Consider the following 56734-nt stretch of genomic DNA (forward strand, 5'->3'; position numbering starts at 1 on the left):
CCGCCAATGGGCGCGGCACGCAACCACGCCAGCCAACTGACCAGCACTACGAGAATGCCTGGCTGTTCGGGGCAATCTGTCCGGCGACAAGGCTGTCAGCCTGGTGCTGCCGTTCATCGGCACCGCCAGCATGCAACTTCATATCGAGGAGATCCACGCTGCGTCGCCCGCGGCGCCCATGCTGTCGTGCTGCTCGATCGCGCAGGATGGCATACCACCAGTAAACTGAAGCTACCCCGCAATGTCAGCCTGATCTCCCTGCCGTCCCGTGCTCCCGAACTGAACCCGGTCGAGAATATGTGGCAGTTCCTACACGCCAATTGCTGGCAAATACCGTCCTCGACGGCATCGAGCACATCATCGACGCCGCCTGTTCCGCTTGGAATAATCTTGCCGCCTTGTCTGAAACCATTCGATCCATCGGTCTGAGAAAGTGGGCTTACACAGGTTCAGTGCCTATAACCGTTGGTATCAGAGGCTTCTGTTTCGCTTACAATCATCGCCCGCAGCGTGTTCTGGGCGGCATAACGCCCGCCCAATGCATCACGTCGTAGCTTGAAAAACATCCAGCGCTCCGTAATCCTGATCACATCAAACCGGCTGGTCGTGACACCATGAAACAGGTCGACGAAATCATTGATTACGCCAATGATGCCTCATCAACCCGACAACTAACAATCGGTTGTATAATAATCTGGCTTACATACACTTTTCAGCCTCCAGCCATTTCCTTCACCAAGGCCATTCATTTCCTGCAGCCAGTATTCATCCCTACTTATTTTCTTTTTTATGAAGTAATTTATATAACTTTCACTTTTTGTAGGATGCATTGCCTTTGAAAGGACGAACACATCAAACGCTATTATCAATAAAGATGCGAATAATATTTTTTTATTTATCATTTTATTCTCTCAATAAAAATACTTAGCGCCATAAAACCAAAAGTAATTAACCAATACACCCGTTACAAAAAGAAGTGATAAAGTGATTTTTCTGAACATTTTTGATTTGTCATTTAGAAAAATACACAATATTATCGAAAATAATGGGTTTCCCATTATATACCGATGCATAGATTCAACCCCTCCACTTATAGCAAGCAAAAAAGTAATCAGCAGTATCAAAGCTTCTAAATGTAGATTATTTTTAAATCCATATCGTATGAAGAAAATATCAATAAAAGATGATATGACCCCATTTATTTTTTTAAGATGCACAATAGCCTTTACTATCCATGCACCAGGAAATTTGAGATGCTTGCCCCAACTGATTTCAATATGAGAGAAAGCGAGCGCATCTCCTGCTGTTTTATATAGAAAAAGCATATACGAAGAGACACCCAGACTACCAACCACGGTAGGAAAAGCATAATTGATTATATTCTCATATTCTTTATTTTTAAGGCATGTATAAATCAGATACAGGGAGCATGCCAATACAACGAAAACACCCGTTGGCCTTGTGAGGGATAGAAAAAATGCCACCACACTTAAGGATATATATTTTTTCTCTTTTGTGAAAATACATGCCAGTATCACTAATATGCCATACAAGCACTCAGTATACTGCATTTTATACCATACAGAAAATGGCGACATTAAAAGTATAAACGCCAAAATGACTTCGTTTTTTATCTCACAGAACTTTTTTGCATAAAATAAGGTGATGAACATTAGGAAAAATAAAAGTGCCTGATTTAATATTAATCCACATTCATAATAATCATATCCAATGATATAATGCACAAAACGGACAAGCATTGGATATGCCGGGAAAAATGGCCATCCAGCCATGCCAAATTTATTGTAATATAAATAGGTGTCTTTTTCATACCCAAATTGAGCGATATGTATATACCAATGGCAATCCCATTTACACGATGCCTGAGATGGATTTGAAAAAAAAATCGCTTCTGCATCAAATATAAATAGAGATAAGATGCAAATTGCTATCGGTATCAAGAAGTTTTTTATTTTTATATTATTAAACATCTAACCCTCAAACCCCCGAAACACGAACCACACCACGCATGCCAACCCTTGCTTTCGGTTAGATATGCATGGCCAGGCACACCCGATCTGCCGGGAGAAAACTTTTTTCATAGCCGTTCCGGATGACATAACAGGCAACAGCAATCATATGTTCATTGGTCGCCATAGACCTGCTGACCCAACCCTTAACCCTCTGATGCATCAGAACATCGGAACCGACAAGGAACCCGCTCGGCAAGCAGAACGCCTAAACATCCTGCTGCTCCCAATGCTGGCAAACCTGATTACGAACCTGCCCCATAAACAACATCCGTTTCCTACTTACGTCCTGCATCTTCCCGATCAATGCCCGAAACGCCCTTTACCCATTCTGACCGCCGGGCAATACTGCCTGAAAAGTCTGGTGCCTATGATTCTGAAAAGGTATTCTCCAAGGGAGCCCGAGTTCACTCAACTGCCTTTGCATAAAGCCAGATACCCCGACTGACTACGACATACCTTTGGCATACAGCAATATACCCATTCATCCTGTCGATCATCCGCCTCCCGGATCCGGTCCACACTTCAATCCACACCAACCTTAAAAGTTCCTGACCTTGATGGCAGAAGACGCGCCCTGAACAACCTCGGCGCATCATAATACGATCTCTTGCTGCTGGCAGCCACATTGCCGTGCATGCCAGCATGCATCGTCCTGCCGCCTCAGAAGAGGATTGCGATAAAAGCCATTATTGATAGTGGGTTAAGGTCGCATGCCAAACCTGATCCGCTGCAAGGCATACTTTTTATGTTAATGCCACAGTCATATTCAAGACGATGTCGAGCAAGCCCAATACCTCGATCAGGCGCGACATGCTTTGCATAACCAATTGTCACACAACAGAATAGCCTTCCCTGATAAAACGTAGCGCACCCTTGCCTATCCGGTCGGAATGCGCGTCATCATGAGGTCACGATATATCAGTTTCTTACACAAAACGGGCCTGCACCGGCACATCCTTCTCCATGCCGGCACGTCATACGGCTTCCAGCTCCGGCGGGGGCGCCACGACCAAACGGGTAAACCATTCCAGCTCCCCCGTCGCACGCTTACGAAAGAGATCGCCCTTCAGCCCCGTCGAGCCATCGAGCCATCGGCAAACATGAGCACGACCGGCGACACGTCGCGCAGGCGCATGCCCCTTGCGGTGCCGCCATTGTCCTCCACCCAGCGCGCAAGGGCGGGAATGGAGGGGGCGGAATCATCCGGCTCACCGGCACAAAGTCGCGTACATCAAGGTCGATGCCATGAAAGCGCGCCTGCCCCGCATGCGGGCGCTTATTGCCCTGGCAAGGAGATTGCCCTCAAGGGTGCCCCACACCGGGCAGGCTTGTGAAATACAACGTGGCACGGTTCACTAAATTGACCCTGTCTGGGCGCTTACGCGGCTTTCTTTGCTGCGCCATCCGTTTTTGTCTTGTTGCGTAAATTTAAAAATATCATCTGCACAAACTGCAGCAGGACCTTGCTGTTCATCTTGCTGTCTCCCTCATGACGGGAGCGAAAGACAAATGGCAGTTCAGTGACCCTGGGTTTGGTTTCCTGCACCATCAGCATATCGAGCAGGATCTTGAAGCCCTTGCCGGACAGCCTGTCAACGGATCTGACAAACATCTCCCGCCGCATGGCAAAGAAACCGCTCATCGGGTCTTTTACCCTGACAGGCAACAGGTACTGCGCGATGCGAATGCCCGCATTGGACAGGAACAGGCGCCATGCATTGGCCAGCCCCGCGTTATTGCAGCCTTCAACATAACGGCTGCCAATCGCCACATCATAGTTATCGTGCACAATGGCGTCAGCCATCTTCTGCAACAGGCTTTCATCATGCTGCATATCGCCATCCATAACCGCCACGACAGGCGCCGAGGAGGACAGGATGCCTTCGATCACGGCCGATGAAAGTCCCCGGCGCCCGACACGCAACAGGCCCCGCACCCGACAGTCGGCCTGCGCCAGCCACCAGATTTCATCAATGGTGCCGTCGGGGGAATTGTCATCCACAAAGATGAGTTCCCACCTGTAGCGTGTTATCGCTTTTTCAACGGCACGGAACAGGGGTTCTACGTTACCGCGTTCGTTGTAACACGGAATGATGATGCTCAATTCAGGCCCCGGAAGGATGCCATTCCCGTCATGTGTATCGTGTGATGCAGGAGCAGAAAAGACTTGCATAATCAATAAGATCCAAAGAAATCACATCGCGGGCAGTTGGGCAACGCAGACACTAACAGGAGATGGATCGTGTTTTGCGAGTCATAGCCGATAGAGGATTTTCTCCTCTTTCACAACACGACAAAGTTTTTTTGTAAAAACAGGATCCATTACGATGATGATTTCAAGCACAGGTCTGCATCGCGCAAACATACCACTTGCTTGATCTAAATAAATTTTGGCTCCATTCTGGTTGACACCTGAATTTCGGCAGGTCTTCATAAAAAGCAGAAGATATGAATCGGGCAAATCAATCAATGTTCATATCAAAAACCGCTTTTAGGTTTGTCTATTTTTAAAAATTACTGCTTTTCAATGTTCTAACCAGTGCTATTTTTATTGAATAATTATTATTTATAAATATAGATATTAATTTATTATAATTTTTATTTCTCTCCACATCGTGAAGCGGAACAGAAATTTTTAATTATAAAATGTCACAGAAAAATCATGGAAATTTTATCTCCATGTATGGAATCATTTATAACATAAATTAATTTCAAAATTTATGTATAAATATGTAAATCATCACCGCATACATCGCTCAGCAAAATTGATCTGCCCCAGGCTGATCGTGCCAGACATCCACCAAACAACCCGATCTTCCTGCAAATCAACGCAAGGTGACCTTCATCTTATTCTATTGTTCACCGTTCATGCGAGTACACCTGTTGTAAAATACCAATCACTGCAGCCGATTTTGACATCAGTTCTTTAAACAAAACCGGGCCTGCGCCAGCACGTCTGCCGCCACACCGGCACGCCATGCCGCCTCCTGCCCGGGCGGGGGCACCACGGCCACGCGGGTAAACCATTTCTGGCCGCCCGTCGCGCGCTGGCGAAAGATTTCGCCTAGAACCTCCGCAAGCCCCCCGCGCGTGGTGCAGCACATGCAGCCCGCCGCATGCTGCGCGAAAGCGGTCGGTGCAGAACGCACCACCACCACGCCTGCCCAGCCTTCAGCCGGGTCGGGCTGGCTCCCATCACCGACCAGCAGCAGCGTATCGGCACGGGGAGTCAAAGGCGTGCCCGCCACCTGAAACTCCAGCGCGATACGCCCATCCGTCATTGTGGCATACTCCACGTCTCGTCACTCCGGGCCTGTGGCGTTTTTCCATTTGAGCCAATGATGCTGGACACCAGCGGAAAGTTCGGGGAATAAAAGGCACCGGACCAATCCATATGCAAGCCCGGCCCGGACAGACCGTGCTGGAAAACCGTGGCAGACACTGGCTTTTGCCCGGCATTTATCAGGATTTCAGGATAACCATGACCACTCGCCCCCACCTTCTCGATGCCCTCCGCGACCAGGTCCTGCTGTGTGACGGCGGGATGGGTTCGCGCGTACAGCTTCTGGACCTCGAGGTCGAGCGCGATTACTGGGGGCAGGAAAACTGCACCGAAATCCTGAACCTCTCGCGCCCCGAACTGGTGCGTGAAATCCACCGTGGCTACTTCGAGGCCGGGGCCGACATGGTGGAAACCAACAGCTTTGGCGGCTCGCCCATCACCCTGGCGGAATTCGGGCTGGCCGACCGCGCGCGCGAGATCAACCGCACTGCAGGCCATCTGGCGCGTGAAGCCGCCGAGACCTTTGCCGATGGCCGCCACCGCTACGTGGTGGGCTCCATCGGGCCGGGCACCAAGCTCCCCTCGCTGGGCAATATCGACTACGACACGCTCGAGGCAGGCCTGACCGAGCAGTGCCGCGGCCTGATCGAAGGCGGCGTGGACTGCTTCCTCATCGAGACATGCCAGGACACGCTCCAGATCAAGGCCGCCGTGAACGCCGCCAAGATCGCGCGCGCCGAGATGGGCGCGGACACCCCCATCTTCGTACAGGTTACGGTCGAGACCACGGGCACGCTGCTCGTAGGCCCCGACATTACCGCCGCCGCCACGGTCATCAACGCGCTCGACGTGCCGCTGATGGGCCTGAACTGCGCCACCGGCCCACAGGAAATGGCCGAGCACGTGCGCTGGCTGAGCGAGAACTGGCCCGGCCTGATCTCGGTCCAGCCCAACGCCGGCCTGCCCGAACTGGTCAATGGCACCACCCACTACCCGCTCACCCCTGCCGAGATGGCAAGCTGGGTGGACCGCTTCATTACCGAAGATGGCCTGAACCTGATTGGCGGCTGCTGCGGCACCTCCACACCGCACACGCAGGCGCTGGACCAGATGCTGCGTAAGCGCGCCGAGGGCACGGGCCGCATCCGCCCCGCCCCGGTGCCGCGCAAGCCGGTGTGGATTCCGTCTGTCGCCAGCCTGTATTCGCAGGTGCCGCTGCGGCAGGAGAACAGCTATTTCTCGATCGGCGAGCGCTGCAACGCCAACGGCTCCAAGAAGTGGCGGCAGTTGCAGGAAGCTGGCGACTGGGATGGCTGTGTGGCGCTGGGCCGCGAACAGGTGGCCGAAGGCTCGAACGCGCTCGATATTTGTACCGCCTTCGTCGGCCGTGATGAAATGAAGGAGATGAATGCGGTCATCACCCGCTTCACCTCCTCGGTCAACGCGCCGCTGGTGATCGATTCCACCGAGACGCCGGTGATCGAGGCGGCGCTCAAGCTGCATGGCGGCAAGCCCATCATCAACTCCATCAACTTCGAGGATGGGGAAGAGATCGCCAACGAGCGCATGCTGCTCGCGCGCAAGTTCGGCGCCTCCGTCATCGCCCTGACCATTGATGAAGTGGGCATGGCCAAGACGGCGGAAGACAAGCTGCGCATTGCAACGAGGCTGGTCGAATTCGCCTGTGAAAAGCACGGCCTGCCGCAATCCGACCTGATGATCGACCCGCTCACCTTCACCATCGGCACCGGCACGGAAGATGATCGCAAGCTGGGCGAATGGACGCTGGAGGGCATCCGCCTCATCCGCGAGCGCTTCCCCGATATCCAGATCGTGCTGGGGCTGTCGAACATCTCGTTTGGCCTCAACCCGGCGGCCCGCGCGGTGCTCAACTCGGTGTTCCTGGACCACGCGGTGCGCGCAGGCATGACGGCGGCGATCGTGCATGTCTCGAAAATCCGCCCGCTGCACCTCATTGCCGCCGAGGAAGTGAAGGTGGCCGAGGACCTGATCTTCGACCGCCGCGCCGAGGGTTATGATCCGCTGCAGCGCATGCTGGAAATCTTCGCCGACCGCAAGGCCGCCGATGCGGTCAAGAAAGCCCGCGCCGAAACCGCGCCCGAGCGGCTCAAGGACCGCATTGTCGATGGCGACCGCAAGGGGCTGGAAGATGACCTGGCGGAAGCCATGCGCGACATGGCCCCGCTCGACATCATCAACACCGTGCTGCTTGATGGCATGAAGGTGGTGGGCGAACTGTTTGGCGCGGGCAAGATGCAACTTCCCTTCGTGCTGCAATCCGCCGAGACGATGAAGGCCGCCGTGGCATGGCTGGAACCCCACATGGAGCGCACCGAGGGCCAGGCCCGTGGCACCATGGTGCTGGCCACGGTCAAAGGCGACGTGCATGACATCGGCAAGAACCTTGTCGACATCATCCTGACCAATAACGGCTACCGGGTCATCAACCTTGGCATCAAGGTGCCAGTGGCCGACATGATTGCAGCCGCCCGCGAGCACAAGGCCGATGCCATCGGCATGTCGGGGCTGCTGGTCAAGTCCACCGTCATCATGCGTGAAAACCTTGAGGAAATGAACCGTCAGGGCGTGGACGTGCCGGTCATGCTCGGGGGTGCTGCGCTGACCCGCAACTATGTTGAGGAAGACTGCACCGCAGCTTACGGCGAAGGCGGCCGCGTGGCCTATGCGCGTGATGCGTTCGATGGCCTCTCGCTGATGGACAAGGTGGCGCAGGGCGAGTTCGACACCTATCTTGCCGCCATCCAGTCACGCCGCGCGGGCAAGGCCACGCGCACCAACCGCACGCAGGACATAGAAGCCGCCGAGACCCGTGGCTTCGGCCCGGTGGATGTGGCCGCCGCCCGCGCCCGGCGCGAGAAGCTGACGGCGGATGAACCTGTGCTGACCCCGCCGTTCTGGGGCCCGCGCGTGCTTGAAGCAACACCGGAGGCGGTGCTGCCGTTCCTCAACGAACGCTCGCTGTACCAGTTCCAGTGGGGCTTCCGTAAGCAGGGCCGCTCGCTTGATGACTTCATGGTCTGGGCGCGTAAGGAACTACGCCCCGTGCTGCGCCACATGCTGGCCCTGTGCGCGGAACAGGACATCCTGCACCCCAAGGCCAGCTACGGCTACTGGAAGGCCGCGGGCGAGGGCAATGACCTCGTGCTGTTTGGTGAGGACGGCACCACCGAGGCCGCCCGCTTCACCCTGCCCCGCCAGCCCCGCGCTGATGGCGCCTGCATTGCCGACTTCGTGCGCGACATTGATGATGCACAGCGCGACGTGATCGGCCTGCAGGTGGTGACCGTGGGGCAGGATGCCTCCGACCGCGCGCGGGAATGGTTCGAGGCCGATCGCTACAAGGATTACCTCTACCTGCATGGCCTGTCGGTCGAGATGGCGGAAGCCATGGCGGAATACACCCACAAGCGCATCCGCGCCGAGATGGGCTTCGCCGCCGAGGACGACCGCGACATGGCGAAACTGCTCCAGCAGGGCTATCGCGGCTCGCGCTACTCGTTCGGCTACCCCGCCTGCCCCCGGCTGGAGGAGCAGGAGCCGATCCTCAAGCTGCTGGACGCGGAAAAGATCGGCGTCTCGCTGACCGATGGCTTCCAGCTCCACCCCGAGCAGTCCACCTCCGCGCTGGTCATTTTCAACCCGCACGCGAAGTATTTCTCGATCTGACACAGGCGTTGGCCCGCAGCCCTGCGGGACGTGTTGACCGGTGCGGAAAATGGTGCCCATCATTGCATTATGTTTCGCCCCCGCCACACGCCATCCACCCCCGCTGATACGCCGGGCGCCGATCACGCGCTCGGCCGCCTGCTGGCGCGGCTGCACGGGGCAGCGCCCTCCGCAGCCCAGGGCAACCGCGCCACGCGCCACGCCGGGCGCGCCTTTACCTGTGCCGCCGAGCAATGCGTGATGGACCTCATGGCCGAAGACCACGCGGGACTGGTGGAACATAGCGCCGATGTGCTGACCCACCTGCTGCAGGTCTGGGTCGCGGCTGGCATCGACCCCGAGGATGTGTGGACCGAGATCGACCGCCGCACCCGCATGGGCAACCTGCTGCTGGCACTCAACACCGCCGAGCGCACCTCCGCCCCCACCCGCGCGCGCAGGCGGCCATGGAAGATCCGCACCACCAAGCTGCCCTGAGCGGCCCGTGCCGCCATAACGGCACGAAATCGCAACGAACCGTTTTTTGGCCTAGCCGCTGCGGCATGCGGGTGGCATAAGCTGGCCGCAGGCGGAACAGCAGGGAATGTCGCGATAAGATGGACCGGGTCCATGCCTGTTACGTGCCCGTGGGGCCTGCCCCGGCCCGGCACGCATGAACTGGATTGACATCACGGCCCTCGCCATTGCCGCGCTGTCAGGGGTGGTGGGCATTGTGCGCGGCTTCTCGCGCGAGGTGCTTGGCCTTGCCGCCTGGGTCATGGCCACCATCCTGGCCGTGGCATGGTACGGCGCGCTAATGCCCTACGCCACGCAATGGATCAGCAACCACACGCTGGCCTCGCTGGCGTCCTTCGCGGTGCTGTTCCTGGCCCTTCTTGTCATTTTCACCACCACTGCCCATCTATCGGGTCGGGCGGTGCAGGGTTCCATCCTGTCAGGGCTGGACCGTGTGCTTGGCCTGCTTTTTGGCCTGGTGCGGGGTTATGTGTGCCTTGTGCTGATCTATGCGGGCATTACCGCCCTCGTGCCCGCCAATGAATGGCCCGAGGTGATGCGTACCAGCCAGATCATGCCCCTTATCGGCAACAGCGTGACCTATCTTCACGCCCACGCGCCCGATAACTTCCCCGCGCATCTTGCGCAACCCGCCGGGACGCGGCATGACGCGCCCATCTGAACCTTATCGTCGGTCCCCGCCGCCCCCGTCCGTCAAGGAAAGATCGCCCACCATGTCCCGCACCAGCCTGCACACCACATCCGGTAACCCGCCCACCCAGCACGAGCGCGATGACATCGCCGCCCAGTGGCGCCATGATGATGACAAGCCCCATGAGGAATGTGGCGTCTTTGGCGTATGGAACACCAAGGATGCCTCCGCCCTGACCGCCCTTGGCCTGCATGCGCTCCAGCATCGCGGGCAGGAAGCCAGCGGCATCGTGTCCTATGATGGCGAGCGCTTCCACACCCACAAGGGGCTGGGGCTGGTGGGCGACGTATTTGGCGATGCCCGCGTCATGGCCACCCTGCCCGGTCGCTGCGCGGTGGGCCACAACCGCTACGCCACCACGGGGGCCACGCTGATCCGCAACGTGCAGCCGCTGTTTGCCGATTTCGAGTTTGGCGGGCTGGCCGTGGCCCATAACGGCAACCTGACCAATGCCGAGACCCTGCGCAAGGCGCTGGTGCGGCGCGGCTGCATCTTCCAGTCCACCACCGATAGCGAGGTGTTCATCCACCTCATCGCCATCTCGCTCTATTCCAACGTGGTTGACCGGCTGATCGATGCGCTCAAGCAGGTGCTTGGCGCGTATTCGCTGATCGTGCTGTCGCGTGATGAACTGATTGGCGTGCGCGACCCGCTGGGCGTGCGCCCGCTGATCCTGGGCCGCATCCGCGAGGAAGACGGCACGGAAGGCGCATGGGTGCTGGCCAGCGAGACCTGCGCGCTCGACATCGTAGGTGCGGAGTTCGTGCGCGACGTGGAGCCGGGCGAGATCGTCATCATCAATGACGAGGGCATCCGCTCGGTGCGGCCGTTCAACAACACGCAGTCGCGCTTCTGCGTGTTTGAATACATCTATTTCGCCCGCCCCGATTCGGTCATGGATGGCCGCGCGGTGTATGACACGCGCAAGCAGATCGGCGTGGAACTGGCGCGTGAAAGTGCCGTCGAGGCCGACGTGATCGTGCCGGTGCCCGATTCGGGCGTGCCTTCGGCCATGGGTTTTGCCGCCGAGAGCGGCATTCCCTTCGAGCTTGGCATCATCCGCAACCATTATGTGGGCCGCACCTTCATCGAGCCGACCGACCAGATCCGTAACCTCGGCGTCAAGATGAAGCATTCCACCAACCGCCCGGTGCTTGACGGCAAGCGCGTGGTGCTGGTCGATGACTCCATCGTGCGCGGCACCACCTCGCGCAAGATCGTGGATATGGTGCGCGCAGCCGGTGCGAAGGAAGTGCACATGCGCATCTCCTCGCCGCCCACCACGCATTCGTGCTTCTACGGCATTGACACGCCCGAGCGCAGCCAGCTGCTGGCCGCCCAGCACAATATTGAGGAAATGGCCAAGCTGATCGGCGTGGACAGCCTTGCCTTCATCTCGTTTGACGGGCTGTACCGCGCGCTGGGCTACAAGGACCGCAAGAGTGCGGCCAACCGCTACTGCGATGCCTGCTTTACCGGCGACTACCCGATCGAACTGGTGGATTACGAGGCCGAACACCACCCCGAACCCGCATGACCAACCCCGCCACCATGCCCGATGCCCCGGTGGCGCTCGTGACCGGCGCCAGCCGGGGCATCGGGCAGGCGGTGGCCATTGCGCTGGCCCGCGCGGGCATGCGCTGCATCCTGACCGCGCGCACGCAGGGCGGGCTGGAACAGGCGGATGACCAGATCCGCCAGCACACCGGCCACAGCGCCATCCTGCTGCCGCTTGACCTGACGGATGGCGAAAAGCTCGACACGCTCGGCCCTTCCATTGCAGCAGGCTTCGGACGGCTGGACTGCGTGGTGCACTGCGCGGGCACGCTGGGCATGCTCTCACCGCTGGCGCACCTGCAAACAAGGGACTGGGAGCGCGCGCTGCAAACCGGCCCACTCACCACATGGCGGCTGATCCGCACGCTTGCTCCCCTGCTCGAGCGTGCGCCCGCTGGCCGTGCTGTATTCCTGACCGACCGGCATGCCCGCCAGCCTGCGCCCTTCTGGGGGCTGGTTGCTGCCACGCGGGCAGCACAGGAGGCCATTGTCAGCACATGGGTGCGCGAACTACCCACGACCAGCCCGCTGCGCATCAACCTGTTTGAACCCGGCCCCGTCGCCACCCGCCTGCGCAGGCTGGCCATGCCCGCGCTCGACATGGCCAGCCTGCCTACGCCCCACGACATTGCGCCCCATATCGCAAGGCTCTGCCAGCCCGGCCCCCAGCCGCAGGGCCAGTACATAACGCCCGACCTGCAGGAGTCCGTGGCATGAGCAGCAAGGCAACACCGGGCGCTGCCGCCCTGCAGAAGGCAGGCATCGCCTTCACGGTGGTGGAATATGAATACGACCCCACTGCAGGCCAGACCGGCAACCATGCCGCAGCCTCCATAGGCGAGAACCCCGAGCGCGTGTTCAAGACGCTGATGGTGCTCGTTGATGGCAAACCCGCCTGCGTGGTGGTGCCGGTAGCGGCAACCCTGAGCATGAAGAAGGTAGCCGCCGCCTTTGGCGGCAAGTCAGCGGACATGATGCCGCCTGCCCAAGCCGAACGCAGCACGGGCTTCCGCGTAGGCGGCATCAGCCCGTTTGGCCAGCGCAGGCGCGTGCGCACGGCCCTTGCGCGCGAGGCAATGGCACAGCCCTATGTTGTCATCAATGGCGGCAAGCGCGGCTATCTGGTGCGCCTTTCGGCAGCCGATGCCATTGCCGCGACAGGTGCCGTGACGGCTGACCTGCTGGCGTAACAAGCAAAAGTTTTTGGTGAAGCTTTTTTCAAAAAGCTTCGAAAAACGCTGCCTTATTGAAAAAAGGCGGCGCCCGGAAACCTGTATCTTTTCCTCAGCGCGTCGCGGGCCGCCAGATCAGGCGGCTGGCGCTGCACAGCGCGCCGGTCATGGCCACGATCGAGCCAAAGCCCAGGCAGTCGCGTTCGGCGCCATGCGCAATCAGGCCAAAGGCCATGGCCACGCACATCGCCCCGGTCGCCTGCCCGCATTGGCGCGCAATCTGCACCATGCCAGAGGCCCCGCCCGAGCGCCCCGGCGGCGCCGTTACCATCATCACCCGGTTATTGGGCGGCTGGAAAATGCCAAACCCCATGCCCGCCAGCATGATGCGCCAGGCAATATTGAACCAGCCCGGATCCGGCGGGAGCAGGTACAGCGCCAGAAACCCCATCGAGGTCATGAACAGCCCCACAGAGGACAGGATGGCCGCAGGCAGCCTGTCGCTCAGGCGGCTGATGAGCGGCGAGACCGCCATGATACCCACCGGCCACGGTGTCATGAGCAGGCCCACGGTTGCGGGCGGATAATGGAACATCGACTGCAGCGTGAACGGAAACGAGATCATGAACAGGTTGGAGGCAACAAAAGCCACGAACCCCACCAGCGTGCCGATACGGAAGGCGGGAATGCGCAGCATGTCGATGGGGAACATGGGGTGTGCCTGCCCATGCTGGCGGCGCACCAGCAGCACGCCCGCCGCAATACCGGCCACCAGCAGGGCCACCACCTGGGCCGCGCCTGCATGGTGGGCCACGGAATCACCAGCCATGATCAGCGCGCCAAACGCCACCACGTTGAGCGCCGCGCTCATACCATCGAACGAGCCGGGGCTGAGCGGCGTGCGCGGCAGCGACACCAACGCCAGCACGAATGCTGTCAGCCCGAGCGGGATGTTGATGAGGAACAGCCACGGCCATGTGGCGAATGACAGGATGATCGAGGCGACGGTCGGCCCGCCGCCCACGCCAAGGGCCACCATCAGCCCGTTGAGCGCAATGCCGCGCCCGATGATGGCATGCGGGTAGATAAAGCGGATCAGCGCGATGCTGACACTCATGATGCACGCGCCGCCCACACCCTGCACCGCGCGCGCCAGCGAGAGCATGAGCAATGAGTGCGACATGGCGCAGAACAGCGAGGCCACGGTCAGCAATGCCAGCCCGATCTGGCACAGCCGCGCAAAGCCGATGCGCGTGCCCAGCGCCGCCATGGGCAGCAGCGAGACCACGGAGGCAAGCTGGTAGGCATTGACGATCCAGACCGACGCGGCGGGCGAGACATGAATATCCGCCGCAATCGTGGGCAGCGCCACGTTGGCGATGGCGTAGTCCAGCAGGGCCAGCAGCACGGCAAGGGCAACGGCGGTCACGGCACGCACGCGGGCCGCGCCATGCAGGCCTTCGCCTTCGGTCAGGACAGGTTTTGATTGGGGGGGCATGGCAGGGGCTTTTCAGGCGGGAAGAAAAAATGTTCTGTTATGTAAATGATATCCGGGCCCGCCATGTCCATCAATCCACCGCGGGCAGGAGGCAGCCTGAAAAGGCTGCCCACGCAATATCGTACAAATCATAAAGAAGTTTTTGGTGAAGCTTTTTTCAAAAAGCTTCGAAAGATACCGCCTTTCTGAAAAAAAGCGGCACCCGGAAACTTTTGTTCTTTCCCTATTTTTCCTGTGCCGCGAGCGCACGCTGGCCAATATCATGGCGGTAGATGCCATCGGGCCAGTCGATCAGCCCCACGGCCTCATAGGCCCGCGCACGTGCCTGCGCCAGCGTGTCGCCCGTGGCGCACACGGCCAGCACGCGCCCGCCAGCGGCCACGATCTCACCCGCGTCATCACGCTTCGTGCCTGCCTGGAACACATGCACGCCGGGCAGCGCCTCGGCTGCTGCAAGGTTGCGGATCACGCCACCCGTCACCGGCCTGCCGGGATAACCCTTCGCCGCCATGATGACGCTGATCGAGGACTGGCCGGAAAAGCGGATATCCGTGCCCGCAAGGTCGCCCTTCGCCACGCCAGCAAGGGCGGTGAGCAGGTCGCTTTCCAGCCGGATCAGCAGGGCTTCGGCCTCCGGGTCGCCAAAGCGGACATTGTATTCGATCAGTTGCGGGCCATCGTTCGTGAGCATCAGGCCCGCAAAGATGATGCCGGTGAACGGCGTGCCGCGCCGGGCCATCTCGCGCAGCATGGGGCGCACCAGCACATCGAGGGCCGCTTCCTGCTCCGCGCGGCCAAAGCCGGTGGGCGGCGAGACCGCGCCCATGCCGCCGGTATTGGGGCCGGTATCACCATCACCAATGCGCTTGTGGTCCTGGGCCGCACCGATCAGCACCGCCGTCTCGCCCGCACAGAAGGCGAAGAGCGAGACCTCGTCGCCCACAAGGCAATCCTCGATCACCACGCTGTGGCCCGCCTGGCCCAGCGTGCCATCGGTCATCATGTCGGTAATGGCCTGCTCGGCCTCGGCCACGCTCTGGGCCACGACCACGCCCTTGCCTGCGGCCAGCCCGTCCGCCTTGACCACCACGGGCGCGCCGTGGCGGCGCACGTAGTCCAGCGCGGGGGCGGCGGCATCAAAGCGTTCCCACCGCGCGGTGGGAATGTTCGCCGCGTCACATACTTCCTTGGTGAAGGCCTTGCTGCCCTCAAGGGCAGCGGCGGCCTGCGTGGGGCCTGCACACGCAATGCCCGCCGCCTTGCAGGCATCGGCAATGCCCGCCACCAGCGGCGCTTCGGGGCCGGGCACCACAAGGTCGATGCGCTCTTGCTGCGCCAGGGCGATCAGGCCCGCCACGTCATCGGCTTTCACGGCGCAATTGGTGCCCAGTGCAGCGGTGCCGGGGTTGCCCGGCGCGATGAACAGGGCCTCAAGTCGCGGCGAGCGCGCAATGGCAGCGGCCATGGCATGTTCCCGTCCGCCTGATCCAACCAGCAGCACCCGCATCACTTGTTTCTCCCGTTTTTCATCTCTGCCCTTTCGGGGTGGCCGTCTCTATCATACCTTGTGCGGATGGTTGAACAGTTTCCCGACTCCGGCCGCGCCATGGGCGGCAATACGCCTGAATTTTCGGTGGCCGAGATTTCAGGCGCCATCCGCCGCGTGCTCGAGGGCACGTTCGGCCGCATCCGCGTGCGCGGCGAGATTACCGAATTCAAGCGCTACCCTTCGGGCCACCTGTATTTCTCGCTCAAGGATGAGGGGGGCAAGCTCTCCTCGGTGGTGTGGCGCGGCACGGTCTCGCGGCTGGGGCTGAAGCCGGAGAACGGGCTGGAAGTCATCGCCACGGGCAAGATCTCCTCCTATGGCGAACGCTCATCGTACCAGATGGTGATCGACCGGCTGGAATATGCGGGCGAAGGCGCGCTGCTGGCCCGGATCGAACGCCTGCGCCTGCGGCTGGCGCAGGAGGGACTGTTTGACGCCGCACGCAAGCGCCCCCTGCCCTTCCTGCCGCGCCTGATTGGCGTCGTGACATCGGCGCAGGGCGCCGTGCTGCATGATATCCGCACCACCATCACCCGGCGCTTTCCCCTGCCGGTTCTGGTCTGGCCGGTGCCGGTGCAGGGCGAAGGGGCAGCCGAACGCATTGCCCACGCCATTGCAGGGTTCGATGCCATCGGCCCGCATAGCGGCGTGCCCCGCCCCGATGTGCTGATCGTGGCGCGCGGCGGCGGCTCGCTGGAAGACCTGATGGCCTTCAATGATGAAGAGGTGCTGCGGGCGGTAGCGGCATGCCGCATTCCGGTCATTTCCGCCGTGGGGCACGAGACCGATACCACGCTGATCGATTTCGTATCCGACCGCCGCGCCCCCACGCCCACGGCAGCTGCCGAGATGGCCGTGCCTGTGCGCGCCGAGCTTGAAGCGGGCCTGGCCCAGCGTGCCGCCCGGCTGCGCAGCGGGCTGGAACGTGGCCTGCAACTGGCCCGCGCTCGGCTGGACCGGGCCGCTGCGAGCCTGCCCGACCTGCCTGCGGTGGTGGAAAACGCCCGCCGCAGGCTTGATGACCTCACCTACCGCCTTGACCTTGCCCTGCCTGCCCGCCTGAGCCGCCTGCGCGACCGCGTGCAGGCCGCATCTGACCGCCTGCCCGCCCCCCAGATGATTCTGGCCCTGCGCCGTGCGGAACTTGACCGCGTGGGCACGGCGAGCGAGCAGGCCATGAGCAGCCTGCTGCATCGGCGCGCCGCCACCCTTGGCCGCCTGCGCGTGGCGCCCGCCGTGCTGGTGTCGCAGTTGCGGGCCAGCAAAAGCGTGCTGGCGGGGGCCGCGGGGCAGCTTGAATCCCTCTCGCCCCAGGCGGTGCTGGAGCGGGGCTACGTGCTGGTGACCGACCGCGCGGGTCGGCCACTGGCCCAGGCGGCGCAGGCGCGGGCCGAACCCGAGGTGATCATGACCTTTGCCGATGGCACGGTCGCAGCCCGTCCCCTTGAAGCCACTCCCGGCCCGCAGGGGCAACTGGATCTGTAATGCATAGACGGGCACCTCACATGACCTTACGCTCACGCTTCTGCGCCACACTGGCAGTCCTGCTGCTTGGCGCCTGCACACATGCCCCGCCCACCCCCCACGCGGCGGCCCGGCCCGCGGCAACGCCAGGCCGCATCCCGCCACAGGACTTCGCCCCCGGCCTGACCGGCGAGGAAGGCACGCCTCCAACAGGCACCATCCTGACCAATGACCCGTCCGCTCCTGCCGATACGCCGCTATGTGGCCACGCAGCACGGGAGGCCAATGCCATGAGTGCCACCATCCACCCCGAGGTCACGCCCGCTGCCAGCAGTTGCGCGGCCAATGCCTGCTTCGATGCCCAGACCGGCACCTATATTGCCGCCGATGGCAGCCGCAACGTCTGCCGTTAAGAGGGTTTTTGAGAACAAGCCGTTGATAAGAAATAATAAAAGACTTTAGGAGCCAGCTTCTTTTTCAGAAAGGCAGCGTTCTTTCGAAACTTTTTGAAAAAAGCTTTACCAAAAACTTTTGTTATTTCAGGGTATTAATCGATCTGACTTTTCAAACACCCGCACAGGGTTGACCCATACGAGCACACTGCATGGGTCATATACCCAAGATGGGCAGGACCGCGCCATATTCCCATTGACTTGGCCGGAAGGGATGGTCGAGTTTCAAGGGCATCATGACCCTGCCCCCTTCGTCCGGTCCCATAGGTGAGCAACAGGCGACGGTCCACATGTTCCCCCTCAAGCGCATGCTCTCGATGCGCGAGGCGGCGGAATATGTCGGGATTACGCCGCGCAGGCTCCGCAGCCTGCGACTGGTCGGGGCAGGCCCGCATGCCGCCATGCGCCATGGCCGCAAGGCGATGTTCCGCATCGAAGACCTTGATGAATACGTGGATGGCCTGTACCGCCGGGCCAATATCTCCCACACCGAGCAGGCCCGCCAGCGCACCGAGTGGCGTGGCAGGCTTGCAACCCTCCCCGATGATGCGCGCACCAGGCTGTCCGATTCCTTCATGCAGATCGTAACGCGGGACGAATTGCTGGAAAAAGGCGCCAACCGGGGCTTCAGGGTCCTGTTTCTGGGTGGGCTGTGCCTTATTTTCCTGTCGCATACGCCGCTGATCTGGCGGCTATAGGGGTCTCGTTCCGCCATTTCGTGCCAAAGGCGCTTTTTTTGCCTGTGCGGGGATGTTCTTTCGCCATACGATCCGCTACGCAGAAACCACGATAGCGGAACAATAATGGATCGGATAATGACAGGTATGCGGAGCAGCATTATGGCCCGGACCGGACACGCCCGCCTGCGTGGCGCGCTTTGTGGGCTGGCTATTGCCCTGACCCCGGCCCTTGCCATGGCGCAGGACGCCGGTGGCCAGCAGCAGAACCCCATTCTGCCCATGCCGCCCGTGCCGGAATTCAAGCCCCTGCCTGCTGGCACCAAGCCTGCGGCGCCTGTTATCGGCATCTTCAACACCCAGCAGATCATGGCGCAGTCCACTGCCGTGCAGAAGCTGCAGACCGAGCTGGGCAACCGCCGCGAAGCACTGGTCAAGGACGTACGCGCCGAAGACACGCAGTTGCAGGCGCTGCGCCAGTCCATCATCAAGGCGGGCAAGGCCCCCACGCCCGAGCAGCAGCAGGACCTGCAGAAGCGCGTGATGGCCGACCGCACCAAGTTCGGCAACCGCAACCGCATTCTTGAAGAAGACGCGCAGGTCGCCCTCAATCAGGTGCAGCGTGAAATGCAGCAGGTCGTCAGCGCCATTGCCGCCGCCCGTGGCATGAACCTGGTGCTGCAGGCCGGCACCGCCGCCCTGCATGACAACAGCCTCGATATCAGCGATCAGGTCGTGACCTACCTCAATCAGGCGCTGCCCACCGTGTACCTTCCTGGCCCCACGGAAGACCCCGAGGAAATTGCCAAGAGCGGCAAATACCCTGTCATGCCGTTCCAGCCTGCTGATAACGGCGGCGAATAACCCCCAAAGTCCTTAATGATAAAAGTTTTTGTTGAGGCTTTTTTCAAACAGCTTCAAGGAACGCCGCCTTTTTAAAAAAAGGCGGTACCCAAAAACTTCTATCACTTTACCATCAATCAGTTACGACCCTGCCCCACCAGCAGGTTGAGCGCCACGCCGGACAGGATGCACAGCAGCACCCCGTTGCCCAGCAACAGCCGCGCCAGACCATTCATGTGCGTGAACAGGTCCGGGCAGGCCATGGGCAACAGTCCCAGCCCGAGTGATACGGCGGCAATCAACCCATTGCGCGTGCCTTCAAAGCGCACATGCAGCAATTCGCGTATGCCGCCCACCGTGGTCATGCCGAACATGACCAGCCCGCAGCCTCCCAGCACGGGGGCTGGCAGGGCAGCAATCAACGCCCCAAGCTTGGGGAACAGCCCCAGACCGATCATGACCACGCCTGCCGCCGCCACCACAAAGCGGCTGCGGATGTCGGTCATGGCGATCAGCCCGGTATTCTGGGTAAAGGCATTGTAGGGAAAGCTGTTGAACGCCCCGCCCAGCATGGTGGACAGGCCATCAGCGCGCAGCGCGCCTGCTATGGTCACGTCATTGACTGGCAGATCCACCACGCGGCCAATGGCCAGGCAGTTGCCGGTTGTTTCCGCCACGATGATGACCATGCTCAGCAGCATGATGAACACCGGCATGGCATGAAACTCGGGCAGGCCAAAGGCGAAGGGCGTGCTGATGGCGAACCACGGCGCCTCGACCACCATGCCGTAATGCCCTATGCCGCACAGGGCTGCAATCACGCTGCCCGCCGCCAGTCCCACCAGCACGCTGATATTGGACCAGACCCCCCGGCCCCATGCCTGCATGCCCACCGTGATGACAATGGTGACAAAAGCCAGCGCAAGGTTGGCCACGCTGCCAAACCCCGGCGCGCCGGGCGTGCCGCCACCAATCCACCGCCCCGCTACGGGAATGAGCGTGAGCCCGATGATGATGATGAGGCAGCCAATGACCACGGGCGGAAAAAAGCGCATGAGCCGCGCCATGACCGGTGCCAGTACCACCATGGCCAGCCCTGCCCCGATCACCGCGCCAAACACCGAGCGCACGCCATAGATCTGCCCGATGAGCAGCATCGATGCCAGCATGGCAAACGATGACCCCTGCACGATGGGCAGGCGCGAGCCGAATTTCCACACCCCCACGCTCTGTATGATCGTGGCGATGCCCGATGTCAGCAGCCCGCAATTGATCAGCATGACCGTCTGCGGGCCAGACAGGTGCATGGCGGCGGCAAAGACCAGCGGCACCGCCACCGTGCCCGCGTACATGACCAGCGCATGCTGCAGCCCGAAGGCAAACAGCATGCCCATGGGCAGCATTTCATCAACCGGGTGGGTTTTGTGTGCTGTCACACGCCCTCTCCACTTGCTGGTACACACCTGCGCAAGAAGAACCCCGCCTTCTGGTAAAGGCGGGGTCCGGCAGGCGCGAGGAGGATCAGAAGGAGGTGGAGACGGAGCCCGTCATGGTAAAGCGCGGCTCGACCATGAAGGAGTTGCCATCCGCATAGCGACCGTTACTGGCGCCATAGAACACGGGATAGGCAGATGAACCGCTCTGCTGCCCGGCATGGTAAATCGCTCCCATGGCCCCGGTCCTGACAATCGACCCGGTCAGGTTGGAGAAGTTCAGCTTGAAGGTAGGCGACTTGGCATACATGAACGGCTTGAAGTGATAGCCCAGCGACAGCGTATCGGTCACGTAACCCGGAATGCGCTCGCTGTTATCAATCGCTACCGACTGCGGACCGGTGTAATGCACGGCGGCATTGGCAAAGAAGCCCCTGTACTTATACGTCAGGCCAAAATTGGCCATGATACGCGGCGCCATGATGGCCTGCTGCCCCTTGGCGGCATAGGTGATGCCGGTCGTGGGGTCCGTGACGTTGGAATCCTGCGTCGCATGCAGGTATTCAAACGACGCGTAAGGGCTGAACCCGTGAATCGGGCGGCTTGCGATCATGGCGTCAAAGCCGCGCATGGTCTGGTTGCCACCTTCGATCGGCATGTACTGATTGGCGCCGATATAGGTGCTCAGAATACGGTTGGTCACGTTGTAGTTGAACAGTGACAGGTCAAACATGACATATTTGTCGTGATACCGGTAACCCAGCTCTTCCTTGATGGAATACTGGTTTTTCAGCATATTTTTCGGACCCGGGCTCAGCCAGCCCAGATCGTTGGCAGACGGCTCGCGATAATCACCTTCGGCATTCACATAGATCTGGTGATGGTTGTTGAAGGTGTAGCCAATGGAAAGCTGCGGCAGCGGCTCGGTCGTGTTAGCTCCCATCTTGCCGGTCATGGAACCATTCTTGCCGTAAACCCATGATCCCGTGTTGGGATTCGACGTCCATCCCTTGTCCCATGCATCGGACATGACAAACTTGAAGCCAGCATGGATCTGCAGCTTGTCGTTAAAGTACTTCGCCGTATCCTGAATGAACAGGGCATGCAGTTCATAACCCGCATTCACCCCCGTCGTACCGAACGACGTGTCCTGATAGGCGGACCAGTTCGGACTCGGGGCCGCACCATTGGCCATGGTATTGCTGGTCGGATAGTTCTGGATCGTCTGGTTGTTTTCATACCAGTAGCCGAACGACAGATGGTTATGCCTGTCGATATCATAACCAAGCTTGGCGACCACACCGACCTGACGGGCTTCGTTTTCCTGGAAATACGCCGTCTGGTTCGGGTTCTGCTTTACATTCCAGTACGGACCGCTCGCATTGGTGCCGGAAGACGGCACATAGGGCGTGCCGTTACCCGGTGAGGCATCCCAACCCTGACCAAAGCTGAAATAGGACTGCAGGTCGAACGTAAATTTGGCAGGCAGCACCACATGGATCGGTGCCGTCAGGAAGATCTGGTTCCAGTGGTCGTTATTGTTCTTCCAGTAGTTGTCGCTGGTGGGGTCGGAGTTGCGGCCATAACCTTCGCCCGTGCGCTTGTAGTTTTCAAACGCGGTGCTGTCGGGGTAGGCATCGATGGTGAAATCCTCGGAGTTCCACGACACGAACAGCCTGGCGTTGGAGCCGTTGTCCCAGTCCTTCTGCAGGCCGAAATCGATGTGCTTGCGCTGGTTGATGCCCGAGCCCATCCATGAACGCGAATGCGTGTTGGAGAACGAGAAATAGCTGCGCACGCCAGTGTGGCCGATCTCACCCGAATCCAGCCGGATGAACTCGCGCGACATGTTGTTCGTGCCGTACGAGAAATCCATCATACCGCCGAATTTCTTCGATGCCGTGCGCGAACGCTGGTTCATCACGCCGCCTGCGGCCGACATGGCGGGCAGGTCGGTGGCGGAACTGCCGGGCGTTACCTCCACGCTTTCAATGTTTTCGGAATCGATATCCTCGTTCAGGTATTTGGCTGCTTCCGCCGGTGCGCCGTCAAGCATCAGCCCCATGTCGAGGTCGGTCAGGCCACGGGTCTGGATCTGGCCACCTTCCATGCCCGACGGGTCCGGCGTGGTCACGTTCATGCTCGGCAGATTCTTGACCAGGTCGAGCGCCGTGCTGGTGGGGCTGCGCATTTCAATGAACTGCTTGCCGATGGTCTGCACCGCATGGGGCGCGGTTTCCTGGCGCATCATGCCACCGCCACCATCACGCACCTGGCGCGAGGACGCCACGCGGATCTGTTCGGGGGCTGCGGTGTCCGTAACGCCTGCGGGCGCTGTGGCCCGCTGCTTCGGTGCCGCCGCCTGCCGGACCGGTGCGTGGTGATGAGTGGTGGTGGCATCCGTGGTGGCCACCTGCGCCCATGCCTCGCTGCCCGTGGCGATGCACATCGTGCCCACCAGGCAGGACACGGCCCGCAGGTGCGTTTTCAGCCCCGGCCTGCGCAGCCCGGCCAATCCGCCCTGCCCCGCCGCATTGCGCACCTGCTGTATCACGACGTTATAGATATCCCGGCCCGTCTTCATTCATTCCCCCCGCAAATCTTTCCGGCAGCGCGCCACTGCGTGCAGCCATGCAGTTTTCAGCGGCAGCCATCCCCGTCTGCCGTACTGACAGCATTTTCCGTCCCGTACCGGCCATGCTGAACTAGTTGCGGAAACTGAACATTCCGCCTTTCTGTTGACTTATGAAATACACTTGGGCAGGCCAAGCTTAAAAAACGCAACAGAGTGTTTATCTATCTGGAAACCGGGAATGGCCCCGTGGGGGTAATAATGCCTATCCCGCTATAAACCAACGATTTTACATCGTTCTGTTTTCCATTCGATATGAAATGCAGCCGCCAGTTCAGCCCCAACAATGTGGGTTGCGTGCTTTTTATGCTACAGCCCGCCAAGGCCATATGCCCTAAAAAACGGCATTTCATATCCATGCCGGACACATGAAAAAGCGGCCCTCCCCGCAAGGGAAGGACCGCTTTTCAGGTCACGATGATGCGTGGTGAAAACGGAGCGCTTACTGCGCGTCCATGAACTGATCGCTTCCCATGATCCCCAGCTTGGTCACGCCAAGGCGCTGTGCATCCGCCATGACATGCGCCACGACCTTGTAGCTGGCCAGGCGGTCGGGGTGGATGTGCATCTCGGGCTGGACCGGCTGGGCCGCCGCATCCTTGAAGCGGGACTGGAGGTCCGCCTCGCCTGCAACGGGTTCGCCATTCCAGGTGATGGTGTTGTCAAAATCGATAGCCACCGTATCCACAACCGGGTCGGGTGCGGCTGAAGGCGGCGGGTTGCCCTGCGGCAGGTCGATCGAGACTGAATGCGTCTGGAGCGGGATGGTGATGATCAGCATGATCAACAGCACCAGCATGACGTCAATCAGGGGCGTGGTATTGATATCGACAATACCTTCGTCCTCGGTCGTGCTGTCTGAGCCGACATTCATGCCCATGGTGTCTACTCTCCCCAATGTGGCCGGGGCATGAACCCCGGCCGGGAATGGATATCAGCCGTGTGGCTGCTCAGTGATGAAATCGACGTGAACGATGCCAGCCTGCTGGCAGGCTGCAATGACCTTGCCCACACCTTCGTATTTTGCCGTCTGGTCACCGCGGATCTGGATCTGGGGCTGCGGGGTTTCCGCAGCCGCATGCTCCAGGTGCGATTCCAGGTCGGCATAGCTGGTGAGCGGCGTCTCGTTCCAGTAGGCCTGCCCGGTCGGCGTGATCGCCACGACGATGTTGTTCTGCAACGTCCGGGTTGGCTGGTTAGCATCCATGGGGAGGCTAACCTTGATGGTATGTGTCGCGACGGGGATGGTGATCAGGAAGATGATCAGCAGCACCAGCATGACGTCGACAAGCGGTGTGGTGTTGATGGCCGACACCACCTCGTCTTCATCGCCGCCACCTCCAACTTGCATACCCATGATCAGGCCACCCGGTTGTCGATAGTCGTGGTTGTGGGGGAGTTGTCGGGATGGATGGTGATTTCCGCGCCATGGCGGTAGCCACCCATCAGGATCGACTGCACGTCGGCTGCGAAGTTGCGCACCTTGTCGATCGCACCCTTGTTGCGGCGGACGAGCAGGTTGTAACCCAGCACGGCGGGAACGGCGGTGCCGAGGCCGATGGCGGTCATGATCAGCGATTCACCAACCGGGCCTGCAACCTTGTCGATCGAAGCCTGACCCGCGATGCCGATGGCGGTCAGGGCGTGATAGATACCCCAGACGGTGCCGAACAGACCCACGAACGGCGAGGTGGAACCCACGGTGCCAAGGAAGGCAAGGCCGCCCTGCAGCTTGGTCTGGATCACGTCAACCGAGCGCTGGATGGACATGGTGGTCCAGGAATGCAGGTCGATGGATTCCTGCATCGTGCCTTCATGGTGCTCGGCGGCCTTCACACCCGTATCGGCAATATAGCGGAACGGGGAGTTCGCGGGCAGCGCTGCAGCGCCTTCCTTGATCGAACCCTTGGTCCAGAAATCGGTCATCACCTGCTTGGCGGCGTTCATCACGCGGGCCTGCTCGAAGAACTTGGTGATCATGATGTACCAGGTGCCCAGCGACATGAACACCATGATGAGCAGCACGCCACGGGCGATGAAGTCACCATTGGCCCACAGTGCGCCAAGACCGTACGGATTGCCCTCGGGCGCCTTGGGGGCATCGGCCGGGGGGGCTGCGTCAGCGGCAGGTGCGGGTGCCGGCGCAGGGGCTGCCGGCGCGACATCAGCGGCGGGGGCAGGTGCTTCGGCGGCCGGGGCGTCGGTGCCCGGAGCCGGGGCTGCGGGTGCGCCAGCGCCATCGGTGGGCGGGGCGGAAACCGCCGGAGCCGTGGCCGCATCGTTCGCGGCCGGGGCGGCATCCTGCGCCAGCGCCGCAAGCGGCGAGGCAGCACACAGCATGGCAGCGAACGCGGCCGAGGCAACAAGAGTGTGTTTACGATGCAGTCTGATCATTTAACCAAAATCCTCTGGAGCAGGATGTTTTTTTCGCGATGCGGCGGGGTGCTGCCGGCCCCCGCCGCGCCTGACCTAACACTCAGGCTCAGTCGTTCAGACTGAACGTGATCGTATAGAGATGGTGGAACTCCTTGACGGGCACACCATTTTTGACTGCCGGCGCATAACGTGAGCGGCGGACCGCCTTCAGAGCTGCGTCGGCAAATGCCTGGCCACCTTTTACGCTGACCACCTGGCAGTTGCTGGTCACGCCGGTCGGCTCCACGTCACAGGCCACGGACACGACGCCCTCACGACCTTCTTCCGACATGTCCTCCGGATATTCCGGCACGACATGGTTCAGCGGCGACGTGCCTGCCGAGTGATCGGGCACGGGCGGCGCGTTGGAGACGGGCGCATCAGCCGGCGGTGTCGCCTTTGCGGGCGGCATGGCCTTGGGCGGCTTCTCGTGCGTCACCTTCATCGGCGGCGGCGGCGTCGGCACCTGAATCTTCGGCGGCGGAATATACGGCGGCGGCGGCTGCGTAATTTCCGGCGGCGGGGGTGGCGGCGGCGGTGGCGGCGGAGGAGGCGGCGGCTCCTTGATCATGTGCACCTCGACCGGCGGCTTGGGCGGCTCCTGCGGCGCATCTGGCGGCGAGCTGAGCCCGAACAGAAGCGCGAGCACCAGCAGCCCCTCGAATGCCAGGACGAGGGCAAAAACGATTACCTTTTGTAGTGTGTTATCACTCTGTTCCGCATACGTCATACCCATACCTCACTCAGAACGGCATAGTTTTTAGGAAGGATTATTACAGAATTTGTTCTGGATGTTCTGATTTCACCAATTTGACTACGGGAGTATGACCAGATTTCTACGAAACGACTGATGCGATCCGCCTTGTTCTCCCCGGCTTGACCCTGAAGCACGATAATCCTCTTTCCCGGCGGAACGGAAAAGCATGACAGTCGTAGCCTCCGGCAGTCCATACGCCAATGCACGGACACTGGATGCATCCTGCCCTGACAAGCCAAGCCAAGCCATTCATTCATCACGTTTTATCCATAAACATTATTAACATCTCGAAATCAACCCTGATCTTATATGAAATATTTTTATGTGATCCTGCTGCCCTGCAGGCCACTTCCTTCATGGCAAAACGCTACCATGAAGCTGTGTTTCACCCGCATGGCAGCCAGACAAAAAACCGTTCGTTCCAGCTTGATCAAAAAAAAAATCCAGTCAAGCAAAGTGTTAAAAAATGTAGAGAAAAATCCGTTCACACCCGTGCGGGGCAGGCCGATCGGCAGCATATTACTTATTCGATATGAAACAGGCCACGCGCAACACAGGCGGCAACGGCCATGCCGCCCCCGTCGCTGGCTCCCTGCCCCAAAAGGCTCAGGCCGCGCCGTCGCGCACCACGTTGCCAAAGCGGGGCAGCGCATCGGGGCCGGGCTGATAGGCCAGCGCCTCGCCCTGCTTGACCATTTCGAGGCAGGCGGTGAACGTGCTGCTCCATGCCGAGCGCCGCTGCTCCACGCGCCGCGCGCCCTGCGCCGCCCCATGCCGGACGGAATCGGGCAGCATGCGGTCCAGCGGCACGGGTTTGCGTGCATGGGCCAGGCAGGCGCGCACCCGCACGCGCGCCTCCTCGACCGAGAACAGGTCAAGCTGCACCGGGGCGTAAAAGGGCGCGGCCTCGGGCATGGCGCCCCAGTTGCCATCAAACACCGCAAGGCAACCCCACAGGAATTCGATCCGGTCCACTTCCCAGGCAGCCGATTCGTCACGCAAGGCAGGCTGCGCGCCGCCAAAGGCATGGACATCGCGCCCCAGTTGCGCGCGCGCCGCCAGCCATCCCGCCAGTTGCGCCGCCTGCTCGGCCGCGATCAGGCGCACACGCAGGTCCTGCGCCTCCTGCGCCGCCTGCTGCTGGCGCGGATCATCGGCGGGCAGCAAAAGCCGCGAGCGCAGCAGCAGCAGGCCCGACGCCATGACCGCCCACTGCGCCTTCATGCCCAGCGGCAGGGCGGCATGCGCCCGCGCCGCCTCGGCCAACTGGTCGATCAGGGCCACGATATCCAGCCGGGTCAGGTCAATTTCACGCGCATGGGCCAACTGCACCAGATGCGTCAGGTCCCCCTGATACGCATCGAGCATGATGACCGGCTCGGGGCCGGGCCGTGCGGGGTCGAACAGGTCGGGCTGGCCGGTCATGTCAAAGGCCGCGCGGTCAGGCGGAAGGTCAGTTGGGGGTAGTGCTCCTCCATCCGCCGCACCACGGGCGCTGGCGTGCCGCCACGGGTGAAGAAGCCATACACCACGGCCCGATGCCCGCGCGGCAGCCGCCTGCCCGCCTTGCGCCCCGGCAGCGGCGCCACCTGGGCGGGCGCTTCGAGCACACCCCAGTTGGCCATGAGCCAGTCACGGGCATCGGGGTGGGTCGCGCCAAGGTGCAGGATGCGCTCGGGCACGGGCACCAGGCGGTTGAAATCCAGCGGGCAGGCGCCATCAGGGCGCAGGGCGAGGCGGGCATGACGCGCCTCCGCCGCCGCGCGGAACTGGCGGGCCAGGATGCGGCAGCCTTCCACCGACAGGCCGCCCCGGTCCTGACCGGGCCTGTTGGCGCCTATGGCCAGCGCGAACATGTCTTCTTCCACGCGCTCCGCATCGAACGGCCACGGAATCAGTCCCGGCCCGGCAGCTTCGGCAGCAAAGGCCGTCATGGCCGCATCAGACCCATGCACCAGAAGGTGCCATGCCTGCCAGGGCAGCGGCCCCGCAGGCGCGGGCCAGGCGGATAGTGGCCGCCGCCCCCGGCGCGCGGGCGGGCGGCGGGCCGGGGCAGCGGCCCCTTCTTCCTCGCGCGGGGCGGTGGCAGGCGGCAGGTCGGCCCAGGGCAGGCGCAGGGTTTCAGTCATGGGCAAGCAGTTCGGCATAGGGGCGCAGGGCGCGCGGATCGCGATAGCGGGTGCGCTGGCCCAGAGCCGTGGCATCCATGCCATGGCGCAGGGCCTCGACAATAAACCCCGCCCGCAACGCATGGGCGCTGAGCCGGGCCACGGTGGCGGGTGGTACTTCGGCCATCAGCGCCCGGCGTTGCAGGATGCGGGTCACGGCATAGGGGGTCAGCGCCCGGCCGCCCACGCGCTCCCCCTTGGAGATGGCGCGGAACAGCGGCCCGGTCTGCCGGTGCGCCACCTGCTGCCAGGCCGTAAAGGCTGCTGCCGGGCACAGCTCGCGCTCCTGCGCCACAGGCAACGCAATGGTTGGGGCCTCATGGCCGTCGCGCACCGTCAGCATTACCGCCTGAGGGGTAAGGCGCACATCTTCCACCTGCAGGCCCACCAGTTCCGAACGACGCAGCGCACCCGCGAAGCCGAACAGCAGCAGGCAGCGATCACGCAGGCCGCGCACGCCGTCGGTGCAGCGTTCGGACATGGCGCGCAGCATGGCGGGCGTGACCACGGCGGAAGGCGGCGCGGGGCTGCGGGCCTGCTCCAGCATCTCGGCCAGCGCCGCGCGGATAAGCGGATGCGTGACATCCCACGCCAGACCATTGAAGCGGTGCATCTTGCCAATGGCGGCAAGGCGGCGGCGAATGGTGGCGGGGGCAAACCTGCCCAGACTGCGCAGGTAGGCCGCCACTCCATCAGGTGCTGCGGGAATGGGGGAAATCGCGTGTTCCGCGCACCACTGCGTAAAATGCACCCAGTCCGCCCGGTAGGCGCGCAGGGTGGCCGTGGCCTCCCGCGCGGGGGCCTCCTGTGGTGGGATCATGGGCACTTCCTGCCGGGCCGGATCAGACCAGTTCCATCCGGTTGACATCGACCATGCCGAAATCCGTGATCTTGAGGTGCGGGATCACGGGCAGCGGCAGGAAGGCCAGTTGCAGGAACGGCTCATCAAGCTGGCAGCCCAGGGCGCGGGCGGCGGCACGCAGCACCTCAAGCCGGTCGCGCACGGTCTCGAACGGCGCATCGCTCATCAGCCCGGCCACGGGCAGCGGCATGTCGGCCACCACCGCGCCATCGCGCACCACCACAAAGCCGCCGCCGGTCTTTTCCAGATGGTTGACCGCCAGCGCCATGTCGGCATCGTTCATGCCCACCACGCATATATTATGGCTGTCATGCCCCACGGATGAGGCCAGCGCCCCGCCAGACAGCCCGAAGCCCTTAACGAAGCCCCGGCCGATATTGTCGTTATGCCCATGCCGCGCCACCACGCAGATGCGCGCGATGTCCTGCGCCCCGTCAGGCTGCACGATGCCATCCACCACCGGCAGGTCGGCATGCAGGAAGGGTGTGATGATCTGGCCGGGCAGCAGACCGATCACGGGGCGCTGCGTGCCGCTGCCCCTTATTTCCATGTCCGCCGCACTGACCGGGGCGGGCAGGCTGATGCTCTCCAGCCCCACGGGGGCAATGACCTCACGGGCGGCAAACAGCGCGTCATTCACCAGACGGCCCGCGCTGATCACGTCCGACACGCGGCATTCACGCAGGTCATCAAGCAGCACGATATCGGCACGCTTGCCGGGCGCGATCATGCCGCGATCCCGCAGGCCAAAGGCGTTGGCCGCACTGAGCGAGGCGCTGCGATAGGCAGCCAGCGGCTCGACGCCCAGCGAGATGGCCAGGCGGATCAGGTAGTCCAGATGGCCTTCATGCGCGATTTCCAGCGGGTTGCGGTCATCGGTGCAGAAGGCGAAGAACGGCGACGTAACCGGGTTGAGCAGCGGCACCAGTGCACGCAGGTCCTTGCACACCGAACCTTCGCGGATCAGCACCATCATGCCCTTGCGCACCTTCTCCAGCGCCTCTTCGGCCGTGGTGGCCTCGTGGTCGGTGGTGATGCCTGCGCTCAGGTAGCCATTGAGTTTGCGCCCGCGCAGCAGCGGGGCATGGCCATCAATATGGCCACCGGCAAAGGCTTCCAGCTTTTCCATACAGACCGGGTCGCCATTGAGCACGCCGGGGATGTTCATGAACTCGGCCAGGCCAATCACCTTGGGGTGGTCGCGATAGGCCAGCAGGTCGGCAGCGCCAAGCGTGGCGCCCGAGGTTTCAAGGTGGGTGGACGGCACGCAGCTTGACAGGTTGACCCGCAGGTCCATGACCGTGCGCAGCGCGGCTTCGGTAAAGTAATCCAGCGCCGGGCGGCCCAGCACGTTGGCCATCTCGTGCGGGTCGCATATGGCGGTGGTCACGCCGTGGGGCAGCACGCAGCGATCGAACTCGAAGGGCGTGATGAGCGAGGATTCGACATGCAGGTGCGTATCGATGAAACCGGGCACGGCAATGCGGCCATGCCCCTCGATCACGTTCGTGCCCTCATAGTGGTCGAGCGTACCGACAATGGTATCGCCACAGATGGCGATGTCGGTTGGCAGCAGTTCCCCTGTCACCAGATCGAACAGGCGCACATTGCGGATGACGGTATCGGCCACCATGCGCCCGCTACCCTGTGCAATCCGGCTGGAAATCGTGCTTGCTGCCATCCTGTCCCGCTTCCCCATAAAAATGATGCCTGCCTGCACTCTATCACAACGGCGCGGCTGGCAAATCGGCACACGAATTCTTTTTCAGGCCCTGCGCCCCGCGCGCCCCTGCATGATTGACAAGACAGGCGCGATTGATGATCCTGACCGGACCAAGGGGAGTCCCGGCAAGGGGCTGAGAGACCGCTGGCAGGGGCAACCCTGCGCGCGGAGACCCTTCCGGGCGCATTGTGCGTTCCGGGGAACCTGATCCGGCTCATACCGGCGGAGGGACTGGTGCGGACAATCGGCAACACGCCGCCTGCCCCCGGCACGCGGCCGCCCGCATGAGGCGTGGCATCCCCGGTTTTCTCTCCATACCCCCTGTCGGAGAGAGGATGCGAGGAGCACTGCCATGACCACCGCCGCTTCGCCTTCATCTCCCGACCATGTCACCACCGGCCCCATCATGGGGTCCGTCAAGGTCTGGTCATCGCCCGATGGGCATGCGGATATCCGCGTGCCATTCCGCGAAATAGCACTCGAACCCAGCGCCAACGAACCGCCGGTGCGCGTGTATGACACCTCCGGCCCCTATACCGACCCCAATGCCCACATCGACGTGCGCCAGGGGCTCAAGCCCGTCCGCGCACCGTGGATCGTAGCCCGTGGCCTGCCTGCCGTCAGGCCGCGCGCCGTCCGCCCGGAAGATAACGGCTTTGCCAAAGGCGAAAACCTGGTCCCCGCCTGCCCTGCGCCGCATGTGGTGCATGAGGGGCGGTCGGGCCAGATGGTCACGCAATACGAGTTCGCGCGTGCAGGGGTCATCACACAGGAGATGATCTACGCCGCCCACCGCGAAAACCTTGGCCGCGCCACCATGGTCGAAGGCGCCGAGGACCGCCGTGCCAATGGCGAGGATTTTGGCGCGGACATCCCCGCCTTCGTGACGCCTGAATTCGTGCGCTCCGAAATTGCCGCAGGCCGCGCCATCCTACCCGCCAACATCAACCACCCCGAGCTTGAGCCGATGGTGATCGGGCGCAACTTTCTGGTGAAGGTCAACGCCAATATCGGCAATTCCGCCGTGACCTCATCGGTGGCGGAGGAAGTGGAAAAGATGGTCTGGTCCATCCGCTGGGGCGCGGATACGGTCATGGATCTTTCAACGGGGCGCAACATCCACAACATCCGCGACTGGATCCTGCGCAACGCCCCGGTGCCCATCGGCACGGTGCCGCTCTATCAGGCGCTGGAAAAGGTGGGCGGCGTGCCCGAGGACCTGACATGGGACATCTTCCGCGACACGCTGATCGAGCAGGCAGAACAGGGCGTGGACTACTTCACCATCCATGCGGGCGTGCGGTTGCAGCATGTGCCGCTGACCGTCAACCGCGTGACCGGCATCGTCTCGCGCGGCGGCTCGATCATGGCCGGGTGGTGCCTGCACCATCACCGCGAGAGCTTCCTGTATGAGCATTTTGAGGAAATCTGCGACATCATGCGCCGTTATGATGTCTCGTTCTCGCTCGGTGATGGCCTGCGCCCCGGCTCGATTGCCGACGCGAATGACGCGGCCCAGTTTGCCGAACTCGAAACGCTGGGCGAACTGACAAAAATCGCCTGGGCCAGGGGCTGCCAGGTCATGATCGAGGGGCCGGGCCACGTGCCCATGCACAAGATCAAGGTCAACGTGGAAAAGCAGCTACGCGAATGTGGCGAGGCCCCGTTCTACACGCTTGGCCCGCTCACGACCGACATCGCCCCGGGCTACGACCACATTACATCAGGCATCGGTGCCGCCATGATCGGGTGGTTCGGCACCGCCATGCTGTGTTACGTCACGCCCAAGGAACATCTCGGCCTGCCTGACCGCAATGACGTGAAGGTGGGGGTCGTGACCTACCGCATCGCAGCCCACGCCGCGGACCTGGCCAAGGGGCACCCGGCGGCGCAGATCCGTGATGACGCCATCAGCCGCGCGCGATTCGACTTCCGCTGGAACGACCAGTTCAAGCTCTCGCTCGACCCCGATACGGCCTGTTCGTACCATGACGAGACCCTGCCGCGCGAGGCGCACAAGAACGCGCATTTCTGCTCCATGTGCGGCCCCAAATTCTGTTCCATGCGCATCAGCCACGACCTCAAGGCCAATGCCGAGCGCATGGCCGGGCTGGAACAGAAAAAGGAAGAGTTCCGCAGCCACGGCAACCGGCTCTATGTGCCGGTGGATGAGGCTGCGACGCCTGCGGAATAAACAGATGGTTCCGGATGCCGCCTTTTTTCAAAAAGGCGGCATTCCTTGAAGCTCTTTGAAGAAAACTTCTATCGGCATTCTACCACAGGGATGGTGGATGCCGCCATGAAGGTGGCCAGTTCCAGCGATGCTGCAAGGTAACATGAGCGGTCTGGCCAGCCTGCGTGCTGACCGCACTGACCGCCACATCACCGGGATCGCTGCCGATCATGGTCACGACATACCACGCACCGGCAGGCAGATCGCCAAATGTGAAATGCCCGTCAGGTCCGCAGGTCAGGTGCCGCACGTTCTGTGCCACATCGGCAGGCGCAAGGGTTGTATTCGTCAGGGTATTGTAGCGGAACATGTTGTCCACCGCCCGGTCAAACGGGGCACCCTGCGGCATGAGCAGCACGTCATGACCCGCACAGGTGAACAGCGCGCCCTTGCCCGTACTGTACCGGATCAGCCCCCCATGCCCGTTTGGCACGCTGGCATGCCTGAAGACCTGCCGGTAGGCATAACCGGCCAGTTGCGCCGTGCCCGGCGCGCGTGACCATGTCGTATCAGCCGGCACGGCTTTCGGTTTCGCATGGCCCGTGCAGGCGGCAGACAGCAACAGAATACAGAATGCGGAAATCCTTATGGCCGGGGTCAATCTGTTGCCTGTCATGAATCAGGGTACCGGGAATTGTCTGTTTTAAAAATATTCACCACAAACCCGGATCATTTCCTGCCCAAAATTTTCATGCAATGTTCCAGCTTTTCAATGCAGTCCTGTATGGAACGCCTTTGCCAGGGCCAGACTTTCCCTGATCCTGTAAGTCGTCTCGCGCAGGGGGTAATCGGTTCCCACAGGACCGCCTCGATCTCCTGATCCATCATGTCACGCGGGCCTTCATAGATCATTTTTTGAGGTTTCCGGTCTGGATCGGGAACAATCAGGGGCGCGGACTCAATCGACCAGGGCTTCGGCCTCACGCCGCACGGCGGTTGCAGCACCCTTGCGGCGCGACATGCGGAATCCGCCTGACCATGACCCGGCAATCCGCCACTCCCCCTCAATTTCGGTGCTATCGGCATTGAGCAGGCCGGTATAGAGCACCGGGTGCTGGCGGTTCCCGCTGCCGTCATAGGTTTTGGTAAAGCGCACGGTCACGCCATGGCGCTGGCCCTGCACGGTGGCGATGAAACATGCTTCCGCCTGCGGCGCGCGTTCCGTGACCGTGCCGCCCAGCATGGCCCCCGCCTCAAACAGCGATGCGGAAAACGACTCCGGTGGCAGCGCATGGGGGTAGCTGAACTGCCCCTCCCACTGGCCTGTCACATCCAGCCGGTTCGCATCCATCGTCTCTGGCCTCCAGCCCTTCTGCCGCCCGTAGCAGCTTCATGTGAATCAACTTCAATAAAAAACGGGCCATGCCTTATGGCATGACCCGTCTGTTTAATGCCAATGACCAAACCCGGGCACTCAGCAGAAATAAAAGTTTTCGGATGCCGCTTTGTGAAAAAAGCTTCACCAGAAACTTTTGCTCCTGTCAGATGACCTTTTCCACCCAGCCATGGGTGTCGGGCGCCGTGCCGCGCTGGATGCCGATCAGGGCATTGCGCAGCTTTGCCGTTACCGGGCCAATGCCCGCGCCATCGCCAATCACCGCCTCGCCCTTGTGGCTGCGGAAGCGCCCGATGGGCGAGACCACCGCCGCCGTGCCGCAGGCAAACACTTCCTTCAGGCGGCCCGAGGCGGCATCGGCATAAAGCTGGTCGATGGCATAGGGCTCCTCGCGCACGGTCAGGCCCATCTCACGCGCCAGGGTGAGCAACGAATCGCGGGTGATGCCGCGCAGGATGGTGCCGGTCAGCGGCGGGGTGGCAACCGAGCCGTCATCGAACACGAAGAACACGTTCATGCCGCCCATTTCCTCGATCCAGCGGCGCTCCACCGCATCAAGGAACAGCACCTGCGCGCAGCCATGGCCCTTGGCTTCCTGCTGAGCCAGCAGGCTTGCGGCATAATTGCCGCCGCACTTGGCCTCGCCCGTGCCGCCGGGGGCGGCGCGACAGAAATCGGACACCCACACGCTCACCGCTTCCGCCCCGAAATACGCCCCCACGGGCGAGGCAATGACCATGAACAGATATTCCGACGCGGGCTTGACGCCAAGGAACGTCTCGCTCGCAATCATGTAGGGGCGGATGTACAGGCTTTCATCGGGCTTGCCCGGCACCCAGGCATGGTCCACGCGCACGAGCTGGCGCACGGCCTCGACAAACATGTCTTCGGGCAGTTCGGCCATGGCAAGGCGTGCGGCTGATTTGCGGAAACGCGCGGCATTGGCCTGCGGGCGGAACAGGGTGATGCCCCCGTCCGCCGTGCGGTAGGCTTTCATGCCCTCGAAAATTTCCTGCGCGTAGTGCAGCACGGCCGCTGCCGGGTCGAGGGTGAGCGGCGCATAAGGCTGTACGCGGGCATCATGCCACCCCTTGCCTTCCTGATAGCGGATCACGACCATGTTGTCGGTAAAGACACGCCCGAAACCGGGATTGGCCAGAATTTCCGCCCGGCGCGCGGGCGATACCGGGTTCGCGGAGGGTGAAAGCGTGAAGGGAAGGGAAGTGGCGCTGTCCATAGCCGTTATTTCTCTTTCATCATGGCGCTGGCGCGCCATACGGAGCGCGCCCCTGCCCGCCTCAAGCCGCGGGCAACCACATCAGAAGTTCACCAGAACATTGCGCCGGTCAACCCCGCCCTGTGCGCATGACCCCTGCTTTTACGCCTTGCCCAGCACAAAACCCAAGGCGCGCAGGGTGGCGGGCAGGTGCTCGCGGCCATGAAGTGCCGCCACATCACCAAGCCGCGCCACCACGCTCTCGCTCCAGCCCCGCGCGCCCGTGCGGCTGGCCTCAAGGCAGGCATCATAAGCCTTGATGCTGGCATCATCGGTAGCAGTGGCGGGGTTGTAGCGTTCTTCATGTAGCACCGCAGCCTGCGGCAGGCGCGGCTTGATGGCGGTGGGGCGGGCGCGGTCGGGGTAGCCCACGCTCATGCCAAACAGCGCGAATGTTCTGGGCGGCAGGCCAAGCTCGGCGGCAATGGCCTCGGGCTGGTTGCGCACGGCGCCCACGTACACGATTCCCAACCCGTAGGATTCAAATGTCGCCGCCGCATTCTGCCCTGCCAGCGCCGTATCCACCACGCCGCCCAGAAATGTATCGAGGCAGTCCAGCCCCGGCAGTGTGTGGCCCTGCGCGTGGCCCACATGCTCAAGGCGCGACAGATCCACCACCCACGCAAGGAATAGCGGCGCCTGCGCGATGAAAGCCTGATCGCCCGCAATCTTGGCCAGCCGGGCGCGGCGCGCGGGGTCGCGCACGGCAATCACGCTCCACGCCTGCAGGTTGCATGAACTCGAGGCCGACTGGGCGGCGGCAATCGCCGCCTCCACCACGCCTGCGGGCAGGGGGGCGGGGCTGAAATGCCGCACGGAGCGATGCGCCATAAGGCTGCGCGCCACCGGGCTTTCGGGCAGCGGCTGCGCAGGCGGCTTCGTGCCATAACGGGCCTGCCACAGCGCGTTCATGGAGGACTGGGCGGAAAAGGAAGTAACGGGACTGTCGGACATAGGCATGCCTCCTGCCTGTGCAATGCTGGCTGAAAAAGCAGCACACCACAGCGCAACAGGCACAGGTAGCGGGGCGATCTCACACCTGCCCTGCGCATTTTCATGCCACGGGCTGGCGCATGGCCTCCATGCGCCAACCGCCCGTTTATGCACGGCCCGATTTCTTGAAAATTCGTTTTCAGATCAGTTACTTATCGCAATCCGTCCATCACGTTCATGCGAAGTCACACGGCTGTAAATAGCGAAGACCCGCCTCAAGGGCGCATGAAGGCCCCCACACCCCTGTTCTCACCCCCTGCAAGGAAACCCGTCCGCATGTTCGAGGCCCTCATGATCCGCCAGGCCGATGGCGCGACCACCACCCGGCTGGAACAGGTCGATCCCGCAAGCCTGCCACAGGGCGATGTGACGGTTGAAGTCGCGCAGTCGAGCCTGAACTACAAGGATGCGCTGGCCATGACGCGCGGCGCGCCGGTGGTGCGGCATTTTCCCATGATTCCGGGCATCGACCTTGCAGGCCGCGTCCTTCATTCCGATGACCCGGTCTTCCGCCCCGGCGATCAGGTGCTGGCCACTGGCTGGGGCCTGGGGGAAAAGCATTGGGGCGGGCTGGCTGGCATGGCCCGGCTGCCGGGGCGGTGGCTGCTGCCGCACCCGGCGGGCCTGTCGGGGCGGCAGGTGATGGGAATCGGCACGGCGGGCTTTACCGCCATGCTGTGCGTGATGGCGCTGGAAGATGGCGGACTGACGCCTGCCTCCGGCCCCATCATCGTGAGTGGCGCGGGCGGCGGCGTGGGCGGCATGGCTGTGATGCTGCTGGCCCAGTTGGGCTATCAGGTGGTGGCGGTAACGGGGCGGGCGCAGCTCCAGGCCTATCTGACCAGCCTGGGTGCTGCCGAAGTGCTCCCGCGCGAGGCGCTGGCCCCTACCGGCAAACCGCTGGAAAAAGCGCGCTGGGCGGGCGGGATTGACGTGGTGGGGGGCGAAGTGCTGGCCACGATGTGCGCCTCCGTCACGCATGGCGGCACGGTGGCGGCCTGCGGGCTGGCCGGGGGCATGGCCCTGCCGCTGACGGTGGCCCCGTTCATCCTGCGCAATGTGCGCCTGCAGGGAATCGACAGCGTGATGTGCCCCCGCCCCCGCCGCATGACGGCCTGGGCGCGGCTGGCGCGTGACATCGACCCCACGCGGCTGGACAGCATGCTGCATGACGCAACCCTGGCCGAGGTGCCAAACCTCGCGCCGCGCCTGCTGGCGGGGCATATCCGCGGACGGACGGTCGTTCACCTCAACTGATTGAAAATAATAAAAGCTTTTGGGCACCGCCTTTTTTCAAACAGGCAGCGTCCTTTGAAGCGTTTTGAAAAAAGCTTCACCAGAAACTCCTGCTTTTGAAGCAGGCAATAAAAAACGGCAGGCGCGAGGGGCGCATGCCGTTCTTCACATCAGGCCATGCGGGGCAGATGCCCGCGCCCCTTAGTGGCAGGGGAAGCCAAGCAGATGGCGGCCATCATGCACGAATTCATGCACGTAATGGCCGGAAATGAGCGAGGTCGCCCCCTGCTCCGCGCCCACGAAGTAGATCAGCAGCGAGGCCAGAACCAGCCCGAACACACCCCACGGCAGCAGGTCGCGCACCGGGATGGCAACCGGCGGGGCGGCAATATTGGCGGACAGGACGGATGTGTCTTGGCTCATGCTGAAAAACTCCATGGATCATGCTCGACCCGGAGCAGTATGGCATGACAGGGCGGCATGCAATGCCCTTGCCGTGTAACCGGATCAGCCACCATGGTTCCAAAATCGACCGGCAAGGTCAATCATCCATTGCTCGCCCCACCCTTTCAGGCCACGCAGGGCAACATGAACCAGAGCCTGACCTGCATCGCCCTGCCCGCGCCCGATGACCTGCGCCGCGGCATCATACCCGCGCGTGACGCGGCACCCGCCCTGCCCTCGGGCTTCATGGACACCCTGCCGCCAGCCGACTGCCTTTTCGTGCCCCCCGCCCTGGGCCACGCCATCGGGGCCGTTGCCTGCGAAGCCATGCCCGCCCTGAATGCGGCTGACATGGGATCATGGCATGGGCTGTCGCTCAAGGCCCTGCCCCCTGCCGATCTGGCCCGCTGGGTGGGGGATGCCAGCTTTGCCCCGCCGGGAGGGGAAAGCCGCGACTCGCTGCTGCGCCGCGCGGGCGCATGGCTGGCAGCCCTCTCCCCAACGCCCGCACGCATGCTGGTGCTGGCCGATGCCACGATCATCCGCGCCCTTGCCATCGCGGCGCTTGGGGGCGATGGCGCCATGATGGCACGGCTGGATATCGCCCCCCTGACCCGCACGGTGCTCACCCGCCACGCCACATGGCGGCTGGCCACAAGCGGCGCGCCCTGGCCCTGAAACCAGCCGTGCTTTTTTTGACAGCGCGGCCCGCAATCGGCTAGATGCGGCCCTGATGGTTCCCCCAACAGGGAGAATAGGGAAGACGGTGCGCCCGAGGGCAATTCCGTCGCTGCCCCCGCAACTGTAGGTGGTCGAATCCGGCCCGGTGCCCGCACCGGCCCCGCCACTGGCCCCATAAGGGCCGGGAAGGCTGCCGGATATTGAGGGCGTGCCCCGCCACGCCCTTCGCCACAAGCCAGGAGACCTGCCATCCCCGCCCGTGCGGGATATAGACCGTTTCGATCGCATGGCTGGCGGGGTGCCCGGCACGCGACTGGCCACCACCCGGCACACCACTGCCGGGCAGGGCATGACCGCGCACCCCGCTTTTCTGCCGCCCGCGCGGCAGCGCCGCGAAAGGGCACGGACCAGATGAATGCTTCTTCCCCGCCAGACACCACCCCTGCTCCCCCCGTGCACCTGCATGTGTGCGTGACCTGCCGCCGGGGCCTGCCCGCATCGGATAACCCGCAGGGCAGGCAGTTGCACGATGCCATGCAGGCGCTGGCCAAAGGCCATTCCAACATTGTGGTGCATGAAGTCGCCTGCCTTGCCGCATGCAACGATGGCTGCACCGCCGTCATCGCCACGCCGGGCAAATGGGGCTGGCTGCTGGCCAAGCTTGGCCCCGAAAAGGCAGATGACCTGCTGACCTATATCGACGCCTATGCCGCATCGGCCAAAGGCACCGTCATGCCATCACGCAGGCCCGCAAGCCTGGGCGACATGGTGCGCGGCCGCTTTCCCGCATCCCTCTTTTCTGGAGTCTGACCACCATGAACACGTCTGCCACGACGGCCCGCGCCAAGGTGCCCGTTACCGTCATCACCGGCTTTCTGGGCGCGGGCAAGACCACGCTTCTGCGCCACGTGCTGGCCAATGCGAAGGGAAAGCGCATTGCCATCGTGGTCAATGAATTCGGCACGCTGGGCATCGATGGCGACACGCTGCGCGCCTGCGGCGTGGAAGGCTGCACGGATGAGGACATTGTCGAGCTGACCAATGGCTGCCTGTGCTGCACCGTGGCCGATGACTTCCTGCCCACCATGGAGGCCCTGCTCGACCGCGCGACCCCGCCCGACCATATCGTGATCGAGACCTCCGGCCTCGCCTTGCCCAAGCCGCTGCTCAAGGCGTTCGGCTGGCCCACCATCCGCACCCGCATGACCGTTGATGGCGTGGTGACCGTAGTCGATGGCCCCGCCGTGGAAGCCGGCCGCTTTGCCGATGACCCCGCCGAAGTCGCCCGCCAGCAGGCCGCCGACCCCTCGCTCGACCACGACAACCCCCTGGCGGAGGTGTACGAGGACCAGCTCCTGTGCGCCGACCTCGTGGTGCTTAACAAGACCGACCTCATGACGCCCGCGCAGGCCGACGGGGTCGAGGCCGCGATCCGCGCCGAGATCCCGCGCGCGGTCAAGGTCGTGCGCGCAACCGACGGGCAGGTTGACCCCGCCGTGCTGCTCGGCCTCGATGCGGCGGCGGAAGACGACCTTGCCGCCCGCCCCTCCCACCATGATGCCGAGGGCGGCGAGCACGAGCATGATGATTTCGAGAGCTTCGTGCTGCCTATCCCCGAACAGGACAGCGTGGAGGGTTTCATCGCCAACCTGAAAAAACTGGCCGAACAGCACGACATCCTGCGCATGAAGGGCTACGCCACCGTGCGCGGCAAGGCCATGCGGCTGGCCGTGCAGGGCGTTGGCAGCCGCTTTCGCCACCAGTTCGACCAGCCCGTGCCCAAGGATGGCCCGCGCACCGGCAACCTTGTGGTGATCGGCCAGAAGGGTCTGGATCAGGCCGCGATTGCCGCGGCACTGGCACCGGGCTAAACGCCGGACAGACGGGGGAGCCGCATCATGCACCTGCTGGCACGCGAGGTCCGCACGCTCGATGAAGCCGATCAGGCCGAAGACCTCGGCCATGCCCCGGCTGATATCGTGTTCCTGTCCTTTTCGGACAGTGACCTGCTGTGCCTCAACGCCGCCCATGCGGCAGGGGCCGCGCCTGATGCCAGCCTGCGCACCGCAACGCTGTCCCGCCTGCGCCACCCCATGTCGATCGACCTGTACGTAGCCGACACCATCATGGAGTCACGCTGCGTGGTGGCGCGGCTGCTCGGCGGGCTGGAATACTGGCGCTACGGGGTGGAGGAACTGGCACGGGCATGCCAGCAGGCGGGCATTCCGCTGGTGCTGCTGGCGGGCGACGGGCGCGACGACCCGCGCCTTGCCGAACGCTCCACCGTGGCCGATGCCCTCCGCACCCGCCTCGATACCCTGCTGCGCACGGGCGGGGCCGCCAACACCGCCACCGCCCTGCGGCTCATGGCCCATATTGCCGGGCGCGGGCCGGATGATGGCACGCCCGCCGAACCCCTGCCGCCCGCGGGCGTGCTGCATGCCGCCAACCCTGTCCTGCCATTTCGCGCCATGGTGGTATTCTACCGCGCCCACCTGCTGGCCGCCGATATCGCGCCCATCACGGCACTGGCTGCTGAACTGGAGCGGCACGGCATGGGGGCTGAGCTGGTTTATGTCACCTCCCTCAAGAACCCGGACTCGGCGGCTTTCGTCACGGCCCGGCTGGCGGAGGCGCCGCCGGATGTCATCATAAACGCCACCTTTTTTTCCGCATGCGCCGGGGCGCAGAACCAGTCCCCGCTTGATATGGCGGGGGTGCCGGTGCTGCAGGTGCAGCAGCCGGGCATTCCTCATGCGCTATGGCGCGACAGCGGGCGCGGCCTGTCGCAGGCCGACCTTGCCATGCAGGTGGTGCTGCCCGAACTCGATGGGCGCATCCCTGCCTTCCCCATCTCCTTCAAGGAGGACACCACCCCCGGCCTGCCCGCCCGCCATGTGCCCTATGCGCAGGGCATTGCGCTCACCGCCGCCCGCGCGCTGGGCTGGGCGCGGCTGGGCCATGAACTGCCCGGCCAGCGGCGGGTTGGCATCATCCTGTCCGACTACCCCGGCGCGCAGGGTGCGCCCACCGGGCAGGCGGCGCATGCGGTGGGGCTGGACAGTTTTGCAAGCCTTGAACACATCCTGAGCCTGCTTCACGCCGCGGGCTATGACACGGGTGACATACCCACGGCGGACCAACTGGCGCACGCGCTGGCCCGCGCGCCTGCCACGCCCTTTGTTTCGGTTGCGACCTATCGCCAGTGGCTCGAAGTCCTGCCGCAGCCCCTGCGTGAGCAGCTTGCCTCCTGCTGGGGTGCGCCGGAGGATGACCCCTGCGTGTGCGATGGCCGGTTCACCCTGCGTCACCTGCATGCAGGCCACATCCTGATGGCGCTGCAACCCGACAGGGGCACGACAACCGACCGCCATGGCGGCTATCACGACCCCGACACCCCGCCGCGCCATGCCTATGTGGCCTTCTACCTGTGGCTGCGCCACGGCTGCGGGCTGGACGCCATGGTGCATCTGGGCACGCATGGCACGCTGGAATGGCTGCCGGGCAAGGCGGCGGCTCCTTCGGCTGAATGCTGGCCCTCGGTGCTGGTGGGGGGGCTGCCGGTCATCTATCCCTTCATCGTCAACAACCCCGGCGAGGCGGCTGCGGCGCGGCGCAGGCTGGGGGCGGTGACCATCGGCCACATGACGCCACCCATCGCGGCCGTGAACAGCGCAGGCGCCGATACCGGCGAACTCGAACGCCTGATTGATGAATATGCCGCAGCCGACGGGCTGGACCGCAGGCGCGGCGCCATCCTGCGTGGCGAGATCCTGCAACGCGCGGATGATCTGGGCCTGCTTGATGAAGGCGGCATTGCCCGCGCCGATAACGAGGATGAAGCCCTCGCCCGGCTCGATGCCTATCTGTGCGATGTAAAGGACCTCCAGATCCGCGACGGGCTGCATGTGTTTGGCCGCCCCCCCACCCGGACAGTGGAACTGGCCCATGCCATTGCCCGCGCCTGCGGCGAAAGCGCGCCTGCCGACCTGCCCGCCCGCCTGCACGCCTGCGGCGCGGCGGAGGCTGCCGCCCTGCTGGCCGCCCTTGATGGGCGATTCTTGCCTGCAGGCCCCGCAGGCGCCCCCACCCGTGGCCGGGCCGACGTGCTGCCCACGGGGCGCAACCTCTATGCCATGGACCCCCGCGCCATTCCCACCCGCTCGGCGCTGGTGCTGGCCGAGCGCACGGCAGCCCTGTTGCTGGAGGAACACCTGCAGAACCAAGGCGAGCCGCTGCGCGCGCTGGTCATCGACCTGTGGGCCTCGGCCAGCCTGCGCACCGGCGGCGAGGACCTGGCCCTTGCCCTGCTGCTGATGGGCGTGAAACCGGTATGGGATGGCGCATCGGGGCGGGTAAGCGGCATCGAGGTCATTCCCATGGCAGCACTCGACCGCCCGCGCGTGGATGTGACGCTACGCCTGTCAGGGCTGTTCCGTGATGCCTTTCCCGGCCAGATCGCGCTGTTCGAGCAGGCGGTGCAGGCCATTGCCGACCGCACGTTCGAGGCCCCCGACCTCAACCCGCTGGCCGCCAGCACCGCAGGGCTTGAAGGCACGGCCCGGCACACCGCCACCGCCCGCATGTTTGGCGCAGCCCCCGGCAATTATGGCACAGGGGTGGAAGATGTGCTGGCCAGTGGCCAGTGGCGCGAACGTGACGGGCTGGGGCAGGCATGGCTTGATGGCTCAGCCTGGACCTATGGCGGCGGGCGCGAAGGCGGGAAAGCGCCTGACATCCTGGCCGGGCGCATGGCGCAGGCGGGCGTGCTGCTGCATGTGCAGGACCATGCCGAAACCGACATCCTCGAAAGTGTGGACATGGCCACCCATGAAGGCGGCATGGCGGCGGCAGCCCACCTGCTGGGCAATACGCCCCGCCTCGTGCATGGCGATACATCACGCCCCGACGCCCCCCGCCTGCGCGGCACGGTGCAGGAAGTAGCCCGCGTGGTGCGCGGGCGGCTGGCAAACCCGGCCTGGCTTGCGGGCATGCGCCGCCACGGCTACCGGGGGGCGGGCGAGATCGCGCGCGGCGTGGAGGCGCTGCACGGCTTTGCCGCCACCGTGCCCGCGCGCTTTGACCGGCAGTTCGACCTCGCCTTCAGCCGCCTGCTCGATGACCCGGAAATGGACGCCTTCCTGCTCGCAGCCAACCCCGATGCCCATGCCACCATCCGCCGCCTCATGGCCGATGCCCTGCGCCGCGACCTGTGGCGGCCACGGAGCAACAGTGCCGCCATGCTGCTGGACCCCACGCCATGACCACGGCCCCTTCCGTGCGCGGCTGGTGCCCCGGCCTGCATACCCCCATGGAGGCCGCCGATGGCTGGCTGGTGCGCGTGCGCCCGCCGCTGGGCCGCCTGTCCGCCCCGCAGGCCCGCATCGTGGCCCGTGCCGCCCGCACGCATGGCAACGGGCTGATTGAACTGACCAGCCGGGGCAACCTGCAACTGCGCGGCCTGACACCGGACAGTGCGCGCGCCTTCGCCCGCGACATGGCTGAAGCGGGCCTTGCCAGCACGGACGCCGCGACCGAGGCCCGGCGCGGCCTGCTGCTCTCACCCCTGGCAGGCATCGACCCTGATGCCGCACCCGATGCCCCCGCCATCATCCACGCCCTCGATGCCGCACTGGCCGGAGCCGAAACCCTGTGCGGCCTGCCCGCCAAGTTCGCAATCGCGGTGGATTGCGGGGGCTATGTGCCTGCAGGCAGTCTCCGGGCCGATATCATGGTCCGGGCGGGCAGGGATGGCTGGCAGGTCATCTGCGGCACGCGCGCCCTGCCCTGTGCCGCGCAGGATGTGTCGGCCGCCGTGCTGGCCCTTGCCCATGCGCTGGCCGATATGGGCGGCCAACCCCGCCCGCTGCGCAATCCGGCCCTTGGCGCACAGGCCTTTGCCCGGATCGGGCAACTGGCCGCCACACATGCCACAACCACGCCTCCCCACGCGCCAGCCTGTCTGGCCGGGCCGTTACCCGGTGGCGCGATGGGGCTGGTCCTGCCGCCCGGCCCCATTGGCGCCGATCTGCTTGCGGATGTAGCGCAATGGGCTGAACAGGCTGGCAATGGCCAGATGCGCGTGGCCCCCATGCGCGCCCTTGTTATTGAAGACTGCGCCACCGCCCCGCCCCTTTCCGGCCTGATCACACATGCGGATGACCCGCGCCTGCGCATCAGCGCATGCATCGGCGCGCGCGGCTGTGACTGCGCCGCACGCGACGTGATTGCCGATGCCGCCCTTCTGGCCCCCGACCTGCCCGCGCGGGCCACGCTGCACGTATCGGGCTGCCCCAAGGGCTGCGCCCACCCGACGCCTGCCGACATCACACTGGTGGCACAGCCGGATGGCTATGGCCTGTGCCCGCATGGCCGGGCGGCTGATACGCCTGTAGACAACGGGCTTTCGCTGGCACAGATACAGCACATCCTGCGGGACTGGCCCCGCAACCTGACCACGCCACGGAACGGGAGAACCCAACCGGCATGACCGCGCAAACGGAACCGTACGACTACATTCACGACGGGGCGGCGATCTATGCCCGTTCCTTTGCCATCATCCGTGAAGAAGCCGATCTGGGCGGCCTGAGTGAGGCCGAGGCCCGCGTGGTGGTGCGCATCATCCACGCCTGCGGCATGGTGGATGTAGCGAAAGCCGTGCGCATGTCGCCCGATTTCGTGGCCAGCGCGCAGACGGCGCTGCGGGCGGGCAGGCCCATACTGTGCGACGCCAACATGGTCGCCCACGGCGTGACCCGCGCGCGCCTGCCTGCCGACAACCCGGTGATCTGCACCCTGCGCGACCCGCGCACACCGGAAATTGCGAAGCAGATCGGCAATACCCGTTCAGCCGCCGCGATGGACCTGTGGGGTGATGACCTTGCCGGTGCCGTGGTGGCCATTGGCAACGCACCCACCGCCCTGTTTCACCTGCTGGAGATGATCCGCGCAGGCGCGCCCCGCCCAGCCGCCGTGATCGGCATGCCGGTGGGCTTTGTGGGTGCCGCCGAATCGAAGGAGGCGCTGGCCGAATTTGGCGACCTGCCCTTCATCATCGTGCGTGGCAGGCTGGGCGGCAGCGCCATGGCGGCGGCCACCGTCAACGCGCTGGCGAGTGACACGGAATGAGCACGGGCCGCCTGTCCATACTCGGCATGGGGCCGGGTGACCCCGAACTCATGACCATCAAGGCCGCGCGCCTTTTGCGTGAAAGCCCGGTCGTGGGCTGGTTCTGCCGCCACGACCGCCCCGGCCATGCCCGCCAGATTGCAGGCGACATGATTGGCCCAGACGCCACCACGCTGCGCTTCGCCTACCCGTTCACCACCGAGATTGCGGTCAGCGACCCCGCGTACCTTATGCGCATGGGCCAGTTCTATGATGAATGCGCAGCCCGGGTCGCAACCCACCTTGAGGCAGGCCAGGACGTGGCGTTGCTGTGCGAGGGCGATCCGTTCCTGTTCGGCTCGGCGATGTATGTGTTCGACCGGCTGCATGAGCGCTTCGAGAGCACCATCGTGCCCGGCATCACCGCCATGAGCGGCTGCTGGTCGGCCGCACAGCGCCCCATGGTGCATGGTGATGACGTGCTGTGCGTCATTCCCGGCACGCTGAATGAGGACGCGCTGGTGGCGTGGCTGGAGAAGGCCGATGCCGCCGTCATCATGAAGCTGGGCCGCAACCTTGAAAAAGTACGCACTGCCCTGCGCCGCACCGGGCGCGAGGGGCGCGCGATCTATGTGGAACGCGCCAGCCAGCCCGCCCAGCGCAGCCTGAAACTGACCGAGATGACCGGGCCTGCCCCCTATTTCTCCATCATCCTCGTGCCGGGGCGGGAGGGCGCGCGATGAGTGGGCGCATCTTCGTCGTGGGCCTTGGCCCCGGTGCTGCAAACCAGCGCACCCCGCAGGCCGATGCCGCACTGGCGCAGGCCACCGACCTGATCGGCTACGCGCCCTATGTGGCCCGCGTGCAGGCAGGCCCCGACGTGGTGCGCCATGCCAGCGACAACCGCGTGGAGCTTGAACGCGCCCAGCATGCCATTGAACTGGCGCTGGCAGGGCGCACTGTTGCGGTCGTGTCCGGCGGCGATGCGGGCGTGTTCGGCATGGCCAGTGCCGTGTTCGAGGCGATTGACCACGGCCCCGCCGCATGGCGCGGGGTGGAGGTGACGGTCATTCCCGGTGTCTCGGCCGTGCTGGCCGCCGCCGCCCGGCTGGGCGCGCCATTGGGGGGGGATTTCTGCGTCATTTCACTGTCCGACAACCTCAAGCCGCAGGAAGTCGTGCATAAACGTCTGGCGGCGGCGGCAGAAGCGGGGCTGGTCATCGCGCTGTATAACCCGCGCTCGAAAGCCCGCCCGCACCAGTTGGGCGAGGCGTTCGCCCTGCTGCGCACCATCCTGCCCGGTTCGGTCCCGGTTGCCTTCGCCCGCGCCATTGGTCGCCCCGATGAGCGCGTGATCCTGACCGATATTGCCCATGCCGACCCCGAGCAGGTGGATATGAGCACGCTGGTGCTGATCGGCTGCCCGCTCACCCACACCATTGAGCGGGCAAACGGGGAAAAATGGCTCTACACCGCGCGACGGGTAGAAAAAACGGAATAAAAGTTTCTGGGTGCCGCCTTTTTTCAAAAAGGCGGTGTTTTTTCGAAGCTTTTTGAAAAAAGCTTCACCAAAAACTTCTTATGATCCCAGGGTTTTTCGTGAGCAGGTTTTCCACATCATTCCGACAGGCTTTCCAGCCACATCATGGCAGCCGTGGCATCCGCCACCGTCTCGGCCGGGGCCACGGGGGGGCGATCCACCATGATCACGCCAAGGCCCAGCCTGCGGGCCGCCGCGAGCTTGGCCTGTGTTGCCGTGCCGCCGGAATTCTTGGTCACGATCACATCAATCCGTTCCCGGCGCAAAAGCGCCTCCTCGCCCGCTTCGTCAAACGGGCCACGGGCCAGCAGCAGTCGCGTGCCCGCAGGCAGCAGGGCCGGATCAGGCGCATCCACGCAGCGCAGCAGCCAGTCATGCGGGCCTGCGTGGTGGAAGGGCAGCAGGTCCTTGCGCCCCACGGTCAGCAGCACGCGGCGGGGTGTGATGCCCAATGCGTCCGCTGCGGCCTGCATGTCGGGCACGCGGGTCCACGCATCGCCCACAACAGGCGTCCAGCCAGGGCGCTGCACGCGCAGCAGCTTCACATGAGCCTGCGCGCAGGCGGCAACGGCATGATTGCTCATCTGCACGGCAAAGGGATGGGTGGCGTCGATTACGGCCTCGACATGATGGGCCACAAGCCACGCACGCAGGCCATCCACGCCGCCAAAGCCGCCAATACGCACATCGAGCGCGGGCAGGACCGGCGCGCGGGTAGCACCGGCCAGCGAGACGGTCACCGCAAAAAGGTCGGTGCGCTGCTCAAGTGCTGCATAAAGCTGACGGGCCTCCGTCGTGCCGCCCAGAACCAGAACCCGCATCTTTTCCTTCCTGCCTGTCATGAGGCCACGCCATGAGCACGCCGTGGCTGCATGTTATCGGCATTGGGGAGGACGGTGTCGAGGGCCTGCCCGCCGCCACCCGTGCCCTGATCGCAGGGGCGGAACTTGTGGTGGGCGGCACGCGCCACCTTGGCCTGGCACGCCCCCTGATAACAGGCCGCACGCTGGCCTGGCCGCACCCGCTGGCCGATGGCATTGCCGAAGTGCTGCGCTGGCGCGGCAGGTGCGTGTGCGTGCTGGCCTCGGGCGATCCGTTCCTGTTCGGCATTGGCACCACATTGCGCCGCCATGTGGAACGGGCGGAGATGACGTGCCTGCCCGCGCCCTCCTGTGTTGCACTGGCCTGCAACCTGCTGGGCTGGGCGGAGCAGGATGCAAGCGTGCTCTCGCTATGTGGCCGCCCGATGGAGGCCGTGGCCCCCGCCCTGCAGCCAGGTGGCAGGCTGGTCGTGCTCTCGGCGGATGAACACACGCCCCATGCCTTTGCCCGCTGGCTGGACGGGCGTGGCTTCGGTGCCTCCGTGCTGCATGTGCTCGGTGCGCTGGGCGGCCCGGACCAGAGCCACCACACCGCCACCGTGGCCGAGACCGCGCGGGGCGACGGGCCATTGCCGCCCCGGCTGAACCTGATGGCGCTGGAAGTGGTGGCCGACCGGAATGTGCAGGTCATCCCGCTGGCCTGCGGCCTGCCGGACGGGATGTTCGACCATGACGGGCAGATCACCAAGCGCGAGATCCGGGCCGTCACGCTGTCGGCCCTTGCGCCACGGCGGGGCGAGATGCTGTGGGATATTGGCGGCGGCTCAGGCTCGATCAGCATTGAGTGGATGCTGCGCCACCCGGCCAACCGCGCCATCGCCATTGAAAAATCGCCCGCACGTGGCGCGCGGATTGCCCGCAATGCGCTCGCCCTTGGCGTGCCGGGCCTGCGCGTGATGGCGGGCGAGGCCCCCGCCATCCTGCCCCGCATGCGGGCCGAGGGACTGGATGCGCCTGATGCCATCTTCCTTGGCGGCGGTATCAGCAACCCCGGCATGCTCGAGGCGGCATGGGACGTCCTGCGCCCCGGCGGGCGGCTGGTGGCCAATGCCGTTACACTGGAAAGCGAAGGCGCGGTCATCGCCGCCCATGCCCGCCGGGGCGGCACGCTGACCCGGCTGCATGTGGAGCGGCTGGAGCCGATCGGGCGCTTTCACGGCTTTCGCCCCGGCATGACCGTGACCAGCTACACCGTGAGCAAACCGGCATGATCGTGGCCGGGCTGGGCCTGCGTAGCGGATGTGATGCGCAGGCCCTCATCACCCTCGTGCTGGCCGCGCAGGAACGCTGCGGCCAGCAGGCAGCACTTGTGGCCGTGCCCGCCTTCCGCTACCGCGAGGCGGGCGTGCAGGCAGCCGCCCGCCAGTTGGGACTGCACTTGCGGGCCATCACGCCCGATGAACTGCTGGCCGCCCAGCCGCGCTGCGTCACCCGGTCGGCCCGCGCGCAGGCGGCCCTTGGCGTGGCCTCGGTGGCGGAAGGCTGCGCGCTGGCGGCGGCGGGACCGCACGCAAGGCTGATCGTGCCACGCCTGACGGGCGGGGCTGCTACATGTGCCATGGCACAGGGAGAGGATGCATGACCGTACACTTCATTGGCGCAGGCCCCGGTGCCGCCGACCTGCTGACCCTGCGCGGGCGCGACCTGCTGGCAAAATGCCCGGTATGCCTGTACGCAGGCTCCATCGTGCCGACCGAGATGCTCGCACACTGCCCGCCCGATGCGCGGCTGGTTGATACCGCCCCCCTCACGCTTGACCTGATCGAGCAGGAATACATTCGCGCCCATAAAGCGGGGCAGGATGTGGCGCGGCTGCATTCGGGCGATCTTTCGGTGTACAGCGCCGTGGCCGAGCAGATCCGCAGGCTCGACCGCAACGACATTCCATGGACCATGACCCCCGGCGTGCCCGCCTTTGCCGCCGCCGCCTCGGTGCTGGGGCGTGAACTGACCGTGCCGGAAGTGGCCCAGAGCGTGGTGCTGACGCGCGTGAGCGGCCGGGCCTCGGCCATGCCGGAGCGCGAGCAGCTGGCCGCCTTTGGGGCTACGGGCGCAACACTGGCCATCCATCTGGCCATTCATGTGCTCGACCAGATCGTGGCCGACCTGACCCCGTTTTATGGCGCGGACTGCCCCGTGGCCATCGTGGCGCGCGCGACATGGCCCGACCAGCTCGTGCTGCGCGGCACGCTGGGCGATATTGGTGAAAAACTGGCCCAAAACCCCATCGAGCGCACGGCGCTGGTACTGGTGGGCCGGGCGCTGGGCACGCATGACTTCCGTGAAAGTGCGCTTTACAACGCCGATTACCACCGCCGCTTCCGCTCCTGAGGCGTGCGGGGCATGTTTGAGAAAGAATACAATTCCGTGGGCCGCTTTTTAGATAAGGCGGTCTTTCTCAAAGCTTTTTGAAAAAAGCTTCACCAAAAACTTTTATTAATATAATTTTTTAAATATTATCTATTATTATATAAAGGATTTTATGATGCAGGATGATATGCCAAATGAAGAAGTCAAAAAACTACTCATTTACATGATTGAAAAATATATTTCAGACCCCGAGCGCCGCACTCGGCTGATTGATCTTGCCCTGCATCGCAAAGATCCGTTTGGTAGCCCGCCGGTAAAAGGAATCATGTATGACGTCCTTTCGCATGTTAATCAGGACATGAGTCAGGACGATCAGGAAATAGTCTCCAAAATGGCGTATCTTTTTGGATAAACATCCTTCCCTGAACAACAGTATTTAAAAAACAAAAGTTTTTGGTGAAGCTTTTTTCAAAAAGCTTCAAATAACGCCACTTTAAAAAAACGGCCCCCAGAAACTTCCATACTCTTCAACCCGCAACCGGATACGGGCCATGCCGAGCCACCAGCGTGCCCGCGCGGTCGAACAGCAGCACATCGAGCACGCAGGGCGCACCTGCCAGCACATCGCACGCCACCTGCCACGCGCCGCGTGCCACTACCGGGCCAAGGGGATAACCCGCTTCGGCCGCCAGCGCGAAGGCGGCTGCGACGGAATGGGCCTGTGCAATGGCGTCCACCAGGGCATCCGGTGCCTCAATGCCACGCGCAAGGGCGGCCAACTGGCCCATATCCGCCTGCCCCCGGCGGGAATGCAGGTCAAGGAACCCCTGCGCCAGCTTGGTCATCTTGGCCACGCCGCCGCCAATGGTGATGCGCGGCACCGGATGGCGGCGCAGGTATTTGAGCAGCCCACCGGCAAAATCGCCCATCTCCAGCATGGCTTCCTCCGGCAGGGCATACAGCGCGCGGGTGGCGCGTTCAGACACATCGCCCGTGCAGCCCGCCACATGCGGCAGGCCCAGCGCGCGCGCCACGTCCACGCCCCGGTGGATGCTGTCGATCCACGCAGCGCAGGAAAACGGCACCACGATGCCCGTCGTGCCGAGGATGGACAGGCCGCCCACAATGCCCAGTCGGCCATTGAGCGTGTGCCGCGCCATTTCCGCCCCGCCTGCAATCGAGATGGTCACCTCCACATCCGGCTCGTGCCCGTCAGCGCCGGTCAGGGCCGCGCGGATCATGCGCCGGGGCACGGGGTTTATGGCAGGCTCGCCCGGCGGTATGGGCAGGCCGGGCAGGGTCACGGTGCCCACGCCGGGGCCTGCGCGAAACACCACGCCCCGCCCCGCAGGCGCGCGACGCACCTCCGCGCGCACATGCGCGCCGTGGGTCACGTCCGGGTCGTCGCCCGCATCCTTCACCACCTCCGCCCAGGCGCAATCCGGCCCATGGCCATGGGCGGCCAGCGCAAAGGCCACATCCTGCCCGCCGGGCAGCGTGATGGTGACCGGGTCGGGAAAGCCCTGCCCGCACAACGCGGCCCACGCGGCCTTTGCGGCGGCGGTGGCGCAACTGCCGGTCGTCCACCCCCGGCGCAGGGGGGTATGGGTACGCTCCATCGGGATGACCTTCTCGTCCAACAGGGGTAAGGGTGGCATCGCTCGCCACGGTTTAGCAGGAACGCACATGATGACACGAGGGCTGATGATCGCCGCCCCCCGCTCGGGCGGGGGCAAGACCACGCTCACACTCGCCCTGCTGGCCGCCCTGCGCCGCCGGGGTGTAGCCGTGCGCGGAGCCAAGACCGGGCCGGATTACATCGACCCCGCCTTCCATGAAGCCCTGACCGGGCGCACCAGCCTCAACCTTGATAGCTGGGCCATGCCCGCACACCTGCTTGATGGCGTGATGGCACAGGCGCAGGCAGGCTGCGAGATACTGGTGGCCGAGGCCTCGATGGGCCTGTTCGACGGGTTGATGGAACCTGCGGGCGCACGCGGGGCACCGGCGGATATCGCGGCCCGCTACGCCCTGCCCGTGCTGCTGGTGCTCGACATTTCAGGCCAGGGCCAGTCCGCCGCCGCCACCGCGCTGGGCTTTGCAACACTGGACCCGGCGGTAAAGATTGCGGGCGTGATCCTTAACCGCGTGGGCTCGCTCCGCCACGCCGCCATGGCAACACAGGCCTTGGAAGCAATCGGCCTGCCGGTGCTTGGCGCGTTCGGGCGCGATGCGCAGCTTGAACTGCCCGAGCGCCATCTGGGGCTGGTACAGGCCCGCGAGCATGGCGGGCTTGATGCCCTGGCCGAGCGGCTGGCCACGCAGGCCGAGCGCGACCTTGACCTTGACGCCATTGTCGCCTGCGCGGCCCCACCCCGCCTGCCCCCGTCCCGCAGCAATCCGTGCGCCCTGCCACCGCCGGGGCAGCGCATTGCGGTGGCGGATGATGCGGCGTTCTCGTTCCTGTATGCCCACATCATTGCAGGCTGGCGGCTGGCGGGGGCGGAACTACACCCGTTCTCCCCGCTTGCCGATGAAGGACCGGGCGCAGACTGCGATGCCTGCTGGCTACCCGGCGGCTACCCTGAACTGCATGCGGGCCGCCTTGCCGCGTGTGGGAATTTTCGCGCAACACTGGCCCATTTCGCCCGCACCCGCCCCGTGCATGGGGAATGCGGGGGCTTCATGGTGCTGGGCGAGAGCCTGACCGACAAAGCGGGCGAGACCCACCGCATGACCGGCCTGCTCGGCCATGCCACCTCCTTTGCCAAGCGCCGCATGAACCTTGGCTACCGTAGCGCCACATTGCGCGAGGGCTGTGCCATCGGCCCCGCTGGCACCGTGCTGCGCGGGCATGAATTCCACTATGCCACGGTCACCGATCCCGGCCCGGATGCGCCCCTTGCCGACATGACCGATGGCTACGGTGTGGACCGGGGCACCGGCGGGGCGCGGCGGGGGCATGTTTCGGGCACGTTCTTCCACGTGCTGTCCACTCTTGGAAGTGCAGCCTGAACGCGAAACGCGTGTGCCCTGAAGCTTTTACCACGCCTGGAGCATTTAAATTGTTTTATCTCAAGTGTTTATGGAAACACGATTTTGGCTCCGAGCAGCCAAACGTCATCTATTGCGAATTTGATGGCGAGAGAACCGAACTGAGAAAAATCGAACTGTATGAAAATGGCCAGTACGGCGTGGCGACAGGGACAGTCTCGACCGGTGACACCCACCTTGCCGATATCGCCGTCCCCCCGCTTGAAGCAATCAATCAAGACCCCGAGTTCGAAGCCCGTGAAATAACCGCGGCGGAATTCGAGGGCATATGGCAGGCATGCCAGCCCTGACGCGGCCTGTACGCACAGCCACGCCCCACGCAACCCCTGCACTGTCAACATATCGGTACCAGCGATAACGCAGGTATAGGGGCAAACATGATGGACAATATTCCCGGCAGTATTTAATAATAATTATTACTTACTTTTACCATCCGGATTGTCCCTGTCTTATGCGACTGAATGACCTGCCACGTGGAACCGACGCCGTGATCGACAGCGTTGATGATAACGGCAGCCCCGACCCCGTGGCCGCGCGCCTGCGTGAACTCGGCTTCGTGCCGGGCGAGGCCGTGCGCGTCGTGGCGACCGCGCCGCTCGGCGGCGACCCGCTGGCCGTGCGCATTGGCTTCACCCGCTTTGCCCTGCGCCGCACGGAGGCGCAGCGCGTGCGCGTGCATGTGGCGAAAGCGGCCGCATGACCCCGCTCAACATAGCCCTGGTCGGCAACCCGAACTGCGGCAAGACCGCCCTGTTCAACCTGCTGACCGGCAGCAGGCAGAAAGTGGCCAATTACGCGGGCGCCACCGTGGAGCGCAAGGAAGGCTGGTTCACGACACCCGCAGGCCGCAGCGTGCGCCTGCTCGACCTGCCCGGCGCCTACAGCCTCAACGCCACCAGTCCCGATGAGGCGGTAACGCGCGATGTCTGCGCGGGCACCTATCGCGGCGAGACGGCGCCCGACCTGCTGGTCTGCGTGGCCGATGCCACCAACCTACGCCTGCATCTGCGCTTCGTGCTGGAAATGCGCAGCCTTGGCCGCCCCGTGGTGCTGGCGCTGAACATGATTGACGCCGCCCAGCGCAACGGCATGGAGATCGACCTTGCGCGCCTGCAGGCGGAACTGGGCATGCCCGTCGTGCCTACGGTGGGCATAAGGCGCAATGGTGCGCGCGACCTGCTGGCCCGGCTCGATGGCGTGCCCCCACCCGTGCCCACGCCCGTGCCGCCGGGCACCGACCTGCACGCCATGGTGCGCCAGATCCTGGCGGACTGCGTCACCCACGCCACCCCCCTGTCGGACCGGATGGAGGAGCGGCTCGATCGCTGGGTGCTGCACCCGGTCTGGGGGCCGGTGATCCTGCTCGTGCTGCTGTTCCTCATGTTCCAGGCGGTGTTCGCGTGGGCGCAGCCACTCATGGATGGCATCGACGCGGGCATGGGGCTGCTCGGCGAGCAGGTGGGCCGCCTGATGCCCGATGGCGTGCTGCGCAGCCTGGTCGTGGATGGCGTGATTGCGGGTGCTGGCAGCGTGGTCACCTTCCTGCCGCAGATCCTGATTCTGTTTTTGTGGATCCTTGCCCTTGAGGAATCGGGCTATCTGCCACGCGCGGCCTTCCTGCTCGACCGGCTGATGTCAGTTGCGGGTCTGAGCGGGCGCTCGTTCATTCCGCTGCTGTCGAGCTTTGCCTGCGCCGTGCCGGGCATCATGGCCACCCGCACCATCCAGAACCCGCGCGACCGGCTGGTGACCATTCTCGTCGCCCCGCTCATGACCTGCTCGGCGCGGCTGCCGATCTATACGCTGCTGATCGGGGCGTTCATTCCGCACCGCAACGTGGCGGGGTTCATGAACCTGCAGGGGCTGGTGCTGTTCGGGCTTTACGCGCTGGGCATCATCTCGGCGCTGGTGGTGGCGCGCGTCATGCGCTGGCGCAACCCCGACCAGCGCGAAGCCACCCTGCTGATGGAACTGCCCGCCTACCGCCTGCCCAACCCGCGTGACCTCGCACTGGGACTGTGGGAGCGCGCGCGCATCTTCCTCATGCGCGTAGGCACCACCATCGTCTCGCTGACGGTGCTGCTGTGGGGGCTGTCCAGCTTTCCCAAGCCGCCCGCGGGCGCCGTTGGCCCTGCCATAGACTGGAGCCTGGCCGGACGCATCGGGCACATCATGCTGCCCGTCTTCGCGCCGCTGGGCTTCAACTGGCA

The 56734-nt window shown here is 63.6% G+C and carries 51 protein-coding genes, 2 pseudogenes and 1 riboswitch (1 of these 54 only partly in view); of the genes and pseudogenes, 31 read left to right on the forward strand and 22 right to left on the reverse strand.

Annotation, left to right across the window (positions count from 1 at the left end; all coding sequences use genetic code 11):
- Nucleotides 1–11: 11 nt before the first annotated feature.
- Nucleotides 12–449: pseudogene (locus QEG70_RS04580) on the forward strand (transposase); the annotation flags it as partial.
- Between the two features lie 21 nt (nt 450–470).
- Nucleotides 471–659 (forward strand): annotated as a pseudogene (locus tag QEG70_RS17015) (IS481 family transposase); the annotation flags it as partial.
- A 252-nt stretch (nt 660–911) separates the two neighbouring features.
- Here the strand turns inward: QEG70_RS17015 and QEG70_RS04585 are convergent.
- From QEG70_RS04585 to QEG70_RS04595, 3 genes are all read right to left on the reverse strand, one after another.
- Nucleotides 912–1991 (reverse strand): hypothetical protein, encoded by a 1080-nt coding sequence (locus QEG70_RS04585; RefSeq protein ID WP_308719587.1) that lies wholly within the window; start codon nt 1989–1991, stop codon nt 912–914.
- A 1420-nt stretch (nt 1992–3411) separates the two neighbouring features.
- Nucleotides 3412–4206, reverse strand: coding sequence for a polyprenol monophosphomannose synthase (locus tag QEG70_RS04590; protein WP_308719588.1), 795 nt, complete (start codon nt 4204–4206; stop codon nt 3412–3414).
- A gap of 745 nt (nt 4207–4951) precedes the next feature.
- Nucleotides 4952–5329, reverse strand: a complete 378-nt coding sequence (locus QEG70_RS04595; RefSeq protein ID WP_308719589.1) for a hypothetical protein — start codon at nt 5327–5329, stop codon at nt 4952–4954.
- A 185-nt stretch (nt 5330–5514) separates the two neighbouring features.
- Between QEG70_RS04595 and metH the strand changes: the two genes are divergently transcribed.
- The 6 genes from metH to ybaK all read left to right on the forward strand — a co-directional run bounded on the left by metH (nt 5515) and on the right by ybaK (nt 12978).
- Nucleotides 5515–9024, forward strand: a complete 3510-nt coding sequence (metH, locus tag QEG70_RS04600; RefSeq protein WP_308719590.1) for a methionine synthase — start codon at nt 5515–5517, stop codon at nt 9022–9024.
- A 69-nt stretch (nt 9025–9093) separates the two neighbouring features.
- Nucleotides 9094–9501 carry a phosphoribosyl-ATP pyrophosphatase gene (locus tag QEG70_RS04605; protein ID WP_308719591.1) on the forward strand — a complete coding sequence of 136 codons (408 nt, stop codon included), beginning with the start codon at nt 9094–9096 and terminating at the stop codon, nt 9499–9501.
- A 175-nt stretch (nt 9502–9676) separates the two neighbouring features.
- Nucleotides 9677–10201, forward strand: coding sequence for a CvpA family protein (locus tag QEG70_RS04610; protein WP_308719592.1), 525 nt, complete (start codon nt 9677–9679; stop codon nt 10199–10201).
- A 52-nt stretch (nt 10202–10253) separates the two neighbouring features.
- The gene (gene purF, locus QEG70_RS04615; RefSeq protein WP_308719593.1) at nt 10254–11768 is read left to right on the forward strand and encodes an amidophosphoribosyltransferase; all 1515 of its coding nucleotides are present in this window, start codon (nt 10254–10256) and stop codon (nt 11766–11768) included.
- Nucleotides 11765–12505 carry an SDR family NAD(P)-dependent oxidoreductase gene (locus QEG70_RS04620; protein WP_308719594.1) on the forward strand — a complete coding sequence of 247 codons (741 nt, stop codon included), beginning with the start codon at nt 11765–11767 and terminating at the stop codon, nt 12503–12505. Before purF ends, QEG70_RS04620 begins: the two co-directional genes overlap by 4 nt.
- On the forward strand, nt 12502–12978 hold the full coding sequence (gene ybaK / locus QEG70_RS04625) for a Cys-tRNA(Pro) deacylase (protein WP_308719595.1): 477 nt from the start codon (nt 12502–12504) through the stop codon (nt 12976–12978). The genes QEG70_RS04620 and ybaK overlap by 4 nt, the downstream gene beginning before the upstream one ends.
- A gap of 94 nt (nt 12979–13072) precedes the next feature.
- On the opposite strand, the gene QEG70_RS04630 is transcribed toward ybaK, so the two are convergent.
- Together QEG70_RS04630 and purD are read right to left on the reverse strand one after the other, a co-directional pair.
- Nucleotides 13073–14458: an MFS transporter gene (locus tag QEG70_RS04630; RefSeq protein WP_308719596.1), complete on the reverse strand. Its 1386-nt coding sequence runs from the start codon at nt 14456–14458 to the stop codon at nt 13073–13075.
- 223 nt (nt 14459–14681) lie between these two features.
- Nucleotides 14682–15965 carry a phosphoribosylamine--glycine ligase gene (gene purD / locus QEG70_RS04635; protein ID WP_308719597.1) on the reverse strand — a complete coding sequence of 428 codons (1284 nt, stop codon included), beginning with the start codon at nt 15963–15965 and terminating at the stop codon, nt 14682–14684.
- Between the two features lie 66 nt (nt 15966–16031).
- On the opposite strand from purD, the gene xseA reads away from it, so the two are divergent.
- From xseA to QEG70_RS04655, 4 genes are all read left to right on the forward strand, one after another.
- Nucleotides 16032–17492, forward strand: coding sequence for an exodeoxyribonuclease VII large subunit (gene xseA / locus QEG70_RS04640; RefSeq protein WP_308719598.1), 1461 nt, complete (start codon nt 16032–16034; stop codon nt 17490–17492).
- A 20-nt stretch (nt 17493–17512) separates the two neighbouring features.
- Nucleotides 17513–17884, forward strand: coding sequence for a hypothetical protein (locus tag QEG70_RS04645; RefSeq protein WP_308719599.1), 372 nt, complete (start codon nt 17513–17515; stop codon nt 17882–17884).
- 329 nt (nt 17885–18213) lie between these two features.
- Entirely contained in the window at nt 18214–18621 is a 408-nt protein-coding gene (locus tag QEG70_RS04650) for a helix-turn-helix domain-containing protein (protein WP_308719600.1), read from the forward strand.
- 126 nt (nt 18622–18747) lie between these two features.
- A complete protein-coding gene (locus tag QEG70_RS04655) occupies nt 18748–19464 on the forward strand; it encodes an OmpH/Skp family outer membrane protein (protein WP_374762554.1) in 717 nt (238 codons plus the stop codon).
- Between the two features lie 116 nt (nt 19465–19580).
- Here QEG70_RS04655 and QEG70_RS04660 read toward each other — a convergent pair whose 3' ends face one another.
- The 6 genes from QEG70_RS04660 to QEG70_RS04685 form a co-directional block, all read right to left on the reverse strand.
- A complete protein-coding gene (locus QEG70_RS04660; RefSeq protein ID WP_308719602.1) occupies nt 19581–20879 on the reverse strand; it encodes a nucleobase:cation symporter-2 family protein in 1299 nt (432 codons plus the stop codon).
- A gap of 85 nt (nt 20880–20964) precedes the next feature.
- Complete coding sequence (locus QEG70_RS04665) at nt 20965–23460, reverse strand: TonB-dependent receptor (protein WP_308719603.1); 2496 nt, start codon at nt 23458–23460, stop codon at nt 20965–20967.
- A 490-nt stretch (nt 23461–23950) separates the two neighbouring features.
- Nucleotides 23951–24388: an ExbD/TolR family protein gene (locus tag QEG70_RS04670; protein ID WP_078525813.1), complete on the reverse strand. Its 438-nt coding sequence runs from the start codon at nt 24386–24388 to the stop codon at nt 23951–23953.
- A gap of 54 nt (nt 24389–24442) precedes the next feature.
- Nucleotides 24443–24865: an ExbD/TolR family protein gene (locus QEG70_RS04675; protein WP_308719604.1), complete on the reverse strand. Its 423-nt coding sequence runs from the start codon at nt 24863–24865 to the stop codon at nt 24443–24445.
- A 2-nt stretch (nt 24866–24867) separates the two neighbouring features.
- On the reverse strand, nt 24868–25902 hold the full coding sequence (locus tag QEG70_RS04680; protein ID WP_308719605.1) for a MotA/TolQ/ExbB proton channel family protein: 1035 nt from the start codon (nt 25900–25902) through the stop codon (nt 24868–24870).
- A gap of 88 nt (nt 25903–25990) precedes the next feature.
- Nucleotides 25991–26659 carry an energy transducer TonB gene (locus QEG70_RS04685; protein WP_308719606.1) on the reverse strand — a complete coding sequence of 223 codons (669 nt, stop codon included), beginning with the start codon at nt 26657–26659 and terminating at the stop codon, nt 25991–25993.
- Nucleotides 26660–26895: 236 nt separating this feature from the next.
- Here QEG70_RS04685 and QEG70_RS04690 point away from each other — a divergent pair, with 236 nt between their 5' ends.
- A complete protein-coding gene (locus QEG70_RS04690; protein ID WP_308719607.1) occupies nt 26896–27216 on the forward strand; it encodes a hypothetical protein in 321 nt (106 codons plus the stop codon).
- A gap of 70 nt (nt 27217–27286) precedes the next feature.
- On the opposite strand, the gene QEG70_RS04695 is transcribed toward QEG70_RS04690, so the two are convergent.
- Genes QEG70_RS04695 through ade form a run of 4 tightly spaced genes read right to left on the reverse strand, consistent with a single transcriptional unit; the run spans nt 27287 to nt 31391 of the window.
- Nucleotides 27287–28105 (reverse strand): hypothetical protein, encoded by an 819-nt coding sequence (locus tag QEG70_RS04695; RefSeq protein WP_308719608.1) that lies wholly within the window; start codon nt 28103–28105, stop codon nt 27287–27289.
- Entirely contained in the window at nt 28102–28809 is a 708-nt protein-coding gene (locus QEG70_RS04700) for a hypothetical protein (RefSeq protein ID WP_308719609.1), read from the reverse strand. Before QEG70_RS04700 ends, QEG70_RS04695 begins: the two co-directional genes overlap by 4 nt.
- A complete protein-coding gene (locus tag QEG70_RS04705) occupies nt 28802–29668 on the reverse strand; it encodes a tyrosine-type recombinase/integrase (RefSeq protein WP_308719610.1) in 867 nt (288 codons plus the stop codon). Before QEG70_RS04705 ends, QEG70_RS04700 begins: the two co-directional genes overlap by 8 nt.
- 22 nt (nt 29669–29690) lie before the next feature.
- Nucleotides 29691–31391 carry an adenine deaminase gene (gene ade, locus QEG70_RS04710; protein ID WP_308719611.1) on the reverse strand — a complete coding sequence of 567 codons (1701 nt, stop codon included), beginning with the start codon at nt 31389–31391 and terminating at the stop codon, nt 29691–29693.
- Between the two features lie 394 nt (nt 31392–31785).
- Here ade and thiC point away from each other — a divergent pair, with 394 nt between their 5' ends.
- Entirely contained in the window at nt 31786–33627 is a 1842-nt protein-coding gene (thiC, locus tag QEG70_RS04715; protein WP_308719612.1) for a phosphomethylpyrimidine synthase ThiC, read from the forward strand.
- A gap of 79 nt (nt 33628–33706) precedes the next feature.
- Here the strand turns inward: thiC and QEG70_RS04720 are convergent, their stop codons facing one another.
- From QEG70_RS04720 to QEG70_RS04735, 4 genes are all read right to left on the reverse strand, one after another.
- Nucleotides 33707–34186 carry a hypothetical protein gene (locus QEG70_RS04720; protein WP_308719613.1) on the reverse strand — a complete coding sequence of 160 codons (480 nt, stop codon included), beginning with the start codon at nt 34184–34186 and terminating at the stop codon, nt 33707–33709.
- Nucleotides 34187–34564: 378 nt separating this feature from the next.
- Nucleotides 34565–34957, reverse strand: coding sequence for a hypothetical protein (locus QEG70_RS04725; RefSeq protein ID WP_308719614.1), 393 nt, complete (start codon nt 34955–34957; stop codon nt 34565–34567).
- 190 nt (nt 34958–35147) lie between these two features.
- Entirely contained in the window at nt 35148–36239 is a 1092-nt protein-coding gene (locus QEG70_RS04730) for a branched-chain amino acid aminotransferase (protein ID WP_308719615.1), read from the reverse strand.
- Between the two features lie 141 nt (nt 36240–36380).
- Nucleotides 36381–37232 (reverse strand): NADPH-dependent oxidoreductase, encoded by an 852-nt coding sequence (locus QEG70_RS04735; protein ID WP_308719616.1) that lies wholly within the window; start codon nt 37230–37232, stop codon nt 36381–36383.
- A gap of 315 nt (nt 37233–37547) precedes the next feature.
- On the opposite strand from QEG70_RS04735, the gene acuI reads away from it, so the two are divergent.
- On the forward strand, nt 37548–38528 hold the full coding sequence (gene acuI, locus QEG70_RS04740) for an acrylyl-CoA reductase (NADPH) (protein WP_308719617.1): 981 nt from the start codon (nt 37548–37550) through the stop codon (nt 38526–38528).
- 180 nt (nt 38529–38708) lie between these two features.
- Here the strand turns inward: acuI and QEG70_RS04745 are convergent, their stop codons facing one another.
- Entirely contained in the window at nt 38709–38930 is a 222-nt protein-coding gene (locus QEG70_RS04745) for a CbtB domain-containing protein (RefSeq protein ID WP_061275445.1), read from the reverse strand.
- Nucleotides 38931–39023: 93 nt separating this feature from the next.
- Here QEG70_RS04745 and QEG70_RS04750 point away from each other — a divergent pair, with 93 nt between their 5' ends.
- The 8 genes from QEG70_RS04750 (at nt 39024) to cobJ (ending at nt 48240) form a co-directional block, all read left to right on the forward strand.
- Complete coding sequence (locus QEG70_RS04750) at nt 39024–39629, forward strand: histidine phosphatase family protein (protein ID WP_308719618.1); 606 nt, start codon at nt 39024–39026, stop codon at nt 39627–39629.
- 39 nt (nt 39630–39668) lie between these two features.
- Nucleotides 39669–39898, forward strand: a riboswitch (cobalamin riboswitch).
- Between the two features lie 145 nt (nt 39899–40043).
- On the forward strand, nt 40044–40442 hold the full coding sequence (locus tag QEG70_RS04755) for a DUF1636 domain-containing protein (RefSeq protein WP_308719619.1): 399 nt from the start codon (nt 40044–40046) through the stop codon (nt 40440–40442).
- Nucleotides 40443–40447: 5 nt separating this feature from the next.
- Entirely contained in the window at nt 40448–41503 is a 1056-nt protein-coding gene (cobW, locus tag QEG70_RS04760; protein ID WP_308719620.1) for a cobalamin biosynthesis protein CobW, read from the forward strand.
- A gap of 27 nt (nt 41504–41530) precedes the next feature.
- Nucleotides 41531–44896 carry a cobaltochelatase subunit CobN gene (cobN, locus tag QEG70_RS04765; protein ID WP_308719621.1) on the forward strand — a complete coding sequence of 1122 codons (3366 nt, stop codon included), beginning with the start codon at nt 41531–41533 and terminating at the stop codon, nt 44894–44896.
- Nucleotides 44893–46122: a precorrin-3B synthase gene (gene cobG, locus QEG70_RS04770; RefSeq protein WP_308719622.1), complete on the forward strand. Its 1230-nt coding sequence runs from the start codon at nt 44893–44895 to the stop codon at nt 46120–46122. The genes cobN and cobG overlap by 4 nt, the downstream gene beginning before the upstream one ends.
- On the forward strand, nt 46119–46760 hold the full coding sequence (locus QEG70_RS04775; protein WP_308719623.1) for a precorrin-8X methylmutase: 642 nt from the start codon (nt 46119–46121) through the stop codon (nt 46758–46760). The genes cobG and QEG70_RS04775 overlap by 4 nt, the downstream gene beginning before the upstream one ends.
- Entirely contained in the window at nt 46757–47482 is a 726-nt protein-coding gene (locus QEG70_RS04780; RefSeq protein WP_308719624.1) for a precorrin-2 C(20)-methyltransferase, read from the forward strand. The genes QEG70_RS04775 and QEG70_RS04780 overlap by 4 nt, the downstream gene beginning before the upstream one ends.
- On the forward strand, nt 47479–48240 hold the full coding sequence (gene cobJ, locus QEG70_RS04785; protein ID WP_308719625.1) for a precorrin-3B C(17)-methyltransferase: 762 nt from the start codon (nt 47479–47481) through the stop codon (nt 48238–48240). The genes QEG70_RS04780 and cobJ overlap by 4 nt, the downstream gene beginning before the upstream one ends.
- A gap of 116 nt (nt 48241–48356) precedes the next feature.
- Here the strand turns inward: cobJ and QEG70_RS04790 are convergent, their stop codons facing one another.
- Nucleotides 48357–49100 (reverse strand): cobalt-precorrin-6A reductase, encoded by a 744-nt coding sequence (locus QEG70_RS04790; protein ID WP_308719626.1) that lies wholly within the window; start codon nt 49098–49100, stop codon nt 48357–48359.
- A gap of 32 nt (nt 49101–49132) precedes the next feature.
- On the opposite strand from QEG70_RS04790, the gene cbiE reads away from it, so the two are divergent.
- The 4 genes from cbiE to QEG70_RS04810 all read left to right on the forward strand — a co-directional run bounded on the left by cbiE (nt 49133) and on the right by QEG70_RS04810 (nt 51882).
- Nucleotides 49133–50371: a precorrin-6y C5,15-methyltransferase (decarboxylating) subunit CbiE gene (gene cbiE, locus QEG70_RS04795; protein ID WP_308719627.1), complete on the forward strand. Its 1239-nt coding sequence runs from the start codon at nt 49133–49135 to the stop codon at nt 50369–50371.
- Complete coding sequence (locus QEG70_RS04800; protein ID WP_308719628.1) at nt 50368–50742, forward strand: cobalamin biosynthesis protein; 375 nt, start codon at nt 50368–50370, stop codon at nt 50740–50742. Before cbiE ends, QEG70_RS04800 begins: the two co-directional genes overlap by 4 nt.
- Nucleotides 50739–51491 carry a precorrin-4 C(11)-methyltransferase gene (gene cobM, locus QEG70_RS04805; protein ID WP_308719629.1) on the forward strand — a complete coding sequence of 251 codons (753 nt, stop codon included), beginning with the start codon at nt 50739–50741 and terminating at the stop codon, nt 51489–51491. The genes QEG70_RS04800 and cobM overlap by 4 nt, the downstream gene beginning before the upstream one ends.
- Before the next feature lie 151 nt (nt 51492–51642).
- Entirely contained in the window at nt 51643–51882 is a 240-nt protein-coding gene (locus QEG70_RS04810; RefSeq protein ID WP_308719630.1) for a hypothetical protein, read from the forward strand.
- A 115-nt stretch (nt 51883–51997) separates the two neighbouring features.
- Here the strand turns inward: QEG70_RS04810 and QEG70_RS04815 are convergent, their stop codons facing one another.
- Entirely contained in the window at nt 51998–53089 is a 1092-nt protein-coding gene (locus QEG70_RS04815; RefSeq protein ID WP_308719631.1) for a cobalt-precorrin-5B (C(1))-methyltransferase, read from the reverse strand.
- Nucleotides 53090–53156: 67 nt separating this feature from the next.
- Here QEG70_RS04815 and QEG70_RS04820 point away from each other — a divergent pair, with 67 nt between their 5' ends.
- From QEG70_RS04820 to feoB, 4 genes are all read left to right on the forward strand, one after another.
- The gene (locus tag QEG70_RS04820) at nt 53157–54485 is read left to right on the forward strand and encodes a cobyrinic acid a,c-diamide synthase CobB (RefSeq protein ID WP_374762544.1); all 1329 of its coding nucleotides are present in this window, start codon (nt 53157–53159) and stop codon (nt 54483–54485) included.
- A 50-nt stretch (nt 54486–54535) separates the two neighbouring features.
- Entirely contained in the window at nt 54536–54814 is a 279-nt protein-coding gene (locus QEG70_RS04825) for a DUF6881 domain-containing protein (protein ID WP_308719632.1), read from the forward strand.
- A 161-nt stretch (nt 54815–54975) separates the two neighbouring features.
- A complete protein-coding gene (locus QEG70_RS04830) occupies nt 54976–55224 on the forward strand; it encodes a FeoA family protein (RefSeq protein ID WP_308719633.1) in 249 nt (82 codons plus the stop codon).
- Nucleotides 55221–56734, forward strand: the 5' portion of a protein-coding gene (gene feoB, locus QEG70_RS04835; protein ID WP_308719634.1) for a ferrous iron transport protein B. The gene runs 322 nt beyond the window's last position; 1514 of the gene's 1836 nt are visible here — the first part of the coding sequence; the start codon lies at nt 55221–55223; its stop codon lies off the right edge, out of view. Before QEG70_RS04830 ends, feoB begins: the two co-directional genes overlap by 4 nt.

The organism is Komagataeibacter xylinus, assembly GCF_031081985.1.
Classification (GTDB): domain Bacteria; phylum Pseudomonadota; class Alphaproteobacteria; order Acetobacterales; family Acetobacteraceae; genus Komagataeibacter; species Komagataeibacter xylinus_E.

Excerpts from the sequence above, each read along its gene's own strand:
- QEG70_RS04585 (WP_308719587.1), bottom strand. The coding sequence starts at position 1,991 with ATGTTTAATAATATAAAAATAAAAAACTTCTTGATACCGATAGCAATT.
- QEG70_RS04590 (WP_308719588.1), bottom strand. The coding sequence starts at position 4,206 with ATGCAAGTCTTTTCTGCTCCTGCATCACACGATACACATGACGGGAAT.
- metH (WP_308719590.1), top strand. The coding sequence starts at position 5,515 with ATGACCACTCGCCCCCACCTTCTCGATGCCCTCCGCGACCAGGTCCTG.
- QEG70_RS04605 (WP_308719591.1), top strand. The coding sequence starts at position 9,094 with ATGTTTCGCCCCCGCCACACGCCATCCACCCCCGCTGATACGCCGGGC.
- QEG70_RS04610 (WP_308719592.1), top strand. The coding sequence starts at position 9,677 with ATGAACTGGATTGACATCACGGCCCTCGCCATTGCCGCGCTGTCAGGG.
- purF (WP_308719593.1), top strand. The coding sequence starts at position 10,254 with ATGTCCCGCACCAGCCTGCACACCACATCCGGTAACCCGCCCACCCAG.
- QEG70_RS04620 (WP_308719594.1), top strand. The coding sequence starts at position 11,765 with ATGACCAACCCCGCCACCATGCCCGATGCCCCGGTGGCGCTCGTGACC.
- ybaK (WP_308719595.1), top strand. The coding sequence starts at position 12,502 with ATGAGCAGCAAGGCAACACCGGGCGCTGCCGCCCTGCAGAAGGCAGGC.
- QEG70_RS04630 (WP_308719596.1), bottom strand. The coding sequence starts at position 14,458 with ATGCCCCCCCAATCAAAACCTGTCCTGACCGAAGGCGAAGGCCTGCAT.
- purD (WP_308719597.1), bottom strand. The coding sequence starts at position 15,965 with ATGCGGGTGCTGCTGGTTGGATCAGGCGGACGGGAACATGCCATGGCC.
- xseA (WP_308719598.1), top strand. The coding sequence starts at position 16,032 with ATGGTTGAACAGTTTCCCGACTCCGGCCGCGCCATGGGCGGCAATACG.
- QEG70_RS04645 (WP_308719599.1), top strand. The coding sequence starts at position 17,513 with ATGACCTTACGCTCACGCTTCTGCGCCACACTGGCAGTCCTGCTGCTT.
- QEG70_RS04650 (WP_308719600.1), top strand. The coding sequence starts at position 18,214 with ATGTTCCCCCTCAAGCGCATGCTCTCGATGCGCGAGGCGGCGGAATAT.
- QEG70_RS04655 (WP_374762554.1), top strand. The coding sequence starts at position 18,748 with ATGCGGAGCAGCATTATGGCCCGGACCGGACACGCCCGCCTGCGTGGC.
- QEG70_RS04665 (WP_308719603.1), bottom strand. The coding sequence starts at position 23,460 with ATGAAGACGGGCCGGGATATCTATAACGTCGTGATACAGCAGGTGCGC.
- QEG70_RS04670 (WP_078525813.1), bottom strand. The coding sequence starts at position 24,388 with ATGGGCATGAATGTCGGCTCAGACAGCACGACCGAGGACGAAGGTATT.
- QEG70_RS04675 (WP_308719604.1), bottom strand. The coding sequence starts at position 24,865 with ATGGGTATGCAAGTTGGAGGTGGCGGCGATGAAGACGAGGTGGTGTCG.
- QEG70_RS04680 (WP_308719605.1), bottom strand. The coding sequence starts at position 25,902 with ATGATCAGACTGCATCGTAAACACACTCTTGTTGCCTCGGCCGCGTTC.
- QEG70_RS04685 (WP_308719606.1), bottom strand. The coding sequence starts at position 26,659 with ATGGGTATGACGTATGCGGAACAGAGTGATAACACACTACAAAAGGTA.
- QEG70_RS04690 (WP_308719607.1), top strand. The coding sequence starts at position 26,896 with ATGCATCCTGCCCTGACAAGCCAAGCCAAGCCATTCATTCATCACGTT.
- QEG70_RS04695 (WP_308719608.1), bottom strand. The coding sequence starts at position 28,105 with ATGACCGGCCAGCCCGACCTGTTCGACCCCGCACGGCCCGGCCCCGAG.
- QEG70_RS04700 (WP_308719609.1), bottom strand. The coding sequence starts at position 28,809 with ATGACTGAAACCCTGCGCCTGCCCTGGGCCGACCTGCCGCCTGCCACC.
- QEG70_RS04705 (WP_308719610.1), bottom strand. The coding sequence starts at position 29,668 with ATGATCCCACCACAGGAGGCCCCCGCGCGGGAGGCCACGGCCACCCTG.
- ade (WP_308719611.1), bottom strand. The coding sequence starts at position 31,391 with ATGGCAGCAAGCACGATTTCCAGCCGGATTGCACAGGGTAGCGGGCGC.
- thiC (WP_308719612.1), top strand. The coding sequence starts at position 31,786 with ATGACCACCGCCGCTTCGCCTTCATCTCCCGACCATGTCACCACCGGC.
- QEG70_RS04725 (WP_308719614.1), bottom strand. The coding sequence starts at position 34,957 with ATGGATGCGAACCGGCTGGATGTGACAGGCCAGTGGGAGGGGCAGTTC.
- QEG70_RS04730 (WP_308719615.1), bottom strand. The coding sequence starts at position 36,239 with ATGGACAGCGCCACTTCCCTTCCCTTCACGCTTTCACCCTCCGCGAAC.
- QEG70_RS04735 (WP_308719616.1), bottom strand. The coding sequence starts at position 37,232 with ATGTCCGACAGTCCCGTTACTTCCTTTTCCGCCCAGTCCTCCATGAAC.
- acuI (WP_308719617.1), top strand. The coding sequence starts at position 37,548 with ATGTTCGAGGCCCTCATGATCCGCCAGGCCGATGGCGCGACCACCACC.
- QEG70_RS04745 (WP_061275445.1), bottom strand. The coding sequence starts at position 38,930 with ATGAGCCAAGACACATCCGTCCTGTCCGCCAATATTGCCGCCCCGCCG.
- QEG70_RS04750 (WP_308719618.1), top strand. The coding sequence starts at position 39,024 with ATGGTTCCAAAATCGACCGGCAAGGTCAATCATCCATTGCTCGCCCCA.
- QEG70_RS04755 (WP_308719619.1), top strand. The coding sequence starts at position 40,044 with ATGAATGCTTCTTCCCCGCCAGACACCACCCCTGCTCCCCCCGTGCAC.
- cobW (WP_308719620.1), top strand. The coding sequence starts at position 40,448 with ATGAACACGTCTGCCACGACGGCCCGCGCCAAGGTGCCCGTTACCGTC.
- cobN (WP_308719621.1), top strand. The coding sequence starts at position 41,531 with ATGCACCTGCTGGCACGCGAGGTCCGCACGCTCGATGAAGCCGATCAG.
- cobG (WP_308719622.1), top strand. The coding sequence starts at position 44,893 with ATGACCACGGCCCCTTCCGTGCGCGGCTGGTGCCCCGGCCTGCATACC.
- QEG70_RS04775 (WP_308719623.1), top strand. The coding sequence starts at position 46,119 with ATGACCGCGCAAACGGAACCGTACGACTACATTCACGACGGGGCGGCG.
- QEG70_RS04780 (WP_308719624.1), top strand. The coding sequence starts at position 46,757 with ATGAGCACGGGCCGCCTGTCCATACTCGGCATGGGGCCGGGTGACCCC.
- cobJ (WP_308719625.1), top strand. The coding sequence starts at position 47,479 with ATGAGTGGGCGCATCTTCGTCGTGGGCCTTGGCCCCGGTGCTGCAAAC.
- QEG70_RS04790 (WP_308719626.1), bottom strand. The coding sequence starts at position 49,100 with ATGCGGGTTCTGGTTCTGGGCGGCACGACGGAGGCCCGTCAGCTTTAT.
- cbiE (WP_308719627.1), top strand. The coding sequence starts at position 49,133 with ATGAGCACGCCGTGGCTGCATGTTATCGGCATTGGGGAGGACGGTGTC.
- QEG70_RS04800 (WP_308719628.1), top strand. The coding sequence starts at position 50,368 with ATGATCGTGGCCGGGCTGGGCCTGCGTAGCGGATGTGATGCGCAGGCC.
- cobM (WP_308719629.1), top strand. The coding sequence starts at position 50,739 with ATGACCGTACACTTCATTGGCGCAGGCCCCGGTGCCGCCGACCTGCTG.
- QEG70_RS04810 (WP_308719630.1), top strand. The coding sequence starts at position 51,643 with ATGATGCAGGATGATATGCCAAATGAAGAAGTCAAAAAACTACTCATT.
- QEG70_RS04815 (WP_308719631.1), bottom strand. The coding sequence starts at position 53,089 with ATGGAGCGTACCCATACCCCCCTGCGCCGGGGGTGGACGACCGGCAGT.
- QEG70_RS04820 (WP_374762544.1), top strand. The coding sequence starts at position 53,157 with ATGATGACACGAGGGCTGATGATCGCCGCCCCCCGCTCGGGCGGGGGC.
- QEG70_RS04830 (WP_308719633.1), top strand. The coding sequence starts at position 54,976 with ATGCGACTGAATGACCTGCCACGTGGAACCGACGCCGTGATCGACAGC.